The organism is Haloterrigena salifodinae (assembly GCF_003977755.1).
GTDB classification, from domain to species: domain Archaea; phylum Halobacteriota; class Halobacteria; order Halobacteriales; family Natrialbaceae; genus Haloterrigena; species Haloterrigena salifodinae.
The window spans coordinates 114,103-169,661 of record NZ_RQWN01000007.1 but is presented as its reverse complement, the minus strand read 5'-3'; the positions used below and the strand labels follow the sequence as shown (position 1 = coordinate 169,661).

Here is a 55,559-nt window from a genome sequence, read left to right as displayed (position 1 = left end):
CGTCGATCCGGTGCTCGGCGAGACCTACGACTACGTCGTCGTCGACTCGCCGCCGAACCTCGGACCGCTGGCCGACGCCTCGCTCATTTCCACCCAGAACGTTATCGTCCCGCTGCGGATGAGCGAGCCCAGCGTCAGCGGCTTCGAGCGGATGTACACCCAGCAGATCGGGCCGATCCGCAAGGAGATCGACCTCGACATCACGGCGATCGTCCCTAACTCGCTGGCCGGCGACAACGAGGAAAAGCGCATCATCACCGACCTCGAGGAGTCTCAGTTCGGCGAGTTCCTCCCCCAGTTCGCCCGCTCGGAGCACTTCGACGATCCGGACTCGCCCGGCCCCGGCCTTCGCGAGCGGATCGCCTTCCGCCGGGCCTGGCGCGAGGGCGTCCCGCTCGCCGAGTACGACCCCGACAACGATATGCTCGACCGGTTGGACGAACTCGCCGCCATCGTCGAGTGCGGAGGTGTCGACGATGCCCGATGACAACCGCTTCGCCGGACTGAGCGACGCCGTCGAGGACGACCCCGACGAGGAGTCGGACGCCGAATCGGCGGCTGCCGAGTCCTCGAGCGAGGAGTCCCATTCGCCGACGGCCGAAGACGACGCGTCCGTATCCGACTCCGAGACCGGCGGAGACTCGAGCGGGTCCGAATCGGACTCCAGCGCCGAGACGGCGGAATCCGATGCCGATGGCGATACCGCTGACAACGCCAACACTGATGACCCGACGGCGTTCCCGTTCGACGCGACCGAGAAGAAGACGGTGTACGTCCGTCCGGAGACGCTCGCCGATCTAGACGATGCGCGCGCGTTAATAGATGCACAGCTGCGGACGGACCACGACGTTCGCGATCTGACCGGTCGCGAGTTCTACGACGCCGTCTTCCGACTCGCGGCCGCGGACACCGAGGGCGTGATCGACGAGATCCTCGAGGCCCGCGAGGAGTAGCTACTCGTCGGCGACGCTCCCGTCGACCCCGTCAGCCCCGTCGTTCGTGCCGGTGTCATCGGTTTCGGAGTCCTCGCCGCGTTCGACGTTCTGCTCGCGGATCGTCATCCCTTTGCGACCGAGGTGCTGGAGCTGTTTGCGGGCGAAGTCCTCCTCGCGGGTCCCTCGCGTCGCGAGCACGTAGACGAGCGCGCCGCCGGCAGGGCGCATCGTCCGCCCGGCCCGCTGGGTTCCCTGCCGTCTCGAGCCGCCGAGCCCCGAGGCGACGATCGCCAGATCGGCCGTCGGGAGGTCGATCCCCTCGTCGCCGACCCGCGAAATGATGAGGAGGTCCCGCTCGTTCCGGCGGAACTCGTCGAGCAGCCGCCGGCGCTCGTGGTGGGGCGTCTCGCCGCTGAGGAAGGGGACGTCCAACGCATTCGCGAGATCTGTCCCCTGTTCTAGGTAGTCGACGAACACCAGCGCCTTCGAGTCGGGGTGGGCCGACAGCAGGTACCGAACCTCGTCGACCTTCCCGCGGTTCTTCGCGGCGATCCGGTACTTCTCCTGGCCGTCCGCGGAGGCGTAGGCGTTACCCTGCTCGTCGTCGCCCCACGGGACGTAGCGGATCTCGAGTTCCGGTTCGGCGACGAAGCCGGCCTCGAACAGCGCCTCCCAGTCGGTGCCGATCGGCGGGCCCACGAGGGTGAAGATCTCCTGCTGGCGGTCGTCCTCCCGGATCGGGCTGGCAGAGAGGCCGAGCCGGTGTTTGGACTGCAGGTGTGTGCTCCGGCGGTAGACGTCCGACGGGACGTGCTGGCACTCATCGAAGATCACCAGCCCCCATTCGCGGTCGTCAAATAGCGAGCGGTGGCGGTCCATCCCCGCGATCTGGTAGGTCGCGATCGTCACCGGCCGGACCTCCTTGCGCCCGCCGTGGTACTGGCCGATCTGCTCCGGTTCGAGCGACGTGTACTCGAGGATCGTGTCGGCCCACTGTCGGGCCAGATCACGGCTCGGCACCAGAATCAGGGTTTCGCCCTCGACGTGGGACATCGCCCCCATCGCGGCGACCGTCTTTCCGCTGCCCGGCGGGCCAACGAAGACGCCCTCGCCGGCCTCCGCGAACCGATCGACCCAGGTCTGCTGGTAGTCCCGCAGTTGAACCCCGAGATCGATGGGAAGTTCTTCGCCGGACTCGAGTTCGCGGTGGTCCTGCACCGGGTAGCCCGCCTCGTAGAGGATCCGCTTGATCGCGGCTTCCGAGCCCTCCCGGACCCAGTCCTCGGTATCCGAAATCGGCGCGTGGACGTGTTCCTCGCCGAGTTTCTGGCGGGCGACGTTGCCCATCACTTCGGGGCTCTTGGCTTCGAGAACGGTGTAGCCGTCCTCGTGGGTCGCCAGCCGGAACTGGTGGGCCCGATCCCACTGGCTGCGGACCCACTCTTCGAGTTCCTCCGAGCGTTGTCCGAGGGCCTGGCGCATCGTCCGGGCCAGGTTCTCCCAGGAGTCGTGGGGCGCCTGCCAGATGTCCTCGGGCCTGACGACGTATCGATACCCCTGGTCGCCGTTCCCGTCTGCGAGGTGGGCGAACTGGGCGAGCTGTGCGCGGGTGAACTGGTCCGGCCGATCGACGATGATCTCGCGGCGCTTCGGGAAGACGACGACGCGCTCCCGGTCGGTCAGATCCTCGAGTTCGCTGGGATACCAGACGACGGGATCCGTCTCGACGGAGAGCCGTTCGACCTCGTTCCGGTCCGCGAGGGTCTCGAGCGCGTCGCGGGCCCGTTCCTGGGAAAGCTCGAGCGCTCGGGAGAGGGCCGCGGCGGTAAGCACCGGTCGACCGGCCTCCTGCGATGCGTCGTGGAAGTCCGCGAGCGTGAACTGCTCGTCCTGCTCGTCCTCGGTAGCGTTGCCGTCCGCGTTAGCCGTTGGATCCTCGGTCTGCTGGCGCTCGCCACCGGTCGCTTCCGAAGCACGTTCGTCGGTCACTGGCGGTCGTAACGGCGGTGAGAGTAAACCGATTTCGTTCGACGCGGTTCGCAATCGCGTTCGCCAGCGACGGGAACTAGAGGAAGATGTCGATCAATCCGACGGTCACCGCGTCGGGGCGCCGTTCTCCCGCGCCGCCTCGAGGTGTCGGCGTTCGATAACGACCTCGTCGGCGCGTTCGTTGGCGTCCTCGGGATCGTACTGCTCAGCAACTTCTCGGATCGCCTGCATCGAGGCCGTTCGGACGAGCGCCTCGAGGTCCGCGCCGGTGTACCCCTCGAGTTCGTCGGCCAGTTCCGCGACGTCGACGTCGTCGGCCAGCGGCTTGCCGCGGGTGTGGACCGCGAGGATCTTCTCGCGGGCCTCGCGGTCGGGTTCGCCGACGAAGACGTGGGTGTCGAGCCGTCCGGGACGGAGCAGGGCGGGATCGATCTGGTCCTTGCGATTCGTCGCGGCCAGCACGACGAGGTTTGGGTTTTCCCGCATTCCGTCGAGTTCCGTCAGCAGTTGGGAGACGACTCGCTCGGTGACTTCGTTGCCCTCGCCGCGGGCGCTCGTGATCGCGTCGATCTCGTCGAAGAAGACGATCGATGGCGCGGACTGGCGGGCGCGTTCGAACACCTCGCGGATCGCCTTCTCCGATTCCCCGACGTAGCGGTCGACGATCTCGGGGCCGTCGACGCGGACGAAGTTGACGTCGGTCTCGCCCGCGAGAGCGCGTGCGAGTAACGTCTTTCCGGTCCCCGGCGGTCCGTGGAGAAGCACGCCCGACGGCGGCTGGGTATTGGTCTCCTCGAACAGCCGGTCGTAGGTCAGCGGCCACTCGACGGACTCCCGGAGCAGCTGTTTGGCCTCCTCAAGGCCGCCGACGTCCGCGAAGTCGGTGTTGGGCGATTCGGCGACGTACTCGCGCATCGCGGAGGGTTCGACCGAGGCTAGCGCTTCGTCGAAGTGGCGCTTGTGGACCGTCGGCTCCCGATTCCACGTCGCCCGCTCGTCGCTTTCGGTCGGCCGCCCGCGGATCGCCGCCATCGCGGCCTCGCTGACGACCGAATCGAGATCCGCGCCGACGAACCCGTGTGTTCGGCGGGCGAGCGTGTCGACGCTGACGTCGTCGGCCAGGGGCATCCCGCGGGTGTGGACCTCGAGTATCTCTCTGCGGCCGTCCGCGTCGGGGACGCCGATTTGGATCTCGCGGTCGAAGCGACCGCCCCGACGGAGCGCGGGATCGATGGTGTCGACGCGGTTGGTCGCGCCGATGACGATCACCTCGCCGCGGGCGTCGAGGCCGTCCATCAGCGTCAGCAGTTGGCCGACGATCCGGTTTTCGGCGTCGCCGTCGTCGTCGCGCTGGCCGGCGATGGAGTCGATCTCGTCGAAGAAAATGATCGTCGGTGCATTTTCTTCGGCGCGCTCGAACACCTCGCGGAGCCGCTCTTCGCTCTCCCCTTTGTACTTCGACATGATCTCCGGGCCGGAGACCGTCTCGAAGTTGGCGTCGACCTCGTTGGCGACCGCGCGGGCGATCAGCGTCTTCCCCGTTCCCGGCGGGCCGTACAGTAGGACGCCGGAGGGCGGGTCGACGCCGAGCCGGCGGAACAGTTCGGGCTCGGAGAGCGGGAGTTCGATCATCTCCCGAACGAGCTCGAGTTCCTCGTCCAACCCGCCGATGTCCTCGTAGGTGACGCCGGAGGTGGGTTCCGTTGGCGCGGTCGCACCCGTACCATCCGTCGCCGACCCGGACGTTCCATCATCGCGATTTCGCCCGTTGCTCCGGCCAGTCCTCGAGGACCCGCCGCTCGCCGCCGCGTCGCCGCCGACGATCCGGACCGTCGTCGTGCTCGTGATGCGGACGTCTCCGTCGGGAGCAGTGTCAGTGACGCGGAACGGCTCCTGATCGACGCCCTCAATTCGGATCTGTTCGCCGGCTCGAACGGGGCGGTTGCGGAGCGTCTTGGTCGCCTCGCGTTCGGCGACCGCTACCTGGTCGTCCGTTAGTGTCGGCGGCGGCGTCAGCGTCACGCGCTCGGCTTCGGCGATCGTCGACGTATCCTTCGTCCGAACGGTGACCGTGTCCCCGACGTGCGCGCCGGCGTTCGCGCGCGTGTCCCCGTCGATCTGGATGACGTTTTCCGGGACCGATGGATCGGCCGGCCACATCTTCGCGACGGTCGCCGTCTCGCCGTCGATGACGACGGTGTCGCCGCTCAATACGCCGAGCTGGCGCCGCGCTAGTTCCGGGATCCGTGCGACGCCGCGCCCGGCGTCTCGCTTTTCAGCGGCTCGAACCGTCAGCGAAACGCCGTCCGAATCCGACTCGCTCATGGAGGGTGCTTTCGCCCGCGTCGCCTTGAGAATTGTCCTGTCAATCGACGTTGACGTCGAATCGATGTATCGTCCTGCTACAGTGCGTTCTCGAGCAACCGATCGATCCCCCGACGAATGCGCTCGGAGGCCGATGGTCCCGAAATCCCCAGTCGCTCGCCGATTTTCTCGGTCGACGCCTCCCGCGGTACCGCGAAGTAGCCCGCGTCCCGGGCCGCGATGAGCGCATCGTATTGCTCTTGCGTGAGGCCGAACGGTGGATCGTCCGCCGTCGATTCCCGGGTGAGTCGCTCGAGTTGGAAGGACGCGCCCCGGTCGACGCAGAACGCGCGGTACTCGGCCAGCGCCTCGCGGCCGGGGAATCGGGCGCGTCCCCACCAGCCGTCGACGGTCACGATTCCGTCAAGCGGCGTGGTACCGAGTTCGACGTACTTTCGGTAGATCGGGACTGGCGGATTGCGAAGTTTGATCCGGTAGAACGTGCTGCCGCTCGATTCGTCTAGCGGGATGTGCTCTGCGACCGTGGGATCGTCGGCCAACGCGGTGCCGAACTCGCCGTCGGAGTCGTCGACGACCCGACAGAGGACGACGGGTCGATCGGGATCGACGACGAGGATGCGTTCGATGTAGACCGTGACCTCAGGGACGGCCGCGACCGCGTCCGTCAGTGGGAGATCGAGCGACGTCAATCTGAACTCCGCGATGAGCCCCATGCGATCACGTGCATCCGATATTACTTAAACACCCTACTGTATGAGATACAAGTTCATCGGGATCTCGAGCGTATACTCACATGAACATGACGCGCGATGCACGGCCCGAGATGCGACTGGATTCGTCGACGCGTTCCCATCGATACTACCGGAACGCCGTCGAGAAGCACTGGGACCCCCACGAGATCGATCTCGAGGCAGACCGTGAGGGCGTCGCTGAACTCCCGGACCCGGCGTTCGAGGGGCTGAAACGGTCGCTGGCGCTGTTCGGCGCCGGCGAGGAGTCGGTGACCGAGGACCTCGCGCCGCTGGCGGTCGTCCTCGAGGACATCGAGGACCAGCTGTTCATCACGACCCAACTCTACGAGGAGTCGAAACACACCGACTTTTTCGACCGCTACTGGCGGGAGGTGATCCACACGGAGGAGGACCGACGCGGACAGGAACGGTCGTCGCCGACCGACGAGCGGTGGTTCAACGACCCCTACAACGAACTCTTCGAGCGCAACGAACGGGCGATGGCGCGCCTGCTCGAGGACGACACGCCGGAGAACCGCGCGAAGGCCCACTGTCACTACCATCTGACAATCGAGGGCATCCTCGCGCAGACCGGCTACTACGGGCTGACCCTCGCGTACGGGGAGCAGGAATCCGATCTCCCCGATCTGCCGGGGCTGGTCGAGGGGCTCAAACTGGTCCGCAGCGACGAGGGTCGCCACGTCGGCTTCGGGATGGCCCAGCTCAAGTCGTTCGTGATGGACGGCGAAGTCGATCCCGACGTGCTTCGGGACACGGTCGACGAACTGGTGCCGCTCGTCCAAGACAGCCTTGCCGGTGAGGGTGGAGCCAGCACTGAGGCGGGCCCCGGTCCAAGCCCGTCGGACCTCGCCGAGTACGCGTATAACAAACACGAACAGCGCATGCAACAGATCACGACCGCGAGCGAGAAGATTCCGGACGTCGAAGAACTGACCGAACTCGACGCGTAGACCCGTTGGTAGCGGTGACCAGACGAAGATCCGTTTCGATGGATCAACCCCGTACACTTACTTTGTCTCGTGGCTGACTATCCCATATGGCATCGCGTCACTGGCTGTACTTCGGCGGCTTCGTCGTCACCGGGATCCTACTGGTCGGCGTCGGGCTACTGGGACTCTTCGACGCGCTCTCCGTGCTCACCGGGGGCGCGACCTACAGCGAGGAGGTCCTCGTGCTGGCGATGCTCGGAGCGGCCGCCGAGTGGGTCGTCGCCGCGATCGTCCTGGGACTGATCGCGGTCGCGTTTCTGGTCGCGACGGTCGTCTCCGTCCTCCGGACCAAATCGATTCCCCGGAGCGATCGACTGGCGTCGATCGTCGAGCGCCTCGAGCGCGAGTATCCCGTCCTGCGGCAGTTCGACGCCTCGGAGCGAGTCGAGCCGACGACCGGGGATCGCAGACAGCGACTCAAAGAACAGTATGTCGACGGCGAGATCACCGAAGCGGAGTTCGAACGCGAGATGCAGCGACTGCTGGACGACGACGCCGCGGACGCGCAGTCGCGGTCGAATACGCACACGAACGTCGAGATCGATAAGTAACGAACAGCGACTCCAGATTCGGAGAAACGCATTTTGCCGTTCGCAGTGACTGCTTCCCTATGGTACTCCAGACGGAGCGCGACGACGCGACCTGGTGGGAGTGCGAGACCTGCGGGCTGTTGTTCGACGAGAAGTCAGACGCGACCGAACACGAGAACCACTGCGACGACTCCGACCCGTCGTACATCCAGTAAGCGACCGGCGTCGACGCCGCGGCGCCGGTCACCCGGCTCGAGCGTGTGTTCGAACTCGAGAGTCCGGAACAGGTCGTAGGCAGCACACGCGTGATTGTAGAGCGGACTGATAGCTCGAACACGGTGGCGACGGACGGAGAGCGGTGACGAACGATGAGCGAGACTGGTTGGACTCGCGGAACTGGAACCTACTGCCTGTTACATGCGCGGAGTGGAGGCGTGCTTTCACTGATTCGGGTCCCGTTCGGCCTCGGATACTGATTCCTCGGTCTCGGCGACGAGCGCTCGTCGGGCGGCGTCGATGTGGTTCAGCGCAGTCTCGAGCCGAACGTCCTCGGTTGCGGACCGGTCCCCGTCATGATCGTCGTCTTCGTCGCCGTCGATCGGTCGATCTCGAGTGCCCTGTGTTCGAGTCTCGTACCGCCGACTGCGAACGCGGTTTACGTTCTCGAGAGCGTCGATCATGTGCTCGATGGCCTCGTCTAACGGATCGTCGTCTTCCGTCGGTTCACAGACGACGCCTTGTAGTTCCTCGAGCAGACGCGGATTGTATTCCCGGAGCAGTTCGACGTCCTCGTCGATGTTCTCTCGGATCCGCCGGCGAACCCTCGAGACGGCCTGATAGTGGTCGTTATCGTCCGCATCACCGGCGCGGGCGAGGTGCCGTCTGTCGCGGTCCGTCGTCAGCGCACGCCCGTTGGTTACGGACGGGATGTCCTCGGGCTCGGGTACCATCACACCTACGATAGCGCTCGAACGTGTTGAGAGTACTCTTCCCCTATGGGATAACGTTACCAGAAATGGAACTGTGTTGATCTGATGGAAAAAACGTTACCAAAAGTGGAAATATATCGCTATGAGGTAACCCGCGATTGGTTACGGACAGTAGCAGTTGAAACGGTAAACGATTATCTCGGGGCACCATTCTCGGGAGCAGTCGTTCGGAGGTAGGTTCTGGGAACAATCACCTGATTGCACACGTAGTACCGCTGACCCGAACACTGGAATCACGGCGATCCAGCGCGGGGCCCAGTGAACGCACTTTTACGCACGTCTGAGCCAGACTACTGGTTCTCACGCGATACGTTTTCCTCGACAATCACGTCGCGCAATTCTCAGCGAACCGCCACTCGTCACTGCGACCGGAGCAAGTCCGCGGAATCGGCCACTGAAACGGTGCTACTCATCGTTTACCTCAGTACCGCACACGCTGAACGTAGACTTCCGTCCGAAAGCGACTCGGCCGTCTCAGTTGCTCTCGAGCGCTATATCGAAACGTCCCGCTAGTAAGGAACTATAACTGAACCAGTATGGGGGAACCATAAATCGGTTCGCCCCACTGTTCGAAATTATCGGACCGGTTACGACGCGGTTTGCCGCCTTCGACGTTCGCTCGTGTCTGGGCCCGTGTCTAATTATCGAGATCGAGTTACTTTCCCTAGGATGAATAAACGTCGTTAAATTTCACCGAATCTTCCCGGATTTATTCACCCGATCGGGAATAGTTAGTATGTAGAATTGACGCCTCGAAACGATTGTAACGGTTGTAGTCAACGGTTGTAACGATTGTAGCCGTTAATACAGATCCCCGAAGTGCCCTCTGACGGGCGGAACCCCGTCCGAGAACGAAAATGACTGAAGACAAGAAAACGAGCGACCGCCGGGGTATCCTCCGAGCTGTGGGGACGGCAAGCCTCGCCGCGATCGGATTCACCGGCGCTGCTTCGGCAAGTGGAAAAGACGACTACGATAAGAAAACGCCGCCTGGACACAAATCAAAGAAAAGCGGAGAGCGCGGTAACAAATATCCCGGAAAGAAAGGGAAAGGTAAAAAGAAGGGCCACTACCCGAAGAAAAGCGGGAAACGAGGCAACAAATACCCCGGAAAGAAAAAGAAGAAAGGCAGGAAGAAAACGCCACCTGGACACAAATCAAAGAAAAGCGGGGAGCGCGGTAACAAACACCCCGGCAAGAAGGGGAAAGGTAAAAAGAAGGGGCACTACCCGAAGAAAAGCGGGAAGCGCGGTAAGAAAAAGAAGTACTACTGAGTGAAAACGCGGCCAAAATCGGCGAATGACGCTCGCTAACGGGATTCTCCCCTGTAGAGGGGGTCTCGTTCTTCTTTTACTGAGACCGACGATACACGATCGCTACGATGAGTCGTAGTGAACCTTCCAACTCGATCGGCAGCTATCCATCCGATAGAGGAACGGTGTCCCAGAGCGTAGCCCATCACTGAATGAGAACCAGGGCCGACTCATGGCACGCCTGATACCGAACGCACCGTCACTCGAGTCGCTCGCGGTGGTCGGCGGCGAGTTCGCGAGCCTGCTCGAGCGTGTGGGTTTCCGTCCATCGCACGCGATCGGCGTCGCCGTAGGCCAACGCGGTTTTGAGTTCGTCGCGGAGGACACCGTGGTCGACTGCCTGGACCGTTCCCGAACTGTCGCCGAACTCGTAGACGCCGGGCCGATCGGGCGCGCTCGAGACCGCGTCCCGGTCGAGGTCCCGCCAGGGTTTCTGTAGCGGCATCGCTTAGCCCCAGTTCGTTCCGGATCCGTCGCCGGTGGTGTCGTCACCGCTGGCGGTGCCGTCCGATTCGTCCTCGGCGGTCGCGTCGGCGTCCTCGTCGACGCTTTCGACGAGTTCGTAGGCGTGCTCGCTCATCTCGTCCTCGGCAAAGACGAACACGCGGCCGTCGACCGCCGAGAGGTCGGCCTCGACGCGGATCGAATAGCCCTCCGTGGCGACAGTGACGCCGGGGAACAGCTCCTCCTCGTCGTCGCGGTCGAGCATCACGCGGCCGACGCCGGTCGACTCGAGGATGTCGTCGTGGGTGTTGCGGTCGTTGACGTAGGTCATGACGCCCTCGACGCCGTCAAGGTCGGTGACGAGGACGTGCACTTCCTTGCCCGGCGGCGTCGTGATCGCTCCCTCGACGGGTTTCGGCGGGCCATGATAGAAGACGTCCCGACCGTCGAGATATTCGACGACGACGCCGCCCTCGACGAAGTCGACGGCAATCGTGCTGGGTGCGACGTTGTTGCGCGCGCTCATTAGTCGCCCGTTTGGGCGGATCCCGGAAAAGCGGTCGGTTCCGTCGTTGATCCGCCGTCGCGAGACGCAGCCGGCGGCTCCCGATCGGAACGACCGCGTCCGTGACCGCGAGACGGCGGGAGCCCGCGGATCCGACGAACCGTCAGCCGTAAGTACGCGGTCTGAGAGTGTGTGACTATGGACGGCCGCGCCGTCGCCCCAGCAGCCGGAACGGTTCTCAACGCGCTCGCAACCGGGACCGGCTCGGCGTTTGCGATCGACCTCGAGACGACAGCTACCGTCGAACTCACCGATGACGGCGAGATCGACGCCGAAATCGCCGGCCAGCCCGACGCCGACACGACGCTCATAGAGCGCTGCGTCGCGATGACGCTCGCCGAGCACGCCGACGCGGCGGGCCTCGACGCCTCGACCGTCGGCGCTCGAGTCCGAACGGACAGCGAGGTGCCGATGGCCGCGGGGCTGAAGAGCTCCAGCGCCGCGGCGAACGCGACCGTGCTCGCGACGCTCGACGCCCTCGAGATCGCCGATACGGTCGACCGGATCGACGCCTGTCGCCTGGGCGTTCGCGCGGCCCGCGACGCCGGCGTCACTGCGACGGGCGCCTTCGACGACGCCAGCGCGAGCATGCTCGGCGGCGTCACCGTCACCGACAACACGACCGACGAGTTGCTCGCCCGAGAGACGGTCGACTGGGACGCGCTCGTCTACACGCCGCCAGAACAGTCCTTCAGCGCCGACGCCGATATTTCGGCTTGCGAGCGCGTCGCGCCGATGGCCGAGCTCGTCGCGGAACTCGCCCTCGACGGTCGCTACGGCGAGGCGATGACCGTCAACGGCTTCGCCTTCTCGGCCGCCCTCGAGTTCCCGACGGGACCGATGGTCGACGTCATGCCCGAAGTCGCGGGCGTCTCCCTGTCGGGAACGGGCCCGAGCTACGTCGCCGTCGGCGATCGATCGACGCTCGAGGCGATCCGAGACCGGTGGGACGACCGAGACGGAACGACACGATTACTGACGACGCGAACGGACGGAACACAAACGACATGACTCGCAACTCCGAGACAGCCACGGACGGTGGGACAGAGAACCGAATCCCTGACGAGATGAGCCTCGACGAACTGCGCGAGGAGATCCAGACGATCGACCGCGAGATCGTCGAACTGATCGCCCAGCGCACCTACGTCGCCGACACCATCGCGCAGGTCAAGGACGAACAGGGCCTGCCGACGACCGACGAGAAACAGGAACAGCAGGTGATGGAGCGGGCCGGGGAGAACGCCGAACAGTTCGACGTCGACGCCAACCTCGTGAAGGCGATCTTCCGACTGCTGATCGAACTGAACAAAGTGGAACAGCGAGAAAATAGATAGCCGAATTCGGTCGTTTCAGGGCCTCTATTGTGGGTGGGATGGCTAAATATTCTTCCGGCAGTTGCTCTTTCGTTCCTCGATCGACGATCGATAACACAGGCATCTTTCAGCAGACAGGCCTCACGTACAGCATACGGCGACAGTATCCTTCACCCATTTCGACTCGTTCATGGAAAGCAGAAGTCAAAATAGGCGAGATATCAGGACGGACTTGGGGCCGTTATCGTCACCTCGAGATCGATACCCAAGTCGTGCCCAGAGATTGGCCCGTCGTCGATGATGTTCTGCGGTTCCATGTCTGGATGGCCGATATCCCCGTCTAGTCCCGTCCCGAGGAGTACACCAGTCATCGGAAGCGGTGGACGGCCAGGAGCCCGCACGACACCGCCGGGATCGTCCCCGACGACGATTCGCATGCCCATCCCTCCCCATTCGTGCGGGGCACAGAACAGGTCGTATACGCCTTCTTCCTCGAAGCGATAGAGCCAGAACCCGTGGTGCTCGTTGACCGTCGATGAGAACGCCGGAACGCCGTCGGAGACGCGTTGCTGACGTTCTTGACCCGGATGGTACGCCGTCGCCGTGTGCTCCGGAGTGTTGAATACGAATTCGACGATTGCTCCCGGCTCCACGTGAAGCCCCACGGGGGCGAAGTGGAACGCACCGAACTCGACCGTCAGGGCCGGGAGATTCGAATCGTCGATTTTGTCCTCGTCGACGTGGAGTTCAACGGTCTCGTCCGGCTCCAACCGGTTCGGAATCTCGTCATCACTCGTTTGGCACCAGAACCGCCATCCCATCACTGTCATCCTGACTAACCGCAGCCGTCAAGGGAGCAGTCACATCCAAGCTACTTATCCCTCTTCGACAACTATCAGTGATACATCTCAATCCCATTCTGGTTGATTAATTCGGATTGTCTGGCGCCAGAGTGCCCAGAGTAGGACGCTGACGTCTCGTCAGTAGCTGCGAAGTGAGGCCAAAAACTCGCCTCAAAGCAAAGCTGACCAAGCGGAGTGATTTGACCACCTCCACTACCATAAAAATGAGCATTTTATCAACTAACTTGCAGTTTCGAGGAAGAACGTGGGCATGTATCGGATTCCAGTCGTTGTTGCAAATTGATCGTCAACGACTGACCAGCAGGCTATGAGCACGAAAAACAGGACTCCATTTCAAGATCTGGTGGGGCTCTCACAGAAGTATGGACTAGCGTTCGTGATGGTTGCCAGTTACTTCGGCTCCGGCTCGGTATTCATTGCCAGCCAGGCTGGTGTCATGCATGGGTACACGCTGCTATGGGCCGTCGTCGGGGCGGCGTTCCTCGGATTTATTGCCCAAGATATGAGCGCTCGGCTGGGAATCCATGGAGAGTCGCTGATGGTGTTCACTCGCAAGAAACTGGGTCGACCACTGGCAACGACAATCGCAATTTTCCTGTCGGTCGGCTGCATTGCCTGGACGCTCGGACTCGTCGCTGCGGTCGGTGCTGGTATCTCGTTCCTGCTCGGGGGTAGTGTGGCGTGGCAGCCCATCGCCGTACTCACGACGTTCGCTGCGATTGGCGTCGGACTGCTACACTACGACACCGTCGAGAACATGATGATCGCGATGATGGTCTCGCTAATGGTCGTCTATGTGGTCGTCGCCCTGCCGAGCGGCGCCGACCCGAGTAGTGTCATGACTGGATTCGTACCGGGCACTGACACACTGGGTGCGCTAGCAATGGCAGCAGGTCTGCTTGGCACGACCGCATTATGGCCGAACTTCTTCCTGGAGTCGATTCTCGTCCATACTAAGGGTTGGACAGATGAGAGCGACCTGCCAGAGGCTCGGGCGGATCTGGCGATCGGCTATGCTGTCGGTGGGATCACAACGATCGTGATCTTGATCGCCGCGGCGGCGCTGCTGCGCCCAATGGGCTTTACGGAACTCGAGTCGTTCATCACGCCGGGCAAAGCGATGGTCGAGGTGCTCGGGGCGTGGGCGATGGTGTTATTCGTTGGCGGTGTGATTGCCGCGGCGTTCAACAGCATTATCCCGATTATGTGGACGCCGGCCTACATTCTCCCGCAGGCTGCGGGCTACACAGTTCAAAAGGGTGATCGGCTGTTCAATGTGTTGTTCGCAGCACTGACTGGGATCGGGGTCTTCTCGCCGGTGGTGAGCTGGTGGCTGGATCTCTCAGTCGTCGATATGGTGATTTTGTTTCCGATGTACAATGGGATCTTCGCACTGCCGGTCGCGGCTACGCTGCTGTTCTGGGCGGTTAATGATCGCGAGACGATGGGTGAGTACTGCAACACCAATGCACTAAACGTGGTCAACGCGTTGCTTGTACTCCTAGCAGTCATCTTGGCGGCCCTGTCGATTCAAGACTTTACTGAGCTTATCACCGGCGGTGGGTTCTAACGGACTACTCACTTGTGCTTCTCGATGCTGCTGGTTCCATCGTCGAACTTTTTGTAGCAAAGAAGCGGTAAAGTACACAGGACTATGTAACGTGAGTTACAGACCTGAACAAGGTTGAGCAGCGAGAGAGTCGATAGGCGAGGAAACGGCTATCATAGGGCTTCTAACTGCGTATTAGTGTGGTGGGTGTCGATTCACGACGCTACCTTACGAATTTTCAGACTCGATGAGCAGTCGGAAGATTCGACGTAAGTCTCGTTGCACACGCGGCCACGACGACCGCTTCATGCAATATGCCGGATTCGTCACACAATAACCGATTATCGTTACGTACGGAGAATACACCTGACAGGCTTTACCCGTCGAGCGAGAACGGACGGTATCTTGCGCGAGTTCGTCTTCACAGTCGAATACGAGAAGGGGGCCGACGAGGTGATGAATCTCTTTATCGAACACGCAGACTTGTATGCCCGGTCGATGGAGATCAATGCGACCAGCGAGACAGTGTGGGGGATCGACAAAGTCGTCGGCCCGACTACCGTTCTCGACGAGTTTGACGACCGGCTAGAACGCGTCGCCAGTGATCCGAATACGACTGGGATGTGTGGTGCGCCTGTGACCGAGTACGAGTACACGATCCTCTCGTCGAATCCGGAGTCACGGAAGATTCACTCGCTTCGCCGGGAAGGCGACGGCCCGCGGTCAATTCCGCTTGTCGCCGCGAACCACGTCGGCGAGGGGCTAATAATGCGATCGGAGCGTCGTGGCGATCAATTTCGATGGCGCTTACTTATCGACGAGCCTGTAGCAGCGATCCACGAGGAAGTCCGTGAGAACCTTCGGGAGGGGCTGTCGCTGACCGTCGAACGGCTCGGAACGCCGCCGTGTTTGCTCGAGGACGGTCGTGTCAAGCAGGCTCTCACGCCTGAACAGAAGTCGGCACTTGAGGCTGCAATCGAACGCGGGTACTATGAGGAGCCACGGCAGCAGTCGGTCACCGAGATTGCAGCCGATGTCAGCGTATCGCGTTCGACGTTCCAGTACCGTCTCAACCGGGCTGAAGCGTGGCTGGCACAGCAGTTCGCTGCCGATTCACTCGATGTCGACCTCGACGTGGATCTCGACCCCGAGGATATTGAGTTCATTCAGTGAGCGCGCCGAACGCCGCATGAGTTGGAATATGTCGAAGTAAATCCCACCCCGATGGCTCTCGTAGATGGTCTCGTATGTCAACGACGACTGGAGCCAGCACTCGACTGATTCGCAACGCAACCATCCTCGTGGACGTGGGTGACACGACGTTCCTCGTCGACCCGATGTTCACGCCGCAGGGAGAGATGCCGACGGTGACGGATAACCCGGCGGTTCCGGAATTCCTCACCACAGCGAATCAAGACCGGAATCCGCTCGTTCCGCTGCCTGACATCGACCTCTCGTACGATGCTGTAGTCGTCACGCATCGCCACCCCGACCACTGGGATGAGGCGGCTAAGGAGGAACTCGACGCCGACGTGCCGCTGTTCTGTCAGCCCGAAGAGACGGACGACTTCGCAGACGAGGGATTCACCGACGTTCGCCCCGTCGACGACGAGACCTCGTTCGAGGATGTGACTATCCACCGGACTCCCGGTCGCCACGGGCACGGAGAGTTAGCCAAGGGAATGGGCCCCGTCTCGGGATTCGTGTTCGACGCCGGCGAGACGGTATACGTCGCGGGCGACACGATCTGGTACGAACCAGTCGAAGAGATCCTCGACCAGTTCGAGCCCGATATGGTCGTTCTCAACGGCGGCGAAGCACAGTTCGAGCAGGGCGAACCCATCACAATGGGCGTCGAAGACATCTCAGCTGTCCGCGAGGCCACCGATGCCACCGTCGTCGTCGTCCACATGGAGGCGATTAACCACTGCTTGCTGTCGCGTGAGGAACTGCGAGCGGAGACGGAGGACGTACACGTTCCTGAAGATGGGGAGCAGATCAGCCTGTAACGCAAGAGGTCTCGTCTAACCAAGGGTACGACTTTAGAACAGCTACCTGAACAAGTTCACTAAGAAGATCAGAGATCGTGATAACCGTGTATATGAGTGCATCTACCGCTTGATTAGTGATCGGGTTTCCTCTGGTCGCTGTTCAGTTAGTTCGCCATAGACGAATCGTTGCATACTCTATAATTTGATTCACTACTGTGTGGCAAGGAGATACGATTCCATCGGGAAGACGACACCCTCATCGTCGGTGTAATCCTCCAGAGCACTCCTGACTTCTTCAACCAGAGTTTCTCGGACTTCCGATTCGACGTTTCCGAGTAGCTCCGATAGCGGTGAGCTAGCCGCCTCTCGGCGAACGAACTCCTCTACCGAGGGATAGCGCATCGAGCCGATTTCGATGGTGAGCGACCGTTTATCGAACCCGGCGTCCCGTACGAGAGTACCGAGGTCATCCCCGTTCCATTCAGGGAACGGCGAGCGCATCATTGCCTCGGCGTCGTCGCCGACGTGGCGCTCTAGCGCTTTGGCGAGTTTGACGTATCCGGGATTATACTCAAGCGGACGCCAGACGCTCACCGCGATGCGCCCGCCCGGACTCAATACGCGGTGCATCTCCTGAAACGCGGTTGCGGGGTCAGTAACGAACTGGAGCGCCTGTTGACAAAGGACGACATCGAAGGTTCCGTCGGAAAACGGAAGATCGGTTGCGTCTCCGTGTCGCCATTCGATCTCCAGTCGGCTCTCCGCAGCGGTCGTCTCGGCGACTTCCAACATCTTCTCATTGATATCCAGACCCACCACGGTTCCCGCACCACCTACTCGGTCGGCAACACGTCGTGCCACGATGCCGGTGCCACAACCCACGTCCAGAACCCTGTCATCGCTCTCCAAGTTGACTTCGTCGATAAGTCGTTCAGCCCACGGCGCGAACATAGGAGGAACGAGATACCGCTCGTAGGCTTCAGGGGCACTCTGTTCAAGTTGCCATCCAGCCGTTTCGCGTTCTCGTTTAGCCATGCTGTGACCACGTGTCAACTACCTCGGCACTGGGTATGAAATAGCTAGTGTGAAGACAGTGATTTTCACACGTTGAGTACCGTAGACGAGCTGATTTCAGCAGATAGCATGGTGGATCTCATTAGTTCCATAGCCGTCTCGGGCACTGAATTTAAAAATGGCCTTGCGGCGACTCTTCAGCTGATGGGAGTCGCGTGCTGCATACAGAGGATAAACTCAGCACAGATCACTCTCTATCCGGAGTTGAATATATGAATCAGCCGTCACGTACGACTGCATATTGAAGGGACGCTGGAAATAATAGAGTGACCAATCGCAGGTCGTTAGTTCTCTGCTCGGATGAATGAGAGTACTTCTCCCGTGAAGCGGTCTGTCGCGGTGAGCATCGCCTCGTGTGCGTGCTCATCGAAGGTACCGATCTGGCTGTTCGGGAGCGCGTCGTAAATCGGGCCCGTCGCATCTTTCAAGAACGGAGGGCTCTCGCCGCCGGACAACAGCAACGTCGGCGTCGTCATGTCGGCGAACCGGGCTGCATTGAACTCGTACTCGCCGACCGCTGCTAAGCTGCGGGGCCAGACATGCGCCGCGTCCACGAGATCCTGCCAGTCCGGGGCCGAGCGTTGCGCGTCGATTTCCTTCGGCGTGGATTGAGCGATCTCTTGCAGGAACAGAACGAGCACCTGCTCGTTTTCACCGTCGTCCAGCAGCTGTTCCATTTCCGCAAGCACCTCATCGGAGTAGAGTTCCCGGTCGTCGAACGTAATGGGTGGCTCGTACAGAATGAGCTTATGTAGGTTATCGGTTCGCAGGGCCGCTTCAAGTGATAAGAGTGCTCCCGATGAGTGCCCAAGGAGAGTTACAGGTTCGTCAATTGCCTCAACGACCGTAGCCACGTCCTCGAACTCCCGTTCCAGATCATACTCGTTGGCGTCACCGGAAGCATCCGCTTCCGGTTGGCCGGTCGAGCTTCGCTCGGTGACGTCGCCGCTCTCACCAACACCACGACAATCAATCGCATAGACCGTGCAGTGGTCCGCGAAGGTGGCACGGACGTCGGATAACTCCCAGAACCTGTGGTCACAGACACCTCCATGAACGAGCACGAGCGGTGGTCCGCTCCCCGTCCGTTCGAAGGCAATCTCAGTCCCGTCTGCGGACGTGACTGTTTCCATCTCCTCACCCGTGTCTGGTGGCGTTGCTTCTGCCATGGGAGGCTCACCCGCATTCCTCTACGAGACGAAATCACATAGAGTCATCTTGTGAAAAATCTTCACGGTCTGAGCAGGAGGCACGATCCGTCTCGAGTCGAGCAGTCGGTAAACGAGGTGCGCCGTGCATTCAGCACTACCGCGGCAATAACACAGTTTTCTCGCGCGACCCGTTCGCCGTCGTCGATTAGCTTACCGGAGAGGTTTCCGGCTTTTCGAATCACGGTGTGATCGGTACTCACGACGTGCTTCGTCTCCAGTGTCTCGAATTCGTTTATCCCTCCTCGAGAGCGACTTCGAGGTCCGCCACATCCTCGGAGCGAATTCCCGTGATCTCCTTTCACGACCATTCTCCTGCAAGTCGCTTGACGATCTTACTGAAGCTTTTACCCTCTTTTTTCGGGCTTTCAGCCGCTCGTAGGCTTCCTCGCCGAGTGAAATGCCAAATAGAGACATCACATCGCCATTGGTTATTGAAAGAATTAACGATGCTGGCCCGAATATACAACAAATCGTGGCGCTCTTTGCCGTTAAGGAGTACTACCGATATAGACAGGTCTACTCAGCGACCCGTTATCTCGCGACGGAATTTCTAGAGACAGAAATGTTCCAGTACACACAATGTCATCGATACTGCTCGTTCTGAGTATTGCGCTCGTCGCTGCCCTGTTCATGTCGTTCACGGTCGGGGCCAACAGCAACTCCGCTCCCGTCGCACCCGCTGTGGGGGCGAACGCACTGTCTGTCCTCCGGGCGGCACTCCTCGTTGGTGTGGTCGCCGGACTCGGGGCAATATTTCAGGGAGGGAGTATTTCAGAAACGATCGGAAAGGACCTCGTTACCGGCGTCGCTATCACCCCGCTCGCAGCGGCGACGGCTCTGCTCACCGCCGCGACGCTCATCACGATCGGAAACTCGTGGGGGTATCCGATTCCGTCAGCATTCACGGTCACGGGAGCGATGGTCGGTGCCGGCATCGCTCTCGGCGGCGGGTTTGCAGTCCACGAGTACGTCGTGATTCTCGGGTTCTGGTTCGCGATTCCGATCGTCGAGGGTGTCCTCGCGTACGGTCTCGCACGCGGCCTTCGTAGTGAGGCCGTTCCCGAAACCGTCGGGATACCAGTACTCGGTGGCGCTGTCGGGTACGCGCTGGCCAACATCCAGTTGACGGTCATCCCGAGTCCGACCGACGGACAAGGCTCGGTCGCTCGCTTCGTCGCCAGCCGGTATCACCTCCTGCCCACCGAGTTCATCGGTTCGTACACCGCCGGGACGGCACTCGTGAGTACTGCTGTCGGACTTTTCGCGCTCGTAGCCACGCGATTACTTCTTCGGCGCGACGAGGATACGGGCATCAATCAGTTTCTGATCGTTCTCGGACTTATCGTCGTCTTCACCAGTGGCGGCACGCAGGTCGGCTTAGCGACCGGTCCGTTAGAAACGATCTTCGAGTCGGACCTTCAGCTCAGTTCGATCTACTTGCTGGGACTCGGCGGGATGGGGATTCTCGCCGGGGCGTGGATTCGAGCGCCGCGACTCATTCAAGCGGTCTCGAACGAGTACGCCTCGCTCGGTCCCCGACGGTCGATTGCCGCCCTCATTCCGGCCTTCCTGATCGCACAACTCGCAATCGTACTCGGAATTCCGATTTCGTTTAACAAAGTGATGATTGCGAGTATCGTCGGAAGCGGTCTCGCAGCGAGCTCCTCGGGTGGCGGCGGCGTCTCGATGCGCAAAGCGGGGTACACTATCGGATCATGGATCGGCTCGATGCTCGGAGCCGGACTCGTCAGTTTTGCGCTCTATTACGTCCTGCGTGCTATCCTCGGTCTCGGGTGAGCTACCAGACGACTTGGTCGATAATCTCCTCTTCAGCGGCGATCCTATCCATCTCTTCCCACGTCTCGAAGTCCGTCGTCTCCGCGACGTACGAATCGAGTCGGTCCCGGTCGACGTCTCGAATACGCTCTGGTCGCCGCAGTGACCACGGGCTCCGCTCGCAAAACTCGTCAAAGGAGTCGAACCGCGTGTGGTCACGCATGAACGGGTCCGAAAAGACTGCGTCGGAGCTAACTCGCGTCCCTGCCTGAACGTCCCCAATACGGTCGATCGCCGTCTTGAGTGGTTTCGCGAGTGCCATACAGGCACCTACTGCTTGAGTCGTATAAGGCCTGTGCAGGCCTATCAAAAGCTCGAGCAACGCGAGAATCGGTACTCGAGAGACTGTTTTCAGATACCGTCTCGGATACAGCGATACAGCAACGGTTCCGATCGCGAGGAGCGGTCGGACCCGTCAGTCGTTGCTCGGACTCGCCCCCGTCGTCCCGCTCCACGAGCCGCTCGAGAAGTAGACCTCGCCGTTCAGGTGGCCGACGAGCGTCGCGACGGTCGGATCGCTGGCGACGTTAGTCATCGTTCGTAGCCGATCGAGCAGCGGATCGATGCCCGCAATGAAGCCGACGCCCTCGACGGGGAGCCCAATCTGGGTCGGGGCGACCACCTCGATCGGACTACACTTCGCCGGAGGGGAGTTTTTCGTGCGGGCGCTCGGTCGTCGGCTCGTCGTCGTCGGACTCGAGAACGGCCGTCGTGTTTTCGAAGCTCGGAGCCTGATCGAGCGTTTCGTAGTTGTTGTACCTGGTGGCCGTGTACTCCTCGTACAGCCCGTCTTCGAACGCCTCTCGCAACTCGAGGCAGTGATCGCGGATCGTGTGTCCGGGCTCGAAGCCCAGTACCGATCGGATCCTGTCGAACTCGACGCGGTAGCTCCGCTCGTCGGTCAGTTCGTCGTGGTATTCGATCGACGCGTCGGGGAAACAGTCCTCGACGATGGTCGCGAGTTCGTCGATCCGATAGTTCTGCTCGTTCGAGCCGACGTTGAAGACGGCGTCGCCGACGTCCTCGATCGGCGCCGTGAGGCACTCGACGTACGCGCGAGCGGCGTCGGCGACGTGGACTTTCGGCCGATACTGGTCGCCGCCGAAGACGGGGACGACACCTTCCGAGTAGGCTTTCACAGGGAGGATGTTTCCGACGAGATCGAACCGCATCCGCGGCGACCGGCCGTAGACCGTCGCCATCCGGAGGATCGTCGGGGCGAAGTGTTCGTCGGCGAGCTCGCGGAGCACGCGTTCGGACTGGATCTTTAGCCGAGCGTACAACGAGACGGGGTTTCGCGCGTCGTCCTCGGCGAGCCGTTCGGTATCGCCGTCGGACCGACCGTAGACGCTACACGTCGAAGCGAAGAGGAACCGCGTGATGCCGTGGTACTTGCACAGCGACGCCAGGAGCTGCGTCGAGTGGAGGTTGTACTCGAGGGTCTTCTCGGGATCGATTTCGGAGGCCGGATCGCCGACGATCCCGCCGAGGTGAACGACCGCGTCGACGCCGTCGATCGCCTCGAGGACCGCGTCGACCGATCGCGCATCGTCCCGATACAGGGTGAACCGATCGTCATCGGTCAGCGCGGCGATCCCGGCGTCGCCGTACAGCAGCGGATCGAGGACGCGAACGTCGAACCCCTCGTCGAGGAGTTGGCGGCAGAGGACGGAGCCGAGGTATCCCGCGCCGCCGACGACGAGTACTCGGTCGACGCCGGCGGCTGTCGGTTCGGCGTCGGCCGCGGGTCGGTCAAGGCGCTCGGCGACCGTGACGTCGATAACGGTCCCCTCCTCGTCGACGACGGGAGTGACAACCGTCTCGTCAGCCGCGTTTTTGCGGGCCTCGGAATCGGTGTCGACCGTTCGCTGCCAGCCGCTCGCGTCGACGACGGTCGGCTCCTCGTCGACGGCAGTCGCAACCGGTGCGTCGGGCGCAGCGCCGTCGCGGAGGGCTTGTCTGAGTTGATCGACCGTCGCCGTTCCGACGAGCCGGTCTTCGTCGTCGACAACAACGATACCTCTGTAATCGGAGCGATCGATCCGCGCGATCGCCATCCGGATAGACGTCCCTGCATCGGCTGTAACTGGCCATCTCATAGGTGACTTTGACCCCAACTGCCGCAGCATCCGCGGTCTCGCACCGACGTCAGTGCGGCCTACTCATCCAAATCGGATTGTTCCCCTTTGTTATGGATCGGTTTTCTAGACAGGTAGTCGGTTCTCGAGCGAGTGCAACACCCGATCAGTGAACCCGCCTTACGACGGTCGTCGACTCAAAATAGTGACCGAAGCGGTCAGTTTGCCGGGCTGGATCGATCCACCGTCTCGACTTCCCAGCCGCGTTCGACGCCGGCTTCGACGGCCGACGTGATACGGTCGATCTGATCCGCGGAGAGTTCCGGGTGCATCGGTAATGAGAGAACGCGTCCTGCGACTTCCTCCGTGACGGGGAGCGAACCCGGTTGGTAGCCGTACTCGTCGCGGTAGCTCCGCGTCAGATGAGCGGCCGGTTCCCAGTAGATTTTCGACGAGATACCCCGGGAAGATAACGTGTCGATAACGACGGCTCGATCGACGCTTTCGTCGAAGGAAACGGTATAGAGCTGGTAGACGTGCCGGCCGCGACCGCCCGCCGTGTGGGGTTCGACGCCGTCGACGTCTGCGAGTCCCTCGGAGAGGCGCGTCGCGACGCGCCGTCGGTTCGCGATGTGGTCTTCGACCTTCTCGAGTTGGGAACAGCCGATGCTCGCGACGAGATCCGACATTCGGACGTTCGTTCCTAAGCTGACGTACTCACCGCTGTCGCTCGAGTCGAAGTAGTTCTCCGAGGCCCGACCGTGCGATCGAAACCGGTCGAGTCGGCGGGCGACGTCGTCGTCGTCGGTGACGACGGCTCCGCCCTCGCCGGTCGGCAGGATCTTGTTCTGACAGAAACTCAGCGCGGCGGAGTCGCCGATTGTCCCCAGCGTGCGGCCGCGGTAATCGGATCCGAACGCCTCGGCGGCGTCTTCGATCAGCGCCACGTCTGCGTCGGCGGCGATATCCTCGAGCAGGCCGATCTCGCAGGGGGCGCCGTACGGATGAACGGGAACGATCGCGGCCGTATTGTCGGTTATCAGCGTCGCGGCGTGCTCCGGATCGATCCCGTACGTCTCCCGCTCGATGTCGGCGAATACCGGTCGTGCGCCGACGAGTCGGACGGCGTTCGCCGTCGCGATGAACGTAAACGAGGGGACGATCACCTCGTCGCCCTCGCCGATCCCGTGTGCCGTCAGCGCGGCGACCAGCGCCGTCGTCCCGGAGTTGACCGTTATCGCGTGCTCGATGCCGAGGTACTCCTCGAGTCCGCGCTCGAATTCTTCGATGTACGGCCCGTTCGCCCAGTAGGAGCCCCGCGTGAGCGAATCGACGGCGTTGGTCACGTCGGTTTCGTCCCACGGAATTTCGAATAACGGAATCTCGTCGCTCATTACGTAATCGATTCACGGAAGAGCCGATAAGTAGCCGTCCGCTACCGCGGCGAAGGGACTCGTTTCGAGAGTAGTGAGAGTCAACGGAAGTGATCGACTGCGGACGCCGACCCGCGTCGCCGGTGACGACCGTCGATCGCGTCCGGCCCTGAGTGTTACAGTTCGGAAGCCGGAACGACGACGACGGGCAATGATGACTCCTCGAGAAGGGCGCGAGCAGTCGTTCCGACGCCCGAGGAGGCGTCGCCGGTCACCTCGCGCGGCGTGATCAGGAGTTCGTCGACCTCGGCGGTCGCAGCCTCCTCAAGCAGGGCCGCAGACGGATCGTCATCGTCCTCGCGAAGCGCCGTCCGGACCTCACCGACGGTTGCCAGTCTGACGGGGGCAACGTTCAGCGCCTCATGTGCGTCCCGACGGGCCGTCGCGTCGTCGGTCGGTGCGACGGCGACGACCGTGACGGTGTCGTCGGCCGTCGCCCGCTCGTCGAGGTAGTCACAGATCGCTGCCGTCGTGTGGACGGACGTCGTTCCGACGAGATAGTGCATATCGGATCTCTCGAGCGGCGGCCCAAAGAATCTGTGGAACCGCCGTCAGAGCCGTCAGCGACCGCGTTGCCAGCGGTCTCCGTCGACAAGTCGCCGACTAGCGAGGATTTTCCGACCCAGAAAATACGCTCGTATCACTATTAGGGGACAGCCGGAAGGAGTGACCGGGGCGGAGAACCCGATCCCGGCGGCACTCCCACCGTCGAATCCGATCATTCCATCCCCATCGTCTAGCCCCACCCTGAACGTCAGGCCGGCCTTCCCCATCCGGGCTGGCCTGGCTCATCCGTCCCCTCTCCCCGCAGTTCGCTTCGGCCCCACAAAAGATCGCGCACCAACCGATTTCGGTCGCTTCGAACCCTTAATGCTGCCCGTACAGCGAGTACATGATTGCGACCAGTCCGACGAGTCTGCTGACGTTTTCGAAAAAGACCGTGACGACCTGATCCGCCTGTAACGCGGTCGTCACCGTCACGTTGATCAGAAACGGACAGAGGGTGAGAAAGAGCAGGCCGACGGCGAGATAGAACATCGACGACGCGTCGTTGCGACGGTAGCCGCGGTAGGCCTGGTACGCGATGAGTGTCCCGATCAACGCGACGAGGAAGAGACTCGCGACGGTCAACAGTTCAAACAGGGGTGCTTGATCGATTCGAACGACGTCCTGGCTCATCGCATCCCCTCCCACATGCGGGTGAACTTGTCGGCGACGTCATCTTCGTCTTGGTGAGTGACCTCGAGTTCGAACTCGCCGTCGCCGAGGGAGAGTTCCAACGACTCGAGGTTCGCGCTGTAGACGCTGTAGTGATTGCCGTCGGGGGCGAGCTCGGTCTCTTCGGAGACGAGTTGACACTCTTCGAGACGATCAAGCCGTCGGTAGATCGTGGGCAGGGACGCATCACATCGTTCGCTCAGGGTACTAGCAGACATGGGTTCGACGCTCGTATGGGTGAGGATGTCACGTGCGTACTCGTCGTCGAGCACGGCGAGCACCGTCGATAAATCGGTATCCTCACTCACTGCTACCTGTTCGTTTCCCTATTAGTATCAAAAGAGGTCCGATTTTTCTGACCGAGAAAATGCGCTTTCGAATTCATCATCGGAACGGGGAGGGAGATCCACGGAGATATCGACGCTGCCTCGAGCGTCGTGGTTGCAAGAACAATTCATATATCGAAATGTGGTTTATCTTGTCGGACGAAGCGAAACGGTTGACGACGAGTTCACCTCACTGCGTTTCGAGCCAGTGAAACAGTCGCTCGAGCAGCCGGGCCTCCGCGTCGGTCGAGAACCGATGTCCCTCCGCTGCGAACGTCTCGAGGAGGACGTCCGTCTCCAGGGCGGCCGCGGCGTCGACGCTGTCGCCGACGTCGACGGAGTCGTCCTCGCGCCCGTGGAAGATCGCAACCGGGACCGATAGCGACGCCGCGACGTCGTCGAACTCGTAGGCCTCGAAGTCGTCGAAGAACCGCTCGTCGATTCGGTCGCCGGTTTCGAACTCGTAGACGCCCTCGCAGTTCGCGTCTCGCTTCGCTCTCGCGGTTTCACCGCTCGCTTCATCGGGACCCTCGCGTTGCTCGGATCCCGCCGCTTGCCTACTCGAGGACTCGCGCTCGACGATCGCCCGATACTCGTCGAACGCGCGGTTGTACGTCACGGGCGCTCGCGTCGCGACGGCCGCGACCCGCTTGTCGTCGACGGCCGCGTGGAACGCGACCTTGCCGCCGAAACTCGAGCCGAAGAGGACGACCGACGGCGGCGCGACGTATTCGAGGACGGCGCGCAGATCCGCGAGTTTGTCGCTCAGCGTCTGTTCGACGAACCGTCCGTCGGAGTCCCCGCAGCCGCGGAAGTCGAATCGGACGGCATTGTACCCGTTCTCGACCGCCCGTTGACACCGACGCTCGTAGCTCCCGCTCTTGTCGCTCAGAAAGCCGTGACAGAAGACGATCCAGTCGTCGCCGGAGGCCTCGTGGTGGACGGCGGCGATCGTCTCCCCGTCGGCGACGGCGATCCGATATTCCGTTTCGGTCATGGATCGATTACGGACGGTCGCGACCGTATGTGTTGCCGTTCCGCAGCGACCGTGGTTCTCGGACGGGAGCGTCGTCGGCCCATCATTTACTTCCGATCGGTGCAATCTATCGACTATGACCCGCACGACCTACCGCTGTACCTGCGGCGCCCTCCTCGAGTTCAAGCAGGACCTCGAAAAGGAGCCGGGGATCGCGACGCCCAGCTGGAAGTGTACGGACTGCGGGACGCCCGTGCCGGGACAGATCGCCGAGAAGGTCAGACACCAGCATCCGTCCTGACCCGGACGGCCGAACCGGTCGCGTCGGCGGACTCGAGACGACGACGGGTACGGTATCGCAAGCACCGCCGATATACTGCCGTCCCGAATATCACCCGGAGACGACGATGGATTGTTCCCGCAGACGGACGCTCGAACTGGGTCTCGGCGCGGTCGGATCGATGGCGCTACTGGCCGGCTGTAGCGACAGCGGGCCGGGCGACGAAAACGAGACCGACACCGAGAGCAACGAGAGCGACGGCGACGGTAACGGTAACGCAAGCGACGACGAACAGGCCGAACACCCCAACGAGGTCGGCGACGACATGGAGGAGGAAGGCGATCCAACGGGCTACGCTCCGGACGCCAACGAGAGCGAGGAGAACGACAGCGGCGACGAAAACGCGACCGCGGGTCCGGAGCAGGACAACTGAGACGTCTCGGAGGTCACGTTACGCCCGTTCAACACCGAGGTCGGAGTCGGACGTCGATTCGGACTCGAGCCGACGCCGACGCCGCTGTACGTGTCGCCACTGCGTATAGCTGTAGTACAGCAGCGCGACCACCGCGAGCGCGCCGAGCGCGACCGTCGACCCCAGCAGGACGACCAGCGGTTCGACGCCCGACTCGAGGGCGCTCCGGGAGAGTCGGTCGGGGACCTGTCGCTGAACGCCCGAGGGGCCGAGAACAATTATGTAGCAGAGCAGCGAGACGGTGCTAACAGTCCAGAGCGCGAGCGACGCGGCGGAGACGAGCCAACTGCGTCTGATTTCGGCGGCGGTCATCGGTCCCTCCTGACCGTCGAATCGGAGACCTCGTCGGACGGACACGGGTTCGTCCGGGACTCAAACGACTCGGGAGCGACCGCGGATACAGCAGTCCTCACAGTGATGCTACTCGAGGGATACGAGTCGACTCGCTTAGGTCCGGACCTGAATCTGATCGCCAATTATCCCACGGGGTTCGTTACTACCCGGTCAGAAAATGCAATTCGGAGACGGTCAAATCGCCTACTCGTCGTCGAACACCGCCGTATTGTCTTCGGCTTGCTCGCTCGCTTCGATATGCGAGTACATCTCCGAGGTCGTTTTCGGGTCGGCGTGGCGAAGCGTCCGTTGGGCCTCGACGGCCCCACGCTCCCGATAGAGCGTTTCGCCGACGCCGCGGCGAGCGCCGTGTAGCGTGAGATATTCGTCCTCGTCGAGTTCTGGTACGTCGGCTTCGTCCGACAACCGCTTCAATAACGTCCGCGCGCCGGAGGTGCTCATCGACGGCGGTTCGATCCCGTTCTCGAGGATGTATTCCCACGGGTCACCGTCCGGAGACTCGCGCCCTGCGCCTTCGATACGATCGTACAGCGATGGTGGATGCCGGGAGGGAAAGACGGGCCATTCGCCGGACGGCGGGTCGAGGAGCCGCTCGAGTCGTCGGAGCGGTGCTACCGCCTGCTCGGGGAGCGGGGTCGGCTCACGTTTCTGGTTCTTTCCGAGCACCGTGATGACGCCGTTCTCGAGATCGACGCTGTGCCACCGCAAGCCGTTACGTCGGTTATCGCGGGAGTCGGCCAGTACCTCGGCTCCGCGGACGCCCGAATAGGCGAGCACGGCGATCAGCGCTCGATCGCGGACTTCCTCGAACGCGTCGGTCGCGTCCTCGTCGATCGCGTCGCGAGCGCGTTCGTCGACGTAATCCATGATCGCCCGACGCTGCTCGGGCGACCAGAACTGCTGTTCGGCGCTGTTGGTTGTTCCTGACGGAAGCGGCTTCTTCGCCTCCCGCTTCTCCGCGGGGTTCTCCGCGAGATCCCCGACCTCGACGGATCGGGTCAGCAGCGCCGAGACGTAGTTGTAGTACGTCCGCGCCGACGTATCGCTGATCCCGTCGTCGGCATGTGCCCGCTGCTTGAGGTGCGACGCGTAGTTTCGCATCGTGAGCGCGGACACGTCCTCGAGGGTCCGAACGCGCTCGGGCGTCCAGTCGATCCAGTTCTCGAGGACGTACTCGAGGTTCGATGCGTAGTTGCCGTCGCGTTCGGCGACAAACTCGTCCTTAGCCTTCTCGAGGGATTTGCCCGCGGCGGAAGGCTCGGAATTGCTGTTTCTCATCGACTCGTCTTCCCCGAGGGCGTCGACCCTCGTAAATCCACAGTACATTATTGGTCTAATGTACTGTGGATACCGATATCGTTCCGATCGTAGGTACGCGCGCTGAGCGCCCTGATTTCGGGACATCAGTGATTTCGGGCAGGAGTGTAAATTACATAATGATATATCAAATCGGGCGCGTTCGACGAGGAACCCAGACGTGAGCAGGCCCGCCTATCGATACACGCATCCAGATATCTGTGATAAAACCGAAGAAAGAAAGTCGACGAACGCGTACGGAACGGCGATGAACGACGAGCGAATCCGACTCTACGGCTGGATGACGATAACGCTCGTCGTCCTCGGAGTGACGGCGCTACTGAGCGCGCTCGTCTCCGGATTCCTCGTCACCGTCATCGGAGTGGTCGTCTACGGATTTGCGTTTCAGCCGTCGGAACTCCCGCGCGTGTCGGCGCTGCTTCCGATCGCTTGCATCGCGGCCGTCGGCGTGTTGGCCGTCCTCGTCTGGAGCGAACGGTCGGCACCCGACCACGCGGTCCGCTCGATCGGTGCGAGTCCCGCCGCGGAGACCGACCACTCGGAACTGATCGATACCGTTCGTCGCGTCGCCCAGCAGGTTGGAGTCCCGATGCCGGAAGTGTACGTCGCTCCGGCTTCGGAGCCGTTCTCGCTGACGACGGGATTTCGGCTGCGGACCGCACGGCTCGTCGTGAGCGAGGGAGCGCTCTCGCTCCTCGAGCGAGCCGAACTCGAGGCCGTCGTCGCCCACGAGATCGCACACGTCGCGAATCGGGACGCGGCGGTGATGACCGCCGTCTCGTTGCCTATCAGCGCCGCAGGGCGCGTATTCCGTCTCTTCTCGGGTTCTAACACCGGCGTCGAACACGGGCAGCCGAGTCGTGCTGGACCGATGGATCTCCTCGTCGTGGTCGGACTGATCCAGGCGCTTCCGGTCTGGATCGTCGCCATTTGCTGTTGGGCGGCGTTGGCCCGATCGCGGGAGTTCGCCGCCGACAGCGGTGCGGTCGCGATCACCGGCGATCTGGCCGCCCTCGCGACTGCCCTCGAGAAGATCGATACGACGCTTTCCGAGAAGCCGTCGACCGACCTCAGGAACGCGGAGCTGTCGGCGCTCGCGATCGTCGAAGCGCCCCGAGAGCGAGCGGACATCGGTGGCGTTCCGCTTCCGGTACCGATGCGTCGGTTTCGTCGACTGGTCGCGACCCACCCGAGTACGGAGCGGCGACTCGAGCGACTTCGACGAACGGCGGCAAGCGGGGCTCCCCGATACGACGTCGCGAACGAGGACTGACCCGTAGCCACAGTCCGACGAATACGGAAGCGACCGATGGCTCTACTGAGCGAGCGGAATCGAGCGATCGGTCTCGAATCGCTACTCGTTCGATCGCTCTCGCCCGGTTACCGTCACGTTCCCTGTTACCGTCCGGACCTCGAGTCGGTGCGTTCCCTGTCCGACGACGGCTTCGATCAGCGAATCGCCGGCCATCTCCGGCAGCGCCGCCACGTCGGAGACGGTGATCTCGCCCGAGTCGGTCGTGATGTCGAGCGTCAGATCAAGTTCGTCGGGGAGACGCAGTTCGACGTCGCCGGACGACGTCTCGATCGTCGCGTCCCGCTCGATATCCGGCAGCGTCGCCGTGACGTCGCCGGAGTCGGTCTCGAGGCGCTCGATCGACGCCGGATCGACGAGATCAATCGCTCCGGCCTCGGTCGTCGCCGAGACGGTTCCGTCGACGGCTTCGGCGCGGACGGCTCCGGTTTCCGTGACCGCGGTGAGATCGCCGCGGACGTCGCTGACGTCGATTTCGCCCGTCCTCGTATCGACGCTCTGAACCGCGAGGCGCTCGGGGACGGCGACGGAGAGGTCGAGGACCGGAACGGGTCGAAAGCCAAAGAGCGTCCGCGACTCGTCCCGCTTGACCGTCAACTCGAGGCAGTCGCCGTTGGTGGTCGTCTCGAGCCCGATCGTCTCGAGGTCGTCCGGGCTGACGGCGGCCTTCCGGCCGTCGACGATGACTTCGTCTCGGGACGTCGGGCGAACGGTAACGTCGCCGATCGCCGTCGAGACGGCCACCGCGGAGAGATCGGCCGCGGAACGCCGTTCGGTGACCGATTCCTCGACCTCGCGGCCATCCGCGAGACAACCGGCCACCCCTGCGACGGTCCCGACAGCGATCCCGGCCAGGATCGACCGTCGCGACGTCGTGGGAGTCATAGTTCGACGTACTTCATCGCCCGATATAATCCCGACAGTCACCGGCGGAGAGCATTCGGTCGAGACGATAGTCGGCCGCTCTGATCCGTCGTCGGATCCAGTTGATCCCGATTCGTTCCCGTAGCCGATCATAGCTCTTCCCGATTGCCCAATGAGCGACGTTGACACGGACACCGTCACGGTTTCGTATAAATAAGAAATATAAGAGTTATTATTTGTATTTCAGGTCCGCTATCGTACGGATGTCCGATACCAACGGCGACGAGAGACGAACCGGCCACCCAGACACCTCGGGTTCCGCGCTCCGACGACGGTCGTTTATCGCCGCCGCGGGGGCGACGGCGACCGGCATGGTCGGCGCCGCGAGTGCCGACCGCGGCCGCGGACCCGACCGCGATCGATCCACCGGTGCCGACAATCGAGGGCGCAACCGATCATGCGAACGCGAGTTCGCCGATCGAGCCGACGAGCCGGAGCTGATCGCCCACCGCGGGTTCGCCGGCCTCTACCCCGAAAACACCGTCGGCGCCGTCGAGGCGGCAGCCCGCGGCATCCAGTCGCCGTATGCGCCGTCCCGCGGCGCGGACATGATCGAAATCGACGTCGTGCCGACCGCCGACGGCGACGTTGTCGTCTTCCACGACGACCGGCTCGCCGAGCGTGACGACGGCGAGCGCGGACTGACCGACACCGAGGGCGTCGTCTGGAAGACTGATACCGAGACCGTCACGAGCGCCGAAGTCCTCGAGAGCGGCGAGACCGTCCCTCGACTGCGCGAGACCCTCGCGACGATTCCGTCCCACGTCGGCGTCAACGTCGAACTGAAGAACCCGGGCTCGTTCGACGTTCGATTCGCCGAGTCGCTCTCGAGCGAGGAGCTCGCGACGCAGAAAGAGATCTGGCAGCCGTTCGTCGCCGACGTGCTCGCGATCGTCGACAACTTCGACCACGAGTACCTCTTCTCGTCGTTCTACGAGGCCGCGCTGGCGACAACTCGCGAGGCGTCGGAGTACCCGGTCGCGCCGCTGCTCTGGGACTCCGTCGAAGCCGGCGTCGAGGTCGCCCGCCGGTACGAGGCCGAGGCGGTCCATCCACCGTACGACATGATTCGCGGGACGCCGTTCTACGCCGACCAACACTACGCGGCGGACGCCGGCTGGGACGAGATCGACCTCCTCGCGGTCGCCCACAAGGAAGGGCGGGACGTGAACGTCTTCACCCTCGAGACCTGGTACCAGGCCGGTCAGTTGGCGGCGGCCGGCGTCGACGGGCTGATCAGCGACTACGCCGACGTGCGTCGCTTCGGCGCGACCAACTGACGGCGACGGAAATCGGTCGACTCCGTGCGACCGAAACACAGATTTAGGACGCTGGCGCAGTATCGTACGAGTAGATGATCAGCGGCGGCGATCTCACGAGGCGGGTGCTGGGGGTGATCGAGTCGTGACCGACTCCGATTCCGACGCCGACGTCACCGTCGTCGACGCGGTCGACGCCTACCTCCAGCGGAAGGCGGTCGGCGACCCGGACGGCCCGGGCGCCGGCACCTACGCCTCGAACGCCGAATCGATCCTGCGCCGCTGGGCCGACTGGCTCGAGGGCGAACACGGCGTTCGCTCGCTGTTCGCCCTCGAGGTCGAGCACATGCGATCGTACGCGGACGAGTTGCGGGCTCGAGCCGACCGCGGCGAGTATGCCGCCTCCACGGCCGGGACCTACTACGCGGTCGTTCGGGCCTTTCTCTCGTGGTGCGTCCGCGGCGGGATCTTGGAGACGAACCCGGCCGCGACCGACGCGGCCGAATCCGCCCTGCCGACCGCCGAGGAGCGACCCGACAGCGAGTTCTGGACGGCCGACCAGCGCCGCCGCCTCGAGACCCACGTCCGCGAGCGAGCTCTCGAGGCCGCGGCGGACGGGGTCGACCGTGACGAGCGCCGGAATCGGCTCCGGGAGTACGCGATGGTCGCCGTCCTCGCCCACTCGGGCGTCCGGGGCTCCGAGCTGTTTCGGGTCCCGGACGACGAGCGGCGCACCGGCGCCACCTGGAACGACGTCGACTTCTACACCGGAACGATCCGCGTGCTGGGCAAGTCCCAACGGTTAGAGGACGTGCCGCTGCCGGCGCCGGCCCGGACGCCGCTGCGCCGATACCGGGTCGTCCTCGATCCGCCCTCGAACGATTGGCCGCTGTTTCCGACCCGTCACGCGCCCTCGATCGCTCGGCGGGTCAGGGAAGTGCTAGCCGAGCGCGGCCACGACGAAGACCGTATCGAATCGCTGCTCGACGAGCGAACGGCGACGCAACTCGCCCGCGAGCGGGCGATCGCCCCGCCGGCGATCACGACTGAGGGCGCCCGGTCGGTGCTCAAACGCCTCTGCGAGGCGGCCGACGTCGACGTCGACGGCGACTACCTGACCCCACGGGGCGTCCGCGGGACCGGCACCGGCGATAGCGAGGACGCCGGCTACCGGCGCGAGGCGACCGACGCGAAACCGGCGCTTCGCGCGTCGGTGCTCGAACAGGCGATCGCCGTTCCGGAAGAACAGCCGGTCGTGATCGACGTCGATCCGATCGACTCGAGCGAAGGAGACGAGCGGTCGGAAAATAATTGACTCGGCTGTACCGACTTTTCTCTCGAGAACGGAGCGGATAGCTGCGGTGCCTCAGCCGAGGAGCACCAGGAGGATTACCGTCAGCACGACCGTCAGCAGGAGGACGGTGGTCCCGATGCTCGCCCGGAGGTGGATCGTCGACGGCCGACCGCCGTCGGTCGGCTGGCGGTCCTCGACGTCGACCCCGGGAACGCGGCGCGCGGCCGCGTCGACGGCCAGCACGGGGTTGGTACCGATCCAGTAGCAGCGCTTGACGAGGCCGACGGCCGCGGAGTCGACGATCCGGTAGAGTTCGGTCGTCGCGAGCATCGACCACCGGCCGATGTAGTAGCCCGCGGGGAAGACGACCCGGGCCGGATCGCCCAGGTCGAGCTTCGAGAGGGGCTTGCGGACGATGGCGAAGGTGACGAGCGCGACCGCCGTCAGGATCCCCGCCGTCTGCAGGTGGCTCGAGCTGTAGGGGTGGAGGTGACCCTCGCCGCCGTCCGGGTAGGCGAACGAGAACTCGCCGCCGTGGGCGTGGATCGTCGGCGCGAGGTCAGCCAGCCCCTGCCACCAGACGCCGAAGAGCAGGCAGGCGCCGCCCATCCCGAGCATGGCGATCGTCTGGCCGGGCTTGGCGTCGGGCACCGAAATGTCGCTCTCCCCGTGGAGGAAGACGTAGTAGCCGAGTTTGATGAACGATAAGAGCGTCCCGATCGCGCCGAGCCAGAGCAGCCAGTACAGGGCCTCGAACTCGTGAACCCCGTAGTAGTGGGGGTCGGCGGCGTCGAAGAGCATCCCCTTGCTGATGTAGCCGTTGAAGCCGGGGATCGCGGTGATCGAGAGCGCGCCGAGCGCGAATCCGATCGCCGTCAGGGGCATCTCGCGCCAGAGTCCGCCCAGCTTATAGAGGTCCTCCTCGCCGGTGCGGAAGATGACGACGCCGACGGCCATGAACAGCAAGCTCTTGAACAGGATGTTGTTGAACAGGTGGCTCATCGCCCCGGCGGTGGCGATCTCGCTCTCCACCATCCAGGCGCCCATCCCGATCCCGGCGACGATGTAGCCCAGTTGGGCCTGGATGTGGTAGGACAGCAGCGCCCGCATGTCGTGTTGTAGTAGGGCGAACGTCGCCCCATAGACGGACATCAGCCCGCCCATGTACGCGATGTAGATCCCGAGGTCGCTCTCGGCTCCGATGGGGAACGCCCGGTAGAGGACAAAGGCGCTCGTCTTCGTGGTGTAGACCGAGAGGAACACCGACGCCGCGAAGTGGGGTCGGGGGTAGGTGTCGGGCAGCCACGTGTGAAGCCCGATGAAGCCGACGTTGACGCCCATTCCGAGTACCGCGAGCATCGCCGGCAGCCCGGACGCGATCCCGGTGCCGTCGTAGACGAACGTCCCGGCCTCGACGTAGTGGGCAGCGACGGCCAGCAGCACGATCACGCCGCCGGTGCCGTGGAACAGCGCGTAGCGGAAGCCGGCACGGACGGCGTCGCCGCCGTAGTGCCAGACGACCAGCGTGCTCGTGATCGCCATTAGCTCCCACATGAATACGAGCACGAGCCAGTCGCCCGCGAACGCGGCCCCCACCGAGGAGGCGATGTAGGACAGCGCGATCGCGACCAGTTCGCGGCTGGCCTCGCTCGAGTAGGCATAGATGACCGAACAGATCCCGAGGAAGCCCAACCCGACGCCGATCATCTGCGAGAACGGGTCGACGTAGAAGGGAACGACGTCGAAGCCGAGGAAGGTACCCGTCAGGTACTGTCCCTCGGAAGCGTACACCGACACCGCCAAGACGGCCGCGAAGCTCAGCGCTCCCGCGGCGAAGCCGACGATTCGAGGCAGTACGAGCACGAGCAGCGCCGCCGCGAACACCAGCAGCGGCGGGTAGGCCATCGTCAGGAGATCGCTTTCGATCATTCGGACATCACCTCCAGGGCCTCCTCGAGGGACAGGCCCTGCAGTTGGTCGAAGGAGTCGACACCGAAGACGCCCTCCACGATGTGCGTGATCAAGTCGAGGAAGACGGCGTGGTCGGGGACGACGCCGAGGACGACCGCGCCAGTCGCGATGATCGCGATCGGCGCCAGCATGAGCCACGTGCTCTCGCCGATCGGCGAGTGACGCGGCCAGCCGCCCGCTGGCGGCCCGCCGGTGAGGTGGTCGTCGTGGTCGCCGTGGTGGTCGACGGCGCTGACGTGGTCTCCCACCGGAACGTCGGCGTCGCTCGGGTACCTGTCGACGGCGTAGTCGTAATCGTCGTCTTCGACGTCGACGTCAGTGGCGCCCGAGTTGTTCGTCTCCGCTGGGGCCGGATTCGATTCCGCGGCGTCCGATTCGGACTCAGATTCCGACCCGGAGCGATCGGCCGACGAGGAGCCGCCGTCCGCGGCGACGTGTTCCTTCTGTCCCTCGGCGCCGGCGCCGTAGGACTCGAAGATCCCGCCGCGCGGGAACTCGAGGACCGGTTTCGCGTCGTGTCGGTCCTCGCTCTCGAAGAAGGCCGTGTAGACGACCGGCCAGAAGTAGGCGATGTTGAGCACGCCCGAGAGGAGCAGCGTGCCGGCGAAGATCCAGTACTCGCCGCCCATGTAGCCGGAACCGATCAGCATGTAGAACTTACTGACGAAGCCGGCGATCGGCGGGAGGCCGGCCATCCCGGCCGCGCCGATCGTGAACGCGCCCATCGTCAGCGGCATCCGCTTGCCGATGCCGGCCATGTCACTGATGTAGTCGGTGTGCGTCTCGACGTGGATCGTCCCCGCACAGAAGAACAGGGTGAGCTTCGCGAACGCGTGGGCGGGGATGTGGAACAAGGCGCCGACCATCGCGTAGGGGTGTAACATCGAGAGCCCGAGCACGATGTACGACAGCTGTGCGGTCGTCGAGTACGCCAGCCGGCGCTTGAGGTGGTCCTTGCGCATCGCGATGATAGAGGCCGCGGTCAGCGTGAACGCGGCGACGATCGCGACGGGGATGTTGAGGCCCACCTCGCCGATGCCGGGAACGTCGAGGGGTAGGTCGTGAATCAGCCCCGGACCGTAGACGTCGAGGATGATCCGTGCGATGCCGAAGGCGCCGGACTTGACGACTGCAACCGCGTGGAGCAGCCCAGAGACCGGCGTCGGCGCGACCATCGCATCTGCGAGCCACGAGTGCAGCGGCATCAGCGCCGCCTTGACGCCGAAGCCGGCGATCAGCAGGAAGAACGCGGCCTGCGCGAAGCCGGGTTCGGCTTGCGCGGCCGTCGCGAGCGCCTCCATCCCGCCGGACTCGAAGGCCAGCGTCGGATCGCCGTTGACCGACGCGGTCAGCCAGTAGACCATCACGGTCCCGGCCAGCAGGAAGACCCCGCCGCCGAAGAACGTGTAGGTGAGGTACTTCCGACCGGCGATCCGGGCCTCGTTATCCTCGTTGTGTGCGACCAGCGGGTAGGTTACGAGCGACAGCAGCTCGTAGAAGACGAAGATTGTCACCAGGTTCGCCGCGAAGGCGATCCCGACCGCGGCCGAGAGGCTGGCTGCGAACGAGGCGAAGAAGCGGGTCTGGGCGTGCTCCTCGAGCCCGCGCATGTAGCCCGCCGCGTAGAAGGACGTGAAGATCCAGAGGAAACTCGCCAGCAAGGCGAAGAGGATCCCCAGCGGATCCGCCCGCAGCGCGAAGTCGACGCCCGGGAGAAACCGGATCCCCGTGCTCTCGTAGAGGCTCCACCGGTAGACGGTGCCGGACATGACCGCGGGGAGCATGCTGGCGACGATTCCGAACTTGCCGAGCGCGGCCAGTACGGACCAGCCCTCGCGGAGATTCGGACGGCGATGCGACACGACAATCAGGACGATCGCGACCACCGACACCAACACGGCGGCGAGCGGTCGTAGGTCTGCAACCATTAGTTGAACACCTCCGTGAGGAACGGCTCGAGGAAGTCGGCGAACGTGCCGCCCGCGAAGCCGAGCGCGACCGCGACGATCGCCGCGACGACGATCACTGCGACCATCCCGTTCGAGACCGGATCCGGCGATCGGCCGGAGCCGTCACGGCCGGGTCCGCCGGTGGGGTCGTACGAGACGCCCGCCGCGAGCGGGGTCTCGACCGCGCCATCGTCGGACGCAAGGTCCTCGCGGCCCTTGTCACCGTTCTCGTCGCCGCCGTCGGTCGCGACCGTATCCGGACCGTGGCCGCGGGCGGACGCGGCCCCGGCGGCCGGCGTGAAGTACATTTTCTCGAGCAGGCGAGCGGCGTAGGCTAAGGTGAGCATGGTGCTGAGGAAGATGACGGCCGCGACGGGCCACAGCTCGGCCTCGACGGCGCCGAGCGCGATGTACCACTTGCCGACGAAGCCGACGGCCGGCGGGACGCCGACCAGCGCGAACAGGAGGACGGCCATGGCGCCGGCGACGACCGGCCGTCGCTTGGCGAGGCCGGCGTACTCGTCGACGGTGCGGGCGCCGTAGCTCGTCGCGACGATCGCCGCCGACAGGAAGAGGCCGGCCTTGAGGATCCCGTGTCCGACCAGGTGGATCGCGGCGCCGGTAAACGCCGTCTCCGAACCGCCGGCGATGACGACGCCGTAGGCGGTGATCACCAGGCCGAACTGCGAGACCGACGAGTAGGCGAGCATCCGCTTGACCTCGCGCTGGATCACGGCCAGGACGGTCCCGGCGAGGACGCTCACGCAGCCGACGGTGAGGACGATCGAGGCCGCCCGCGGCATCGAGGCGAGATAGTCGACCTCGAAGACGGTGACGATCAACCGCCCGAACGCGTACGCGGAGGCCGTCGAGACCAGCGCCGCGATCAGCGGTGTCGCACCGTCGGGGGCCTGCTCGTAGGCGCTCGGCTGCCAACTGTGCAGCGGCCACTGGGCGACCTTGGTCGCGAAGCCGACCACGATGAACGCGAACCCGGTCTGAATCAGTGTCTGTCGTTCCGCGTTCGGGATCGCCTCGGCCAGTTCGACCATGTTGAGCGTCCCCGTCGCCATGAAGACGAAGGCGACGCCGATCAGGTACATCGACGCGGCGACGGTTCCCAGGATGAGATACTTCAGGGCGGCGACCGCCGATTCCGGACCGTCGCCGCTGGAGACGAGCGCGTATGTCGCGAGGCTCGAGATCTCGAGGAAGACGAACAGGTTGAAGACGTCGCCGGTCAGCGAGATGCCGAGCAGCCCGCCGACCAGCAGCAGATAGGCGGTGTAGAACGTGTTTCCGCGCGGGCCCCCGCGGCGCGTGTACGCGAGGACGCCGGTAGCGACCCCCGTCACGAGCAGGACGACCAGGATCGAGAACTGGTCGGCGACGAGTTGGATCCCGTACGTTCGGGGATAGCCGCCGAGGGTGTGAGTCACTCTGCCGCCGGCGTGGACGGCGCTCGCGAGGTAACCGGCGGCGGCGAACAGCCCGGCCGTCGTGATCGCGGCGACCGACCACCCGGTGCGGTCGAACCGCAGGCCGAGCGCGATCGGGAGCGTCGCCGCGAGGATCGGGGCGACGATCAGCAGCGGCGGGAGCAGGTCGACGAGACCGCTATTCATCAGCACGCACCTCCCGCAGGGTATCCTCGCGGAGCGTTCCGTACTCCGAGTAGATGCGGATGATCAGCGCCAGCCCGACCGCCGTCAGCGCGATACCGACGACGATGGCGGTCAGGACAATGACCTGGGGCAGCGGGCTCGCGACCATGACCTCCCCGGGTTCGCCGTGGTGGGGAACGATCGGCGCCGACGCGCCCTCGACGTCGATGTAGGCCATCGAGATGAAAAACAGGAAGATCGCCGTCTGGAAGAGGTTCACCCCGATCAGCTTCTTCACGAGGTTCTCGCTGGCGATCGTCATGTAGATCCCGATGCCCAGCAGGACGAACATCAGCACGTACGTATAGCGGCTCGCGAGGAGTTCAATCATCGTCGCTCACCCCGCTGTCGGACGGTTCACGGCGGTCCTCGAGACCGCCGGTCCCGCTCGGACGGTCGGGTTCGAACCCCGCCGCCATCGAGAAGAAGAGGGTGATGATGACCCCCGAGACGATCAGCGAGATGCCGGCGATCTCGACGGCCTCGAGTCCCCACTTGGGCTTGATGTGGAAGACCTCTTTGAGCATGGTAAACTCGAGGAAGTCCCCGCCGAGGGCGACCATTCCGAGGCCGATCGCGCCGAAGATGACGACGCCGCCAGTGACGAGGCCGACCAGCAGGGAGTTTCGCAACCACTGGCGCGTGGGTTCGATCCCGAAGGCGAACGCGAGCATGAGAACCGTGACGCCGACGACGGTTCCACCCTGGAAGCCGCCGCCGGGGGCATCGCCCCCGTGGAAGGTCATGAACAGCCCGTAGGTGAGCGTAAACGGTGCGATGATCTTGACGGCGGTCATGATCACCTGACTCTCGGTGTAGGTATCGTCGAAGGATTCGGGCATTTAGGCGAACACCTCGCGTTTCAGAACCACCAGCGTCGAGACGCCGGCGGCGAAGACGACGACCGCCTCGCCGAAGGTGTCGAACCCACGGTAGGCGGCGAGGACGGACGTGACCGCGTTCTCGACGCCGGTCTGTTCGTAGGTCTCCGTGATGTAGTGTTGGGTCACCTCGGGGTGCGACCAGATCGGCGTTTCCAGGCCCCCGAGAGGGTACATCTCGGGGAGCACGGCGGTACAGAGCACGAGTACGAACGCGCCGACGGCGACGACCCCCGGCACGTGGATGCGCTCCATGAGCCGGTCGGTCGTGGGCCGAGTCGTGCGCGCGATCGTCAGCAACAGTAGGAGCGTCGTCACGCCAGCGCCGATCGCAGCCTCGGTCATGGCGACGTCGGGAGCCAGCAGGAACGTATAGAGGATGGCCATCCCGAGGCTGTAGGCGCCGAAGACGATGATCACTGACAGCACGTCGCGGAACAGCGCCGTCGCGACGGCCGTCGCGAGGATGAAGACCGCGAGGGAGTAGGCGAACAGACTCATCGCGTCTCACCCTCCGTTTCGGCGGCGACCTCGGCGTCGTCCGCTTCCCCCTCCTCGGCGAGGACGGGTTCGACGTCCGACTCCGCCGCGGAGCGGGCGATGGCGTGGGCCGCCGTCGGGTTCGTGATAAACACGAAAAACAGCAGCAGGACGGTGTAAACCGCCGCGTGCTGCCAGCCGAACGCGAGCGCGACGCCGGCCAGCGCGAAGCCGGCGCCAAGCGTGTCCGTCTGGGAGGCGGTGTGGGCCCGGGCGTAGATGTCCGGGAGCCGGAGGACGCCGACCGTCGAGACGAGCGTGAAGAACACGCCCAGTCCGAGACAGAGGACGATCGCCCAGAACCGGACGGTCTCGAGGGTCGACTGGAGCGCGATCGGCTCGATCACAGCACACCACCCCGATCGACGGTGAACTTCGAGATGGCGATCGACATCAGGAAGTTCAACAGGGCGTAGATCAGCGCCACGTCGAGGAACCACGACTGGTCGAGCCCCGCTGCAAGCAGGGCGAGGATGACAACCGTGTTCGTCCCGAGGACGTTGACCGCCAGCAGCCGATCCTGCGTGGTCGGGCCGACGACCGCGCGGTAGAACAGCACGATCGCGAGGATGACGAACAGCGCCGCCGAAACGAGGAAGACGTCCTCGAGCGGAACGGGCGTCACAGTTCGTCACCCCCGACGATCTCGGCGTCGTCGCGTTCGTTCGGCGACGGGATCGCCGCCGACTCGCGCCCGTAGAAGACGAATCGGATCGCCTTCTCGAGGCCGCCGTCGAAGAGGTCCTCGCGCGCCGACGGGATCAGCGTGTGGACCAGCAGCTGCTGGTCGTTGGCCCGGACCGTCAGCGTCCCCGGCGTCAGCGTGATGCTGTTGGCCAGTGCGAGCAGCGGGAGACCGCTGCGGACCCGCGCGTTGACCCGGGTCAGCGTCGGCTCGATCGGCATCGACGGCCGGAGGATCACGGCCGAGACGGCGATGTTCGCCTTGACGATCTCCCAGAGCAGATACGGGATGTAGAAGACGAACCGGACGGCCCGCAGCGGCGACTGGAACCGGTCTAAGGGCACCGAGAAAGTGACGTGGGCCAGCGAGACCGAGACGATACCGGCGACCGCCGCGCCGGTGAGGAGATCGAACCAGTAGAACGGATCCCCGAGGACGAGATAGAAGCCGAAGGAGATCCAGAACGTCGCGAACAGGCGATCGAATCCGTCGCGGGACAGGACGAGGCGACCGTGGCGGGCCGCCCGCTCGACCGGCGCCTCATCGTAGGGCATATCGACGCGGTCGAGTTCCCGCTCTAAGGGCTGGAGCATCGACGCGGTGACGCCCGGACTGTACTCCGGATCGAGCACGAGTCGGTCGATCCCGTGCTCGTCGGCGTAGGTCCGGAAGATCTCGGCGTAGTCCCGGGGACCAAAGAGATACTCGTCGGTCCCGAGGACGGCCGTTTCGATCGTCACGTCGGCCCCGCCGGCATCCTCCTCAACCCAGTTTTCCGCCCGCTCGAGCAGCTCCTCGGCCTCGACGTTCAGTCGCTTTCCTTCGGGCAGGTCGACGTCGTATGGGAGCGCGATGACCAGGTGACACTCGAGCGAGTCGGCCGTCTCGAGTCCCGACTGGACCGCATAGCCGACCGTCTGCCGGACGGTCACCGTGTCCGACAGCGGTACGAGTACGCGTTCAGCCGCCACGGCACATCACTCCCGGTGACCGTCGATGGATATTCATGAGACTCGTCGTTAGTCGAGTCAAGCGTCACCTGTAGGAAAACGATTTCGTTATCTGCCAGACTGCCGGACGATTTGCTTGATTTTCACGGGGTGTTCACGACGAACGGCCGCGTTTTCGCTCGTGGTGATGGCGCCAGTCAAACGACGGAGAACCGTCCGACCGATACTTTTACAACCATATTTGTTCTATTGCAAATCGAATTTCATGACGGCAACGAACGAGACCGTTCACGGTCGGATCGAGACCGCACGCACCGAACTGACGCCGATGCAGGTCGCGACGGGGCTGCTGTTCGCGGCGGCGATCGCGTTCGCGTTGCTCTTCCTCCAGGAGCCCCTCGCCCACGACGCGATGCACAACTTCCGCCACGGAGCCGGCATCGTCTGTCACTGAGCGATGCTCGTCGACTATCTGCAACGCGGCGTCCTCGCGGGGGTCGTCGCGGGCCTCACCTACGGGCTGTACGTCGCGTTCGTCGCGAACCCCCTCACCGAGTACGTCCACGACGCCGGACACAGCCACGGTCACGGTGCCGGTGATCACAGCCACGCACAGGAGGGAACCGAACACGTCGTCTCCGAGACGACGACGGCCCTCGTCAGCGTCGGCAGCGGCGTCCTCTGGGCGATCCTGCTCGGCGGGCTCTTCGCCGTCGCGCTGTACCTCTTCGAACCGGCGCTTCCCGGCCACGACGGACTCGAGTCGTACGTCCTCGCGGGCGCCGGGTTCCTGACCGTCTCGGCGACGCCGTGGCTGGTCGTTCCGCCCGCGGCGCCGGGCGCCGACCACCTCTACGGCATCGACGCGAGAATCGGCATCTACGTCGGTCTTGTCGTTCTCGGTGCGGCGGTCTCAGCGGCGGCGATCCTCGCGTACGGGCGAGCGGCGCCGCGGCATCCGGCGCTCGGCGCGCTCGCCGCTGCGGTACCGGTCGTCGCGACGGCGGTCGTTCTCCCCGCGGTCACGCCGACGGTCGTCACCCAGCCCGATGTCGCCGGCGAACTCGTCACGGCGTACCAGGCGCTGGCCGCGCTGAGTCAGGCCGCGATCTGGGTGCTGATCGCGGGCGCGTTCAACCGGCTCCACCGACGGGCCGACCCCGCCGTCGACGCCGCGGACGCGGACTCACACGACCAGTTGATGGCGAGCCCCTGAGTACAAATGCAACGCCAAACTGACCGACAGCGCGACCGGCTCGCCGCACAGGTTTTCGTCTGTACGAACGACCGCGACGCCGACCACGCCTGCTGTGCAGACGCCGGCGGCGAGGAGACGCTCGAGGCGGTCAAATCGTGGCTGCGCGATCGAAACGCGTTCTGGAACCCGATCTCGGTGATCGAGACCGGCTGTCTGGGACTGTGCAGTGAGAACGGGACCGCCATTGCGATCCAACCGCGCGACGAGTGGTACTCGGCGGTCCGGCCGGCGGAGGTTCCCGACCTGCTCGAGAGCGAGTTCGGTCCCGACGCCGAACGGGTTGGAGCAGCGTATCGCCGACGGCAGGAGGCGAGCGACTCCGACGCTGCGTGACTCTCCGTCTCGAAATCGCGTCCGTTCTCGAGTGCGCCTCGAGCGTGCCACGGTCTCGCGAGACGACGGGTTTGCCGACGGTCGGGACTACGTACGTCCGACTGGTAGACGGGAGAGATGGCTGACTCACTGGACGATACCGACAGCGCACGGAGCGGCGACGAATCGGCCGAGAAGCGACTCGTTTCGGGCTGGCACGGTCGCTACTACGAGGATTTCGCAGTCGGCGATATCTGCAAGCATCCGTTCGGCCGGACCGTCACCGAGACGGACAACGTCTGGATGACCAACGTCACGATGAACCGCAACCCGATGCACTTCAACGAGGCCTACGCGTCGGCGTCAGCTGCCGCGATGTGAGCCCGCGTAGACACTAGACCCTCGGGTTCGGTTAGAGAAGGATGGCCGCGATTTCCTCGGAGCCACAGGACGAACAGCATGCGTCGTCCTTCGAGAGCGTGAGTCCGCAGCGGCGACATTCGTAGTGAACGGTCGTTCGCTCGCCGGTCTCGCGAAAGCCGCCAATGCGGTCGAATAGTTCGTCTAGTACGCTCATTCGTTACTGTCATCGAATCCTGATGGTCGGCTCGGCATATACATTGTGAAAGATGTATTTGTAATCGATCTATAACTAGACATATGGTCAGTTTGCTAGCCGAGGATCTCGTTTGATCGAACATTGAACCGGCACGTATTCGGGAAGCGGTGATCGGTTGCTTCGAGAACGGTGGACCCGCCCCAACTGAGGGACCGAGTCTCGAGGCGTGCGGTCACGGCCAACCTTCATTCGCGTTCGCGTCGACCGGGCGTCCATGACCGGCGCTGACAGCGCGCCCGACATCGTCCTCATCGACGGCGCGCGAACGCCCCACGGAACGCTACTCGGATCGCTCGCGGACGTCGAGGCGGTCGAACTCGGTCGGACGGCCGTCGACGGCCTCCTCGAGCGCGTCGACGTCGACAGCGCCGCTATCGACTGGGTCGGACTCGGAAACGCCATCCAGGCCGGCATCGGACAGGTTCCGGGACGGCAGGTCGTCGTCGAGTCAGAACTTCCCAACGAGACGCGGGCGACGACGATTAACGAAGCCTCGGGCTCCGGGATGAGCGCGATCGGGCTCGCGGCCGATCGGATCGCGGCCGGCCGCGCCGGCCTGGCGATCGCGGGCGGGTTCGAGTCGATGACGAACGCGCCGTGGATCCTCCCCGACTACCGGAAAGGGCGCCGCCACGGCGACGTCGAGATCAAGGACTCGATGCTCCTCGACTCGCTCTGGGACGTCAACCTGGACGTCCACATGGGCGAGATCACGGAGGGGCTGGTCGACCGCGAAGGGATCTCGAGAGAAGCCCAGGACGAGTACGCCCTCGAGAGCCACCGGTGGGCCGCCGACGCGATCGATTCGGGCGCGTTCGACGACGAGGTCGTGCCCGTCGAAACCAGCGGAGGCACGGTCGACACCGACGAGGGACCGCGACCCGACTCTACGCTCGAGGACCTGGCCCGGCTACCGACGTCGTTTCGTGAGGACGGCACCATCACGCCGGGCAACGCATCCAAACTCAGCGACGGCGCGGGGGCGGTGCTGCTGGCCGACGAGGAGACCGCCGACCAGCGGGGCCTCGAGCCGATGGCTCGGCTCGTCGACTACGCCACCGCCTACCGCGATCCCGACCGGTTCAACGAGGCCGTCGGCGACGTCGTCGAGCGACTCCTCGAGCGCAACGAACTCGCGGTCGACGATGTCGACGCCTACTGGATCAACGAGGCCTTCGCCGCGCAGGCGGCGTACGTCATGGACCGCATCGGGATTCCGCGCGAGCGGATGAACCCTCAGGGGGGCGCGGTCGCGTTCGGCCACCCGATCGGCGCCTCCGGCGGAATGCTCGCGACCAGCCTCGCCTACCAGCTCCGCGACGATCCCGACGTCGAACGCGGCTTCGTCGGGATGAGCATCGGTGGCGGCGGCGCGATCATGGGGCTGCTCGAGACGTACTGACCGGATCGATCTCCGCTTGAGGTCTCGAGTCACTACTGGATAGGTCCCATATCTGGAAAGAGAAATGCCGCGAGACAGACCGTATCCGACGAGGTTACTGCGGACATAGTGGTGTTACAGGATATTATGAGTCCTGAGAAATATCATCGGTTACGAGAGCATGAATCGATTCGTGGATGCCGACCTCGTCAACAACTTCATCTAAGGCAGAAAGGATGAGATCAACGTTCATAGAAAGCGTATATTCGCGATACGTCCCACCGCGTCGACCTTCATTCCGTTCGGTTACAGAGACGAGTCCGAGCATGGCCAGTTCAGAGAGATGATCGCGCATTCGTCGCGGCACGAGTGGATCCCGACCGGCTCGCTGAGCGAAATTCGTATAGCGAGGTCGGATATCCCGTGATCGAACCGGTGTTTCGTCCTGCAAATGTATCGTGAGCAAGGAGTACAGTACTAGATGCCCGTGTTGGGTCAGTCCTCTAATTCCCTCTTCAATTCGTCCCCGTTCGAGGTCGTGACGGCCGGTTTCGACGTGACTCTCCCGAATGGTCTCCGCCCCTTCTTCTCGAGCGAGATCGCCGGCTTTCATCAGAAGATCAATCGATTGGCGTGCATCACCGGCATCTTTCGCTCCGTAGGCAGCACAGAGACGAACAACTGCATTGTTGAGAACACCATCGCGAAATGCCACCTGTCCACGTCGTTCGAGAATCTTCTGAAGATCACCAGCATCGTAAGCAGGGAAATGTATCTCTTGCTCACAGAGCGAACTTTTGACTTTCGGCGAAAGATCGTCACGAAACGAGAAATCGTTCGAGATACCGATTATCCCAATGTTCGCTTCAGAGATGTTACTGTTTGCTCGAGCACGGGGGAGCTGATAGAGGATGGAATCGTCTTCGACGTGGTCGACTTCGTCGAGAACGATCAGATTAGTTCCGCCGATTTCGTCGAGTTCTTTCCACAGCATTTCGTAGACGGTAGCTCGCGGATAGCCTGTCGAGCTGATTTGTTCCCTCTCATCTCGAAATTCGTTGACTAAACGGGTCGCGACTTGGTATGATGACGTAAGCCCATCACAGTTGAGAAATGAGAGGTGAAGATCGAGATCGTCGTACTGGGACGCATCTTCCTCAAGGTGAGAGAGAAGATACCGGGTCGCTGCAGTCTTCCCGACACCCGTTTTCCCATACAAAAAGATATTATTTGGTTGTTCACCGTTGATCACTGGCTGAAGTGCTGCCCGATACTTCTGGATTTCCTCATCACGTCCCACGAGTTCATCTGGCTGATAATCCTCCCGCAAAGCATCGCGGTTCTTGTAGATATCAGTGTCCCGTTCAAACATTCCTCTTACCTAAAGTATATTTCCTACATAGAATTTATAAAACCATCGTGTCCGGAGTGTCCGCTGTTCTATCTGCTTATAAATTATAGACAGCACACCCACACCACCATGTCCGCAGAAACGTCGACGAAGAACGAGATAGGCCATTCCCCATCTAGTTGATAAGCGTTTGGGTCACCAGTATTAAATCTATGTCTCAGCCCCTTAGTGTACATTTTGTACGGCTTCATTCAAATATATAAATGGGTATTTAATTAGCTGAAGACGGTCGATCCGTGTTCTCTTAGATAAGAATCGTTGAAACGGCAGTGAGTCTCGCTTACAGTGCGAGAGGAATCAATGGCCCGTCAAGAAATCAAGAACAGCGGACACGGTGGTGTGGGTGTGCCGATTCATATACAACAACAGCGCTGCTGCCACTCCAGATAGAGTGATTTGAGAATTTCGTAACGTACCAGCCGACATGCTACTCATTTACTCCTACTTCTACGAACAGAGTAGTGAACGATTGATCCCACACCACCGTGTCCGCTGTTCTGCATTCGTTTTCGGGTCCAGAACTGCGGACATAGTGGTGTGACTGTCTCGATTACACCACCGTGTCCGCTGTTCTCTTTGAAGAAATCGACATCGTTCCACATCCAGAGTCGTGCTAATCGTGAACGAGTTCAAGTACGCGTCCACGTACAAATTCGAGCAATGGATCACCGATCGGCCGGTTGATGGCACCGATCACGGAGCGGAAAGACGGGATGAATATTGACTAATCGATACCCACCCAACGGTGTCTGGACTCGAGGTTCCCCTCGAGCGCAACGACCGCACGGGTGGTCTACGTAACGGTCGGTTCGAATCCTCGCGAGAAGACGAATCCACAAGGGGATGCGGTCGCGTTCGGCCACCCGATCGGCGCCTTGGGGTGATGAGAATCGGCGGCGGCGCGGTCGTGGGGCTGCTCGAGACGTACTGACCGAGTCACCAAGCCCGTGGTCGAAATCGAGGTGTCCGGCTCTCGTCTTCGAGACGTTTACCTACCGGCCGTCCCGACTGTCGGCAAATGACGCTGTACTCGCGGGTTCGCCCCCTCGCGTTCAAACTGCCGGCCGAGACTGCCCACGATCTCGGCAAGCGAACGCTCCGGGCGGCCCAGTCCACGTGGCCGACGCGGCGGGCCCTCGCCGCGGCCTACCAGTACGATCATCCCGCGCTCGAGGTCGACCTGTTCGACTCGACGTTTCCGAACCCGGTGGGGATCGCGGCCGGCTTCGACAAGAACGCCGAGGTGACCCACGCCCTCGAGGCGCTCGGCTTCGGGTTCGTCGAAATCGGCACCGTCACGCCCTACCCGCAGGACGGCAACGACCGACCCCGGCTGTTCCGCCTGCGGGAGGACGAGGGGATGGTCAACCGGATGGGATTCAACGGGCAGGGAATGGAGGCCGTCAAGGAGCGACTCGAGGAAGACGGCACGCCCGGTTTCCCACTGGGAGTCAACATCGGGAAGATGAACTCCTCGACCGAACGGGAGGCGATCGAGGACTACCGACGCGTCTTCGATCGACTCTCGCCCTTCGCCGACTACGTCGTCGTTAACGTCTCCTGTCCGAACACGCCCGACGAGTTCGACGAGGCCTCGCCCGAGCACCTGCGGGCGATCTTCGAAACCCTCGAGGCCGAAAACGACGAGAACGTGCCGATGCTGGTAAAGATCGGTCCTGACGAGCCCGAGGACGCGATTCTGGATCTCGTCGACATCGTTCAAGAGTTCGGTCTGGACGGGATCGTCGCAACTAACACCTCGACGACCCGCGAAGGACTCGAGTCGCCCGCCCGCGAGGAGTGGGGCGGCCTCAGCGGCGCCCCCATCGAAGACAGGTCCACCGACGTGATCCGAACGATCGCCGAGCACACGGACGGCGAACTGCCGATCGTCGGCGTCGGCGGCGTCGATTCGGCCGCGAGCGCCTACGAGAAGATTCGCGCGGGCGCGTCGCTCGTGCAACTCTATACGGGGTTTGTCTACCAGGGACCGTCGACAGCCGAGCGGATCAACCAGGGGCTGGTCGAACTGCTCGAGCGCGACGGCTTCTCGTCGATCGAAGCGGCGGTCGGCGCCGATCTCGAGTAGCGTCGCGGCGCGGACCGACAGCTACGGTTCTCGAGTCATAAGGGGCGACCCTCGGAATGCGGGCGTAGCGGGGAGCATCCGCTACGGCGGACAACGTGGATCCGCAGTAGCGGCAGGCGGCTCTCACCGAACGGGGACGGCGCCGACCGTTAGTCGGCGGGTTCGGCGTCGTCGATCGCGTCGTCGAGTCCGTGCAGTTCCGCCGGGCCGACGGCTTCGTCGGCGCGTTCCTCGCGGATCTCGCGGGAGGTCGAGTCCTCCTGTTGGGACTCGACGACGGGATCGGTGTCACCGTCGGTCACGGAGAGGTACACCGACCGAAGCTCCGCCGTCTTGTCTGCTTCGTCCGTCTCTCGGTCCTCGTCTGCCTCGGGTTCGGATTCGGTCATGGGTGGTGACCCTCATCGAATTCGATGGATCGGACGATGAATATAAACCCTCCGCCACTTTCACGAAATGAGAATCGTCGGTATCAACGACATCCGTTCCCGTCCGAACGAACGGAATAATCGGAAGCGGCCGGTACCGGCACTGTCCGATGTTGTCGGGGCCGTCGTCGCTACACGTCGTCGATATCGTTCGTCTCGTCGACCGCGACGCGAGTCCCGTAGCCGGAGTCGCCGACGACTTCGCCGCCCTCGTAGACGACCTCGCCGCGGACGACGGTCGTCACCGCCTTGCCGGTAAAGGACTCGCCGATGAAGGGCGTCACGCAGTTCTTGGAGTGAAGTTCGTCGGCGTCCTCGAGGGTCCACTCCCGATCGGGATCGACAATCGTGAAGTCGGCGTCGGTGCCGACCTGTAGCGAGCCCTTCTGGGGGTACATGCCCCAGACCTGTGCCGGACGGGTGGAGTGCCGTCGCACCCACTCCTCGAGGGAGAGTCGGCCCTGATCGACGAAGGTGAGCATGACCGGAACCTCGGTCTCGAGGCCGACGAAGCCCGAGATGGCGTCCCAGGTATTGCCGAACGGGTCGTCGACTTTCTTCTCCTCGGGGGTGTGAGGGGCGTGGTCGGTCGCGACGATGTCGATCGCGCCCTCGTCGATACCGACTTCCCAGAGCTTCTCGCGCTCGTCGGCGTCCCGAATGGGGGGCTGAATGCGGGCCGGATTCCCCTTCTCGCGCATGACTTCCTCGGTGAACCAGAGGTAGTGGGGCGTCGTCTCGGCGGTGACGTCGACGCCGCGTTCCTTGCCGCGGGCGACGGCCTCGGCGGCCGACCCCGAAGAGACGTGGAACATGTGGACCTTCGCGCCGGTCTCCTCGGCGAAGGTGATCATCCGCTCGACGGCCTCCCGCTCGGCGATCACAGGCCGGGAGTGGGAGTGATCGATGGGGTCGTTTCGCCCCTCGGCCTTGAACCGCTCCGTGTAGTGGTCGATGATCTCCCCGTTCTCCTCGTGGAAGCCCAGCCGTTTGCCGGTCTCGCGGATCGTCTCCATCGCCTCGAGGATCTCGCCGTCGTTCGGCGGCGGGACGTCGCCCACCGTCGATCCGAGGAAAATCTTGAACCCGAGCGGCCCGACCGCGTTGATTTCGGGGATCAAGTCAATGTTCTCGCTCGTGACGACCGCGTAGCTCTGGAAGTCGACGTGGGCCGACGCCTCGCCGCGCTCGAACTTCAACTCGAGGTTCTCGGGTCGGTCGATGACCGGGTCCGTGTTGGGCATCCCGACGACGGTCGTCACGCCGCCGGCGGCCGCGGCCCGCGTGGCCGACTCCCAGTCTTCCTTGTACTCGAGGCCAGGCTCGCGGTTGTGGATGTGGCCGTCGACGATCCCCGGCACCAGCGCGTTCCTTTCGCCGTCGACGACGCGGTCCGCCTCGGGAAGGCGGTCGCTGTGGGCGACGGCGACGATCTCACCGTCCTCGACGGCGACGCCCGAGTCGGGCGAGCGGCCCGCCGGCGTGACGACGGTACAGTTGCGTACGACGAGATCAACGGTCATTGCCGAGTGGTTGCTGAGGGGCGCGCATATAGCTTCCCCAAACGACTCGCATCTCTAATTCGACGAGTGACGCCGAACGAACGGAGTCGATAGCAGAGAAGGTGTTCAATTGATATTTACGGATAACTATAATATATTCAAATATGGAAGCAGAGACGATATTCCGGGCGGCAACACTGTGGTTCATCGTGGTGATCTATTTCAATATGGAGTCTGGGATGGCGAAACCGCCGTTTGCTGATCTCGTCGATCTCGTCGGCCTCCTGCTCTTTGTTCTCCTCCCAATCTACGTTCTGATCGAGGCCGGCACAACGCTCGTCAAGAAATACCCCGTCGAAGCCGACCAGGGAGAGAATCCCCGGTAGAAACGGAGCGCCCGTACTCGAGTCGGTTGTCCGTCGACCGCCGCTACAGGCTGACGGTATCCGCGGCGTTCGCCCACCCACCGTCCGCGAACTGTCTCACCGTCCGCTCCGCTCGAGCAGGACGATGAATCCCGGTGTAAGCAGCGCCTTACCGAGGTGCGCGCCCGCGCGTGCGACGGTACGAATCGGATACTAAACAGCGGGTGGCTGGTGGGACGACCCAATGGATACAGCAGCGATTCGCGACAAAACGGTGCTCGTCACCGGCGGTGCGGGCTTTATCGGGAGCCACCTCGTCGGGGCATTGGCGCCGCACAACGAGGTCCGGGTCCTCGATAACTTCTCGTCGGGCGACCGGAGCTATCTCCCCGACGGCGTGACGATCGTCGAGGGCGACGTCGGCGATCCGATCGCCCTCCAGCGGGCGGCCCGCGGCGTCGACGTCATCTTCCACCACGCCGCGCTCGTCAGCGTCTCCCGTAGCGTCGACGCTCCGCGGCGGAGCAACGAGACGAATCTCGACGCGAGCCTGCTGGTCTTGGAACAGGCTCGCCAGGAGGACGCCCGGGTCGTCGTCGCCTCGAGCGCCGCGGTGTACGGCCACCCCGATGAGCTTCCCATCTCGGAAACCGCGTCGACCGATCCGGCCTCGCCCTACGGCATCCAGAAGCTCGCCGTCGACCAGTACGCTCGCCGCTACGCGGAGCTGTACGATCTCGAGACGGTCGCGCTGCGGTACTTCAACGCCTACGGGCCGCGCCAGCAGGGCCCCTACAGCGGCGTCATCTCGACGTTTCTCGAGCAGGCGCGCGCGGGAGAACCCGTTACGATCGAGGGCGACGGCGAACAGACCCGGGACTTCGTCCACGTCAGCGATATCATCCGGGCGAACCTCCGGGCGGCGACGACCGATGCGGTCGGCGAGGCCTACAACATCGGCACGGGAAGCCGGACGTCGATCAAGGAACTGGCGGAGACGATCACGGATGCGACCGACTCCGACTCGCCGATCGTCCACCGCGATTCCCGTCCCGGCGACATCAGACACAGCGGCGCGGACGTCTCCAAAGCGAAGCGGACGCTCGGGTTCGAACCGCGCGTGAGCCTCAAAAGTGGGATTCAATCGCTCGTTGACGGGACGCGGCTGACGCCGTCGGACGCCGACGTCGAATCGAGCCAAGAAGAACGAACCATCAGCTGAAGCTAGTGTGCAGGGTAGCAAACGACCGGAACTGCTCCCAGCGGAAGAGTTTGATATCGACTACCAATGTTGGACGCTCTTCTCGGGAGACGCTCGAAAACCGAGTTAGTAGCGGATGGAACGGCGTTTCCGTGAGTGTAGGTGAAAGATAACTAACGGAATACGCCGCCTCACGAACGGGTATGATCGAGAGTCTCACCGGTGTCGCCACGGTGCCCGGTCAGAGCGGCGCAACGCCCGTACAGAGTCTCATCGTCTTCGCCGTCAGCCTGCTGATCGGCGCGGTCGGCATCTACGTCGGCGCGAAGGTGATCGTCGACTCCGAGGACTACACGTACGCGCTCGTCACGGCGTTGATCGGGGCGGTCGTCTGGGGCGTCGTCGGGTTCTTCCTCGGCTGGATTCCGCTGCTCGGTCCGCTGCTGGTCTTCGTGGCCTACCTCGCGGTGATCAACTCCCGGTATCCGGGCGGCTGGATCGACGCCGCCGCGATTACGATCGTCGCCTGGCTGTCGGTCCTGGTCGTGCTCTACGTCCTCGCGCTTATCGGCGTCACCGGATTCGAGGCCGCTGGCGTGCCGGGCGTCTAGAGCAGACGAGAGCCGCCCGCGCCAGCGTCGCGGCTGGCCGCTCATTCTCGGTCTCTTCTCGCGCGGGACCGTTTACAGTCCGAAACCGTACCACCACAGGAGCGGTGACTGATCCTGAACTGTCCCGCGCACCCTCGGTCCTGAGCCGTGACGTGCACCACCTCAAGCGCGATCGAATCACACCGTAACACTACTCGCAGCACGGTATCGCTCGTTGACGCAGCGGCACCCGTAGCCGCGTGCAGCTCCGGTCGTTGTCGCGACTCGCTCAAGTGGTGTCAGGTGACTGGACTGACCCGAACGAAGCGGACGATCCGTCTCGCTAATGCCCCGGTTCCGGTCTACTCGAGTGAATGAAACGGCTCACGCGAGATCGGTTCAGAGGGAGCCCGAGACGCCGATCAATCGGCGCTCGGCTGATTTCGGTTCTCGAGACACTCATCGAATTGATCGCTTACCGTCTGAATCGGAACGAATCCCGGCTAGTCGTTTCAAACGTCCGACCCAGTTTATTCGAACCCTCGGTCTACGGCTCTCCGAAGCACCGTTGCGCCTCCCACCATCGGCAAAATAGCTGACAAGTTCGGCAGTCGAAATCCGATCGGCTGCAACGGCCGTCTACGGGGGAATCGCGCGAACCGACGGGGCGCTGGAGCGGCGTGCACCGGGCGCGTAGGGATCGCTAACCGCAGCGGGAACCTCGACGATCCACCGAGCGACCAACCCCATCACCGATCGTGAAATACTGTACAGGAACGATAAATGATCGATAAAAAACATTTTGGGGAGCGGTATCGACGGTACAGGGAAACGAGAGCGTGAGCGAATCAAGGCCCATCCAATTCACATGAGCATTCACTTCCGAGCTAGTCTCGCGATGATCGCCGACTCCGGTCCGAGTAGCATCGGCAACGAACCAATCGTATCGACACTTTCCTCCGAGTCACTGGGTGACGTGAGCCCGTTGACTCGGCCACTCCAGCTCGAGTGGAGCCCGCACGTCGCGGCGCTTGCGGGAATCGTTGCGCTCGCACTTCTGGGGGGCGTCCTCGTCGCCCGCAACCGGTTCGATCAACAGAACGCCTTCGTGGCCGATCCGGAACCGCGCCGCGAGGAGTTTCTCACCGATCGCGAGCACGTCCAGCAGCTCATCCGCGAGAACGGCGGGCGGATGAAACAGTCGAAGATCGTCAACGACGTCGACTGGTCGAAAGCGAAGGTCAGCCGACTGCTCGCCGAACTCGAGGAGGAGGGCCACATCACGAAACTCCGGCTCGGCCGCGAGAACCTGGTCTGTTTGCCGGGTCACGAGCCGACGGCCTCCCAGTCGCCCGAGACGCCGAAAAACGAATGAGGACCGCGAAGCTATCAACAACCGTTGTTTTCCGGAACCGGTCCGAAACCGGACTTCGGTTCTCGTAGCCGTAGTTTCCTGTTACGTGATGAAATGGTTGTGGCGGTTTATGCGGCGAACGGACGGAGTAATCGGTGCCATTACGGCACAGACATGAACGCACGCAATCAGCTACTCGTGGTACTCATCTCGTTGATGATGGTGTGCTCGAGCGGGGCGATGGTCGCCGGTGCGGCGCCGGCAACCGTCGACGAGCACACCCAAGACGACGACGATGGGACCGACGTACTCGAGGAGGGGAACGACACATCGACAGCAGCGGACTCTACCGATGGTGTCGCGGAGGAACCGAACGACAGCGATGCGGAAGAACCGACTGGCGAGGAAAACCAGTCGGACGAACTGATCGACGAGGAAGTTGACAGCGAGCAGGACGCCTACGTCAACTTCAGCGATCAGGCGACCGAGGGCGAGACG

The 55,559-nt window shown here is 63.2% G+C and carries 60 protein-coding genes and 1 pseudogene (2 of these 61 only partly in view); 28 read left to right on the top strand and 33 right to left on the bottom strand.

Translation table 11 applies throughout. From position 1 onward, the window contains the following. Positions 1-487, top strand: the 3' portion of a protein-coding gene (locus tag EH209_RS22995) for a ParA family protein (protein ID WP_126665128.1). Its footprint begins 350 nt before the window's first position; the window shows 487 of its 837 coding nt (coding positions 351-837); its start codon lies beyond the left edge, outside the window; it ends in the stop codon at positions 485-487. Then, entirely contained in the window at positions 477-953 is a 477-nt protein-coding gene (locus tag EH209_RS22990; protein WP_126665127.1) for a hypothetical protein, read from the top strand. Before EH209_RS22995 ends, EH209_RS22990 begins: the two co-directional genes overlap by 11 nt. On the opposite strand, the gene EH209_RS22985 is transcribed toward EH209_RS22990, so the two are convergent. The 3 genes from EH209_RS22985 to EH209_RS22975 form a co-directional block, all read right to left on the bottom strand. Further along, a complete protein-coding gene (locus EH209_RS22985; protein ID WP_126665126.1) occupies positions 954-2,924 on the bottom strand; it encodes a DEAD/DEAH box helicase in 1,971 nt (656 codons plus the stop codon). A gap of 105 nt (positions 2,925-3,029) precedes the next feature. Beyond that, the gene (locus EH209_RS22980) at positions 3,030-5,249 is read right to left on the bottom strand and encodes an AAA family ATPase (protein ID WP_126665125.1); all 2,220 of its coding nucleotides are present in this window, start codon (positions 5,247-5,249) and stop codon (positions 3,030-3,032) included. 77 nt (positions 5,250-5,326) lie between these two features. Continuing rightward, on the bottom strand, positions 5,327-5,962 hold the full coding sequence (locus EH209_RS22975; protein WP_126665124.1) for a helix-turn-helix domain-containing protein: 636 nt from the start codon (positions 5,960-5,962) through the stop codon (positions 5,327-5,329). An 80-nt stretch (positions 5,963-6,042) separates the two neighbouring features. On the opposite strand from EH209_RS22975, the gene EH209_RS22970 reads away from it, so the two are divergent. From EH209_RS22970 to EH209_RS24995, 3 genes are all read left to right on the top strand, one after another. Further along, complete coding sequence (locus EH209_RS22970; protein ID WP_394343716.1) at positions 6,043-6,951, top strand: ribonucleotide-diphosphate reductase subunit beta; 909 nt, start codon at positions 6,043-6,045, stop codon at positions 6,949-6,951. A gap of 86 nt (positions 6,952-7,037) precedes the next feature. Next, complete coding sequence (locus tag EH209_RS22965; RefSeq protein ID WP_126665123.1) at positions 7,038-7,541, top strand: SHOCT domain-containing protein; 504 nt, start codon at positions 7,038-7,040, stop codon at positions 7,539-7,541. A 59-nt stretch (positions 7,542-7,600) separates the two neighbouring features. Beyond that, entirely contained in the window at positions 7,601-7,735 is a 135-nt protein-coding gene (locus EH209_RS24995; protein WP_008895538.1) for a DUF7128 family protein, read from the top strand. Positions 7,736-7,960: 225 nt separating this feature from the next. Here EH209_RS24995 and EH209_RS22960 read toward each other — a convergent pair whose 3' ends face one another. Next, positions 7,961-8,470: a hypothetical protein gene (locus tag EH209_RS22960; RefSeq protein ID WP_126665122.1), complete on the bottom strand. Its 510-nt coding sequence runs from the start codon at positions 8,468-8,470 to the stop codon at positions 7,961-7,963. 896 nt (positions 8,471-9,366) lie between these two features. Here EH209_RS22960 and EH209_RS22955 point away from each other — a divergent pair. After that, positions 9,367-9,783, top strand: coding sequence for a hypothetical protein (locus tag EH209_RS22955; RefSeq protein WP_126665121.1), 417 nt, complete (start codon positions 9,367-9,369; stop codon positions 9,781-9,783). Between the two features lie 238 nt (positions 9,784-10,021). Here the strand turns inward: EH209_RS22955 and EH209_RS22950 are convergent, their stop codons facing one another. Together EH209_RS22950 and EH209_RS22945 are read right to left on the bottom strand one after the other, a co-directional pair. Further along, a complete protein-coding gene (locus tag EH209_RS22950) occupies positions 10,022-10,267 on the bottom strand; it encodes a DUF7508 domain-containing protein (RefSeq protein ID WP_126665120.1) in 246 nt (81 codons plus the stop codon). 3 nt (positions 10,268-10,270) lie between these two features. Then, positions 10,271-10,792 (bottom strand): DUF5796 family protein, encoded by a 522-nt coding sequence (locus EH209_RS22945; RefSeq protein ID WP_126665119.1) that lies wholly within the window; start codon positions 10,790-10,792, stop codon positions 10,271-10,273. Positions 10,793-10,969: 177 nt separating this feature from the next. On the opposite strand from EH209_RS22945, the gene EH209_RS22940 reads away from it, so the two are divergent. After that, a complete protein-coding gene (locus EH209_RS22940; protein WP_126665142.1) occupies positions 10,970-11,842 on the top strand; it encodes a shikimate kinase in 873 nt (290 codons plus the stop codon). Beyond that, positions 11,839-12,165 carry a chorismate mutase gene (locus tag EH209_RS22935; RefSeq protein WP_012946005.1) on the top strand — a complete coding sequence of 109 codons (327 nt, stop codon included), beginning with the start codon at positions 11,839-11,841 and terminating at the stop codon, positions 12,163-12,165. The genes EH209_RS22940 and EH209_RS22935 overlap by 4 nt, the downstream gene beginning before the upstream one ends. Positions 12,166-12,365: 200 nt before the next feature. Here the strand turns inward: EH209_RS22935 and EH209_RS22930 are convergent, their stop codons facing one another. After that, a complete protein-coding gene (locus tag EH209_RS22930) occupies positions 12,366-12,965 on the bottom strand; it encodes a cupredoxin domain-containing protein (protein WP_126665118.1) in 600 nt (199 codons plus the stop codon). 349 nt (positions 12,966-13,314) lie between these two features. On the opposite strand from EH209_RS22930, the gene EH209_RS22920 reads away from it, so the two are divergent. The 3 genes from EH209_RS22920 to EH209_RS22910 all read left to right on the top strand — a co-directional run bounded on the left by EH209_RS22920 (position 13,315) and on the right by EH209_RS22910 (position 16,565). After that, positions 13,315-14,577, top strand: coding sequence for an Nramp family divalent metal transporter (locus EH209_RS22920; protein WP_126665117.1), 1,263 nt, complete (start codon positions 13,315-13,317; stop codon positions 14,575-14,577). A 384-nt stretch (positions 14,578-14,961) separates the two neighbouring features. Further along, positions 14,962-15,729 (top strand): helix-turn-helix domain-containing protein, encoded by a 768-nt coding sequence (locus tag EH209_RS22915; protein ID WP_126665116.1) that lies wholly within the window; start codon positions 14,962-14,964, stop codon positions 15,727-15,729. A 74-nt stretch (positions 15,730-15,803) separates the two neighbouring features. Further along, positions 15,804-16,565, top strand: coding sequence for an MBL fold metallo-hydrolase (locus EH209_RS22910; protein ID WP_126665115.1), 762 nt, complete (start codon positions 15,804-15,806; stop codon positions 16,563-16,565). A 192-nt stretch (positions 16,566-16,757) separates the two neighbouring features. On the opposite strand, the gene EH209_RS22905 is transcribed toward EH209_RS22910, so the two are convergent. Both EH209_RS22905 and EH209_RS22900 read right to left on the bottom strand, forming a co-directional pair. Continuing rightward, on the bottom strand, positions 16,758-17,582 hold the full coding sequence (locus EH209_RS22905; protein ID WP_126665114.1) for a class I SAM-dependent methyltransferase: 825 nt from the start codon (positions 17,580-17,582) through the stop codon (positions 16,758-16,760). Between the two features lie 323 nt (positions 17,583-17,905). Further along, positions 17,906-18,790 carry an alpha/beta fold hydrolase gene (locus EH209_RS22900; protein ID WP_126665113.1) on the bottom strand — a complete coding sequence of 295 codons (885 nt, stop codon included), beginning with the start codon at positions 18,788-18,790 and terminating at the stop codon, positions 17,906-17,908. A 621-nt stretch (positions 18,791-19,411) separates the two neighbouring features. Here EH209_RS22900 and EH209_RS22890 point away from each other — a divergent pair. Next, complete coding sequence (locus EH209_RS22890) at positions 19,412-20,629, top strand: inorganic phosphate transporter (RefSeq protein ID WP_126665112.1); 1,218 nt, start codon at positions 19,412-19,414, stop codon at positions 20,627-20,629. 1 nt (position 20,630) lies between these two features. Here EH209_RS22890 and EH209_RS22885 read toward each other — a convergent pair whose 3' ends face one another. From EH209_RS22885 to EH209_RS22850, 8 genes are all read right to left on the bottom strand, one after another. Continuing rightward, entirely contained in the window at positions 20,631-20,930 is a 300-nt protein-coding gene (locus EH209_RS22885) for a hypothetical protein (RefSeq protein WP_126665111.1), read from the bottom strand. Positions 20,931-21,083: 153 nt separating this feature from the next. Continuing rightward, entirely contained in the window at positions 21,084-21,290 is a 207-nt protein-coding gene (locus EH209_RS24875) for a cation:dicarboxylate symporter family transporter (RefSeq protein ID WP_394343715.1), read from the bottom strand. Positions 21,291-21,300: 10 nt separating this feature from the next. Further along, positions 21,301-22,767 carry an NAD-dependent epimerase/dehydratase family protein gene (locus EH209_RS22875; RefSeq protein WP_126665109.1) on the bottom strand — a complete coding sequence of 489 codons (1,467 nt, stop codon included), beginning with the start codon at positions 22,765-22,767 and terminating at the stop codon, positions 21,301-21,303. 197 nt (positions 22,768-22,964) lie between these two features. Next, on the bottom strand, positions 22,965-24,140 hold the full coding sequence (locus EH209_RS22870; protein WP_126665108.1) for a DegT/DnrJ/EryC1/StrS family aminotransferase: 1,176 nt from the start codon (positions 24,138-24,140) through the stop codon (positions 22,965-22,967). A gap of 155 nt (positions 24,141-24,295) precedes the next feature. Next, complete coding sequence (locus EH209_RS22865; protein WP_126665107.1) at positions 24,296-24,685, bottom strand: universal stress protein UspA; 390 nt, start codon at positions 24,683-24,685, stop codon at positions 24,296-24,298. A 361-nt stretch (positions 24,686-25,046) separates the two neighbouring features. Further along, a complete protein-coding gene (locus EH209_RS22860) occupies positions 25,047-25,358 on the bottom strand; it encodes a DUF7521 family protein (RefSeq protein ID WP_126665106.1) in 312 nt (103 codons plus the stop codon). Beyond that, a complete protein-coding gene (locus EH209_RS22855) occupies positions 25,355-25,705 on the bottom strand; it encodes an ArsR/SmtB family transcription factor (RefSeq protein ID WP_126665105.1) in 351 nt (116 codons plus the stop codon). Before EH209_RS22855 ends, EH209_RS22860 begins: the two co-directional genes overlap by 4 nt. Before the next feature lie 208 nt (positions 25,706-25,913). Next, entirely contained in the window at positions 25,914-26,720 is an 807-nt protein-coding gene (locus tag EH209_RS22850) for an alpha/beta hydrolase family protein (protein ID WP_126665104.1), read from the bottom strand. Between the two features lie 115 nt (positions 26,721-26,835). Here EH209_RS22850 and EH209_RS24315 point away from each other — a divergent pair, with 115 nt between their 5' ends. Both EH209_RS24315 and EH209_RS22845 read left to right on the top strand, forming a co-directional pair. Continuing rightward, entirely contained in the window at positions 26,836-27,000 is a 165-nt protein-coding gene (locus EH209_RS24315) for a hypothetical protein (RefSeq protein ID WP_008895522.1), read from the top strand. A 106-nt stretch (positions 27,001-27,106) separates the two neighbouring features. Next, positions 27,107-27,412 carry a hypothetical protein gene (locus tag EH209_RS22845; RefSeq protein ID WP_126665103.1) on the top strand — a complete coding sequence of 102 codons (306 nt, stop codon included), beginning with the start codon at positions 27,107-27,109 and terminating at the stop codon, positions 27,410-27,412. 18 nt (positions 27,413-27,430) lie between these two features. On the opposite strand, the gene EH209_RS22840 is transcribed toward EH209_RS22845, so the two are convergent. Together EH209_RS22840 and EH209_RS22835 are read right to left on the bottom strand one after the other, a co-directional pair. Next, positions 27,431-27,763 (bottom strand): hypothetical protein, encoded by a 333-nt coding sequence (locus EH209_RS22840; protein WP_126665102.1) that lies wholly within the window; start codon positions 27,761-27,763, stop codon positions 27,431-27,433. 225 nt (positions 27,764-27,988) lie between these two features. Next, entirely contained in the window at positions 27,989-29,083 is a 1,095-nt protein-coding gene (locus EH209_RS22835; RefSeq protein WP_126665101.1) for a tyrosine-type recombinase/integrase, read from the bottom strand. 286 nt (positions 29,084-29,369) lie between these two features. Between EH209_RS22835 and EH209_RS22830 the strand changes: the two genes are divergently transcribed. Beyond that, positions 29,370-30,395, top strand: coding sequence for a M48 family metallopeptidase (locus tag EH209_RS22830; RefSeq protein WP_126665100.1), 1,026 nt, complete (start codon positions 29,370-29,372; stop codon positions 30,393-30,395). A gap of 81 nt (positions 30,396-30,476) precedes the next feature. Here the strand turns inward: EH209_RS22830 and EH209_RS22825 are convergent, their stop codons facing one another. Further along, positions 30,477-31,319 (bottom strand): DUF4097 family beta strand repeat-containing protein, encoded by an 843-nt coding sequence (locus EH209_RS22825; protein WP_126665099.1) that lies wholly within the window; start codon positions 31,317-31,319, stop codon positions 30,477-30,479. 242 nt (positions 31,320-31,561) lie between these two features. Between EH209_RS22825 and EH209_RS22820 the strand changes: the two genes are divergently transcribed. Both EH209_RS22820 and EH209_RS22815 read left to right on the top strand, forming a co-directional pair. After that, positions 31,562-32,638: a glycerophosphodiester phosphodiesterase gene (locus EH209_RS22820; RefSeq protein WP_126665098.1), complete on the top strand. Its 1,077-nt coding sequence runs from the start codon at positions 31,562-31,564 to the stop codon at positions 32,636-32,638. Positions 32,639-32,762: 124 nt separating this feature from the next. Beyond that, complete coding sequence (locus EH209_RS22815) at positions 32,763-33,932, top strand: tyrosine-type recombinase/integrase (RefSeq protein WP_126665097.1); 1,170 nt, start codon at positions 32,763-32,765, stop codon at positions 33,930-33,932. A gap of 51 nt (positions 33,933-33,983) precedes the next feature. On the opposite strand, the gene EH209_RS22810 is transcribed toward EH209_RS22815, so the two are convergent. The 9 genes from EH209_RS22810 to EH209_RS22770 are packed head-to-tail and all read right to left on the bottom strand — an operon-like array spanning position 33,984 to position 42,572. Then, positions 33,984-35,840: a Na(+)/H(+) antiporter subunit D gene (locus EH209_RS22810; RefSeq protein ID WP_126665096.1), complete on the bottom strand. Its 1,857-nt coding sequence runs from the start codon at positions 35,838-35,840 to the stop codon at positions 33,984-33,986. Next, a complete protein-coding gene (locus EH209_RS22805; RefSeq protein WP_126665095.1) occupies positions 35,837-37,810 on the bottom strand; it encodes a proton-conducting transporter transmembrane domain-containing protein in 1,974 nt (657 codons plus the stop codon). The genes EH209_RS22810 and EH209_RS22805 overlap by 4 nt, the downstream gene beginning before the upstream one ends. Then, positions 37,810-39,456, bottom strand: a complete 1,647-nt coding sequence (locus tag EH209_RS22800; RefSeq protein WP_126665094.1) for a monovalent cation/H+ antiporter subunit D family protein — start codon at positions 39,454-39,456, stop codon at positions 37,810-37,812. Before EH209_RS22800 ends, EH209_RS22805 begins: the two co-directional genes overlap by 1 nt. Continuing rightward, a complete protein-coding gene (locus tag EH209_RS22795) occupies positions 39,449-39,826 on the bottom strand; it encodes a cation:proton antiporter subunit C (RefSeq protein WP_126665093.1) in 378 nt (125 codons plus the stop codon). The genes EH209_RS22800 and EH209_RS22795 overlap by 8 nt, the downstream gene beginning before the upstream one ends. Continuing rightward, entirely contained in the window at positions 39,819-40,337 is a 519-nt protein-coding gene (locus EH209_RS22790) for an MnhB domain-containing protein (RefSeq protein WP_126665092.1), read from the bottom strand. The genes EH209_RS22795 and EH209_RS22790 overlap by 8 nt, the downstream gene beginning before the upstream one ends. Next, a complete protein-coding gene (locus EH209_RS22785) occupies positions 40,338-40,877 on the bottom strand; it encodes a DUF4040 domain-containing protein (RefSeq protein ID WP_126665091.1) in 540 nt (179 codons plus the stop codon). Continuing rightward, positions 40,874-41,263, bottom strand: coding sequence for a monovalent cation/H(+) antiporter subunit G (gene mnhG / locus EH209_RS22780; RefSeq protein WP_008895506.1), 390 nt, complete (start codon positions 41,261-41,263; stop codon positions 40,874-40,876). Before mnhG ends, EH209_RS22785 begins: the two co-directional genes overlap by 4 nt. After that, the gene (locus EH209_RS22775; RefSeq protein WP_126665090.1) at positions 41,260-41,541 is read right to left on the bottom strand and encodes a cation:proton antiporter; all 282 of its coding nucleotides are present in this window, start codon (positions 41,539-41,541) and stop codon (positions 41,260-41,262) included. Before EH209_RS22775 ends, mnhG begins: the two co-directional genes overlap by 4 nt. After that, entirely contained in the window at positions 41,538-42,572 is a 1,035-nt protein-coding gene (locus EH209_RS22770) for a monovalent cation/H+ antiporter subunit E (protein ID WP_126665089.1), read from the bottom strand. Before EH209_RS22770 ends, EH209_RS22775 begins: the two co-directional genes overlap by 4 nt. Before the next feature lie 244 nt (positions 42,573-42,816). Here EH209_RS22770 and EH209_RS22765 point away from each other — a divergent pair, with 244 nt between their 5' ends. The 4 genes and pseudogenes from EH209_RS22765 to EH209_RS22750 all read left to right on the top strand — a co-directional run. Beyond that, positions 42,817-43,005: a CbtB domain-containing protein gene (locus tag EH209_RS22765; protein WP_008895503.1), complete on the top strand. Its 189-nt coding sequence runs from the start codon at positions 42,817-42,819 to the stop codon at positions 43,003-43,005. Between the two features lie 3 nt (positions 43,006-43,008). Next, entirely contained in the window at positions 43,009-43,767 is a 759-nt protein-coding gene (locus tag EH209_RS22760; protein WP_126665088.1) for a CbtA family protein, read from the top strand. A gap of 6 nt (positions 43,768-43,773) precedes the next feature. Continuing rightward, positions 43,774-44,142 carry a (2Fe-2S) ferredoxin domain-containing protein gene (locus EH209_RS22755; protein ID WP_126665087.1) on the top strand — a complete coding sequence of 123 codons (369 nt, stop codon included), beginning with the start codon at positions 43,774-43,776 and terminating at the stop codon, positions 44,140-44,142. A gap of 117 nt (positions 44,143-44,259) precedes the next feature. Next, positions 44,260-44,481, top strand: a pseudogene (locus EH209_RS22750) (MaoC family dehydratase); the annotation flags it as partial. Positions 44,482-44,533: 52 nt separating this feature from the next. Here the strand turns inward: EH209_RS22750 and EH209_RS24310 are convergent. Then, positions 44,534-44,698 carry a hypothetical protein gene (locus EH209_RS24310; RefSeq protein WP_164722112.1) on the bottom strand — a complete coding sequence of 55 codons (165 nt, stop codon included), beginning with the start codon at positions 44,696-44,698 and terminating at the stop codon, positions 44,534-44,536. Between the two features lie 256 nt (positions 44,699-44,954). On the opposite strand from EH209_RS24310, the gene EH209_RS22745 reads away from it, so the two are divergent. Beyond that, positions 44,955-46,142, top strand: coding sequence for a thiolase family protein (locus tag EH209_RS22745; RefSeq protein WP_126665086.1), 1,188 nt, complete (start codon positions 44,955-44,957; stop codon positions 46,140-46,142). A 124-nt stretch (positions 46,143-46,266) separates the two neighbouring features. Here EH209_RS22745 and EH209_RS22740 read toward each other — a convergent pair whose 3' ends face one another. After that, a complete protein-coding gene (locus EH209_RS22740; protein WP_126665085.1) occupies positions 46,267-47,493 on the bottom strand; it encodes an orc1/cdc6 family replication initiation protein in 1,227 nt (408 codons plus the stop codon). Positions 47,494-48,550: 1,057 nt separating this feature from the next. On the opposite strand from EH209_RS22740, the gene EH209_RS22730 reads away from it, so the two are divergent. Then, complete coding sequence (locus tag EH209_RS22730) at positions 48,551-49,621, top strand: quinone-dependent dihydroorotate dehydrogenase (protein WP_126665084.1); 1,071 nt, start codon at positions 48,551-48,553, stop codon at positions 49,619-49,621. Positions 49,622-49,770: 149 nt separating this feature from the next. Here the strand turns inward: EH209_RS22730 and EH209_RS22725 are convergent, their stop codons facing one another. Beyond that, a complete protein-coding gene (locus EH209_RS22725) occupies positions 49,771-50,010 on the bottom strand; it encodes a hypothetical protein (protein WP_126665083.1) in 240 nt (79 codons plus the stop codon). Between the two features lie 170 nt (positions 50,011-50,180). Next, a complete protein-coding gene (locus EH209_RS22720) occupies positions 50,181-51,572 on the bottom strand; it encodes a dihydroorotase (protein ID WP_126665082.1) in 1,392 nt (463 codons plus the stop codon). A 143-nt stretch (positions 51,573-51,715) separates the two neighbouring features. Here EH209_RS22720 and EH209_RS22715 point away from each other — a divergent pair, with 143 nt between their 5' ends. The 5 genes from EH209_RS22715 to EH209_RS22695 form a co-directional block, all read left to right on the top strand. Continuing rightward, positions 51,716-51,937, top strand: a complete 222-nt coding sequence (locus EH209_RS22715) for a hypothetical protein (protein ID WP_126665081.1) — start codon at positions 51,716-51,718, stop codon at positions 51,935-51,937. A 223-nt stretch (positions 51,938-52,160) separates the two neighbouring features. Then, the gene (locus tag EH209_RS22710; protein WP_126665080.1) at positions 52,161-53,138 is read left to right on the top strand and encodes an NAD-dependent epimerase/dehydratase family protein; all 978 of its coding nucleotides are present in this window, start codon (positions 52,161-52,163) and stop codon (positions 53,136-53,138) included. Positions 53,139-53,320: 182 nt separating this feature from the next. Further along, on the top strand, positions 53,321-53,728 hold the full coding sequence (locus EH209_RS22705; protein WP_126665079.1) for a hypothetical protein: 408 nt from the start codon (positions 53,321-53,323) through the stop codon (positions 53,726-53,728). A gap of 847 nt (positions 53,729-54,575) precedes the next feature. Beyond that, positions 54,576-55,082, top strand: coding sequence for a helix-turn-helix transcriptional regulator (locus EH209_RS22700; RefSeq protein ID WP_126665078.1), 507 nt, complete (start codon positions 54,576-54,578; stop codon positions 55,080-55,082). Positions 55,083-55,235: 153 nt separating this feature from the next. Next, positions 55,236-55,559 carry the beginning of a DUF7282 domain-containing protein gene (locus EH209_RS22695; protein ID WP_126665077.1) on the top strand. The gene runs 1,662 nt beyond the window's last position, so the window shows 324 of its 1,986 coding nt (coding positions 1-324); it begins with the start codon at positions 55,236-55,238; its stop codon lies off the right edge, out of view.

Excerpts from the sequence above, each read along its gene's own strand:
- EH209_RS22955 (WP_126665121.1), top strand. The coding sequence starts at position 9,367 with ATGACTGAAGACAAGAAAACGAGCGACCGCCGGGGTATCCTCCGAGCT.
- EH209_RS22930 (WP_126665118.1), bottom strand. The coding sequence starts at position 12,965 with ATGGGATGGCGGTTCTGGTGCCAAACGAGTGATGACGAGATTCCGAAC.
- EH209_RS22845 (WP_126665103.1), top strand. The coding sequence starts at position 27,107 with ATGGATTGTTCCCGCAGACGGACGCTCGAACTGGGTCTCGGCGCGGTC.
- EH209_RS22755 (WP_126665087.1), top strand. The coding sequence starts at position 43,774 with ATGCAACGCCAAACTGACCGACAGCGCGACCGGCTCGCCGCACAGGTT.
- EH209_RS22730 (WP_126665084.1), top strand. The coding sequence starts at position 48,551 with ATGACGCTGTACTCGCGGGTTCGCCCCCTCGCGTTCAAACTGCCGGCC.
- EH209_RS22940 (WP_126665142.1), top strand. The coding sequence starts at position 10,970 with ATGGACGGCCGCGCCGTCGCCCCAGCAGCCGGAACGGTTCTCAACGCG.
- EH209_RS22885 (WP_126665111.1), bottom strand. The coding sequence starts at position 20,930 with ATGGCACTCGCGAAACCACTCAAGACGGCGATCGACCGTATTGGGGAC.
- EH209_RS22975 (WP_126665124.1), bottom strand. The coding sequence starts at position 5,962 with ATGGGGCTCATCGCGGAGTTCAGATTGACGTCGCTCGATCTCCCACTG.
- EH209_RS22910 (WP_126665115.1), top strand. The coding sequence starts at position 15,804 with ATGTCAACGACGACTGGAGCCAGCACTCGACTGATTCGCAACGCAACC.
- EH209_RS24310 (WP_164722112.1), bottom strand. The coding sequence starts at position 44,698 with ATGAGCGTACTAGACGAACTATTCGACCGCATTGGCGGCTTTCGCGAG.
- EH209_RS22980 (WP_126665125.1), bottom strand. The coding sequence starts at position 5,249 with ATGAGCGAGTCGGATTCGGACGGCGTTTCGCTGACGGTTCGAGCCGCT.
- EH209_RS22740 (WP_126665085.1), bottom strand. The coding sequence starts at position 47,493 with ATGTTTGAACGGGACACTGATATCTACAAGAACCGCGATGCTTTGCGG.
- EH209_RS24315 (WP_008895522.1), top strand. The coding sequence starts at position 26,836 with ATGACCCGCACGACCTACCGCTGTACCTGCGGCGCCCTCCTCGAGTTC.
- EH209_RS22715 (WP_126665081.1), top strand. The coding sequence starts at position 51,716 with ATGGAAGCAGAGACGATATTCCGGGCGGCAACACTGTGGTTCATCGTG.
- EH209_RS24995 (WP_008895538.1), top strand. The coding sequence starts at position 7,601 with ATGGTACTCCAGACGGAGCGCGACGACGCGACCTGGTGGGAGTGCGAG.
- EH209_RS22945 (WP_126665119.1), bottom strand. The coding sequence starts at position 10,792 with ATGAGCGCGCGCAACAACGTCGCACCCAGCACGATTGCCGTCGACTTC.
- EH209_RS22795 (WP_126665093.1), bottom strand. The coding sequence starts at position 39,826 with ATGATTGAACTCCTCGCGAGCCGCTATACGTACGTGCTGATGTTCGTC.
- EH209_RS22825 (WP_126665099.1), bottom strand. The coding sequence starts at position 31,319 with ATGACTCCCACGACGTCGCGACGGTCGATCCTGGCCGGGATCGCTGTC.
- EH209_RS22805 (WP_126665095.1), bottom strand. The coding sequence starts at position 37,810 with ATGGTTGCAGACCTACGACCGCTCGCCGCCGTGTTGGTGTCGGTGGTC.
- EH209_RS22720 (WP_126665082.1), bottom strand. The coding sequence starts at position 51,572 with ATGACCGTTGATCTCGTCGTACGCAACTGTACCGTCGTCACGCCGGCG.
- EH209_RS22970 (WP_394343716.1), top strand. The coding sequence starts at position 6,043 with ATGAACATGACGCGCGATGCACGGCCCGAGATGCGACTGGATTCGTCG.
- EH209_RS22965 (WP_126665123.1), top strand. The coding sequence starts at position 7,038 with ATGGCATCGCGTCACTGGCTGTACTTCGGCGGCTTCGTCGTCACCGGG.
- EH209_RS22745 (WP_126665086.1), top strand. The coding sequence starts at position 44,955 with ATGACCGGCGCTGACAGCGCGCCCGACATCGTCCTCATCGACGGCGCG.
- EH209_RS22840 (WP_126665102.1), bottom strand. The coding sequence starts at position 27,763 with ATGACCGCCGCCGAAATCAGACGCAGTTGGCTCGTCTCCGCCGCGTCG.
- EH209_RS22950 (WP_126665120.1), bottom strand. The coding sequence starts at position 10,267 with ATGCCGCTACAGAAACCCTGGCGGGACCTCGACCGGGACGCGGTCTCG.
- EH209_RS22860 (WP_126665106.1), bottom strand. The coding sequence starts at position 25,358 with ATGAGCCAGGACGTCGTTCGAATCGATCAAGCACCCCTGTTTGAACTG.
- EH209_RS22850 (WP_126665104.1), bottom strand. The coding sequence starts at position 26,720 with ATGACCGAAACGGAATATCGGATCGCCGTCGCCGACGGGGAGACGATC.
- EH209_RS22935 (WP_012946005.1), top strand. The coding sequence starts at position 11,839 with ATGACTCGCAACTCCGAGACAGCCACGGACGGTGGGACAGAGAACCGA.
- EH209_RS22875 (WP_126665109.1), bottom strand. The coding sequence starts at position 22,767 with ATGAGATGGCCAGTTACAGCCGATGCAGGGACGTCTATCCGGATGGCG.
- EH209_RS22900 (WP_126665113.1), bottom strand. The coding sequence starts at position 18,790 with ATGGCAGAAGCAACGCCACCAGACACGGGTGAGGAGATGGAAACAGTC.
- EH209_RS22700 (WP_126665078.1), top strand. The coding sequence starts at position 54,576 with ATGAGCATTCACTTCCGAGCTAGTCTCGCGATGATCGCCGACTCCGGT.
- EH209_RS22725 (WP_126665083.1), bottom strand. The coding sequence starts at position 50,010 with ATGACCGAATCCGAACCCGAGGCAGACGAGGACCGAGAGACGGACGAA.
- EH209_RS22830 (WP_126665100.1), top strand. The coding sequence starts at position 29,370 with ATGAACGACGAGCGAATCCGACTCTACGGCTGGATGACGATAACGCTC.
- EH209_RS22760 (WP_126665088.1), top strand. The coding sequence starts at position 43,009 with ATGCTCGTCGACTATCTGCAACGCGGCGTCCTCGCGGGGGTCGTCGCG.
- EH209_RS22920 (WP_126665117.1), top strand. The coding sequence starts at position 13,315 with ATGAGCACGAAAAACAGGACTCCATTTCAAGATCTGGTGGGGCTCTCA.
- EH209_RS22905 (WP_126665114.1), bottom strand. The coding sequence starts at position 17,582 with ATGGCTAAACGAGAACGCGAAACGGCTGGATGGCAACTTGAACAGAGT.
- EH209_RS22785 (WP_126665091.1), bottom strand. The coding sequence starts at position 40,877 with ATGAGTCTGTTCGCCTACTCCCTCGCGGTCTTCATCCTCGCGACGGCC.
- EH209_RS22765 (WP_008895503.1), top strand. The coding sequence starts at position 42,817 with ATGACGGCAACGAACGAGACCGTTCACGGTCGGATCGAGACCGCACGC.
- EH209_RS22960 (WP_126665122.1), bottom strand. The coding sequence starts at position 8,470 with ATGGTACCCGAGCCCGAGGACATCCCGTCCGTAACCAACGGGCGTGCG.
- EH209_RS22810 (WP_126665096.1), bottom strand. The coding sequence starts at position 35,840 with ATGATCGAAAGCGATCTCCTGACGATGGCCTACCCGCCGCTGCTGGTG.
- EH209_RS22790 (WP_126665092.1), bottom strand. The coding sequence starts at position 40,337 with ATGCCCGAATCCTTCGACGATACCTACACCGAGAGTCAGGTGATCATG.
- EH209_RS22835 (WP_126665101.1), bottom strand. The coding sequence starts at position 29,083 with ATGAGAAACAGCAATTCCGAGCCTTCCGCCGCGGGCAAATCCCTCGAG.
- EH209_RS22820 (WP_126665098.1), top strand. The coding sequence starts at position 31,562 with ATGTCCGATACCAACGGCGACGAGAGACGAACCGGCCACCCAGACACC.
- EH209_RS22870 (WP_126665108.1), bottom strand. The coding sequence starts at position 24,140 with ATGAGCGACGAGATTCCGTTATTCGAAATTCCGTGGGACGAAACCGAC.
- EH209_RS22990 (WP_126665127.1), top strand. The coding sequence starts at position 477 with ATGCCCGATGACAACCGCTTCGCCGGACTGAGCGACGCCGTCGAGGAC.
- EH209_RS22800 (WP_126665094.1), bottom strand. The coding sequence starts at position 39,456 with ATGAATAGCGGTCTCGTCGACCTGCTCCCGCCGCTGCTGATCGTCGCC.
- EH209_RS22710 (WP_126665080.1), top strand. The coding sequence starts at position 52,161 with ATGGATACAGCAGCGATTCGCGACAAAACGGTGCTCGTCACCGGCGGT.
- EH209_RS22705 (WP_126665079.1), top strand. The coding sequence starts at position 53,321 with ATGATCGAGAGTCTCACCGGTGTCGCCACGGTGCCCGGTCAGAGCGGC.
- EH209_RS22865 (WP_126665107.1), bottom strand. The coding sequence starts at position 24,685 with ATGCACTATCTCGTCGGAACGACGTCCGTCCACACGACGGCAGCGATC.
- EH209_RS22890 (WP_126665112.1), top strand. The coding sequence starts at position 19,412 with ATGTCATCGATACTGCTCGTTCTGAGTATTGCGCTCGTCGCTGCCCTG.